This window comes from Rhodococcus sp. 06-470-2 (assembly GCF_002258235.1).
Classification (GTDB): domain Bacteria; phylum Actinomycetota; class Actinomycetes; order Mycobacteriales; family Mycobacteriaceae; genus Rhodococcoides.
In genome coordinates this window covers 341,640-397,053 of the sequence record NZ_NOYB01000010.1, presented here as the reverse complement: position 1 = coordinate 397,053, position 55,414 = coordinate 341,640, and the positions used below count along the sequence as shown (strand labels likewise).

General features: G+C 64.8%; 61 protein-coding genes and 1 pseudogene (2 of these 62 only partly in view). 22 read left to right on the top strand and 40 right to left on the bottom strand.

All coding sequences use genetic code 11. From position 1 onward, the window contains the following. Positions 1–928, bottom strand: partial view of a flavin-containing monooxygenase gene (locus CH276_RS05315; protein ID WP_176459111.1) — the 5' portion only. The gene continues 641 nt to the left of window position 1, outside the view; the window shows 928 of its 1,569 coding nt (coding positions 1–928); the start codon lies at positions 926–928; its stop codon lies beyond the left edge, outside the window. A 199-nt stretch (positions 929–1,127) separates the two neighbouring features. Here CH276_RS05315 and CH276_RS05310 point away from each other — a divergent pair, with 199 nt between their 5' ends. Beyond that, positions 1,128–1,322 carry a hypothetical protein gene (locus tag CH276_RS05310; RefSeq protein ID WP_045196926.1) on the top strand — a complete coding sequence of 65 codons (195 nt, stop codon included), beginning with the start codon at positions 1,128–1,130 and terminating at the stop codon, positions 1,320–1,322. Positions 1,323–1,477: 155 nt separating this feature from the next. Beyond that, the gene (locus CH276_RS29345; protein WP_094630263.1) at positions 1,478–2,068 is read left to right on the top strand and encodes a CsbD family protein; all 591 of its coding nucleotides are present in this window, start codon (positions 1,478–1,480) and stop codon (positions 2,066–2,068) included. Positions 2,069–2,141: 73 nt separating this feature from the next. Here CH276_RS29345 and CH276_RS05300 read toward each other — a convergent pair whose 3' ends face one another. From CH276_RS05300 to CH276_RS05275, 6 genes are all read right to left on the bottom strand, one after another. Beyond that, positions 2,142–2,438, bottom strand: a complete 297-nt coding sequence (locus CH276_RS05300; protein WP_032376174.1) for a hypothetical protein — start codon at positions 2,436–2,438, stop codon at positions 2,142–2,144. A gap of 105 nt (positions 2,439–2,543) precedes the next feature. Further along, a complete protein-coding gene (locus CH276_RS05295) occupies positions 2,544–3,509 on the bottom strand; it encodes an alpha/beta hydrolase (protein WP_441344225.1) in 966 nt (321 codons plus the stop codon). A 177-nt stretch (positions 3,510–3,686) separates the two neighbouring features. Then, positions 3,687–4,964: a hypothetical protein gene (locus tag CH276_RS05290; RefSeq protein ID WP_094630261.1), complete on the bottom strand. Its 1,278-nt coding sequence runs from the start codon at positions 4,962–4,964 to the stop codon at positions 3,687–3,689. Between the two features lie 95 nt (positions 4,965–5,059). Further along, complete coding sequence (locus CH276_RS05285; protein WP_094630260.1) at positions 5,060–6,382, bottom strand: NAD(P)/FAD-dependent oxidoreductase; 1,323 nt, start codon at positions 6,380–6,382, stop codon at positions 5,060–5,062. Positions 6,383–6,491: 109 nt separating this feature from the next. After that, positions 6,492–7,103: a DUF305 domain-containing protein gene (locus CH276_RS05280; RefSeq protein WP_094630621.1), complete on the bottom strand. Its 612-nt coding sequence runs from the start codon at positions 7,101–7,103 to the stop codon at positions 6,492–6,494. A gap of 81 nt (positions 7,104–7,184) precedes the next feature. Then, a complete protein-coding gene (locus CH276_RS05275; RefSeq protein WP_094630259.1) occupies positions 7,185–7,580 on the bottom strand; it encodes a DUF6153 family protein in 396 nt (131 codons plus the stop codon). A 149-nt stretch (positions 7,581–7,729) separates the two neighbouring features. On the opposite strand from CH276_RS05275, the gene CH276_RS05270 reads away from it, so the two are divergent. Both CH276_RS05270 and CH276_RS05265 read left to right on the top strand, forming a co-directional pair. Further along, complete coding sequence (locus CH276_RS05270) at positions 7,730–8,608, top strand: universal stress protein (RefSeq protein ID WP_094630258.1); 879 nt, start codon at positions 7,730–7,732, stop codon at positions 8,606–8,608. Beyond that, on the top strand, positions 8,605–10,995 hold the full coding sequence (locus tag CH276_RS05265) for a phosphoketolase family protein (RefSeq protein WP_094630257.1): 2,391 nt from the start codon (positions 8,605–8,607) through the stop codon (positions 10,993–10,995). The genes CH276_RS05270 and CH276_RS05265 overlap by 4 nt, the downstream gene beginning before the upstream one ends. Before the next feature lie 11 nt (positions 10,996–11,006). Here the strand turns inward: CH276_RS05265 and CH276_RS05260 are convergent, their stop codons facing one another. The 4 genes from CH276_RS05260 to CH276_RS05245 form a co-directional block, all read right to left on the bottom strand. After that, the gene (locus tag CH276_RS05260) at positions 11,007–11,891 is read right to left on the bottom strand and encodes a universal stress protein (protein WP_094630256.1); all 885 of its coding nucleotides are present in this window, start codon (positions 11,889–11,891) and stop codon (positions 11,007–11,009) included. Then, entirely contained in the window at positions 11,888–12,730 is an 843-nt protein-coding gene (locus CH276_RS05255) for a universal stress protein (RefSeq protein WP_094630255.1), read from the bottom strand. The genes CH276_RS05260 and CH276_RS05255 overlap by 4 nt, the downstream gene beginning before the upstream one ends. A 107-nt stretch (positions 12,731–12,837) precedes the next feature. After that, positions 12,838–14,541 (bottom strand): sensor histidine kinase, encoded by a 1,704-nt coding sequence (locus CH276_RS05250; RefSeq protein WP_094630254.1) that lies wholly within the window; start codon positions 14,539–14,541, stop codon positions 12,838–12,840. After that, entirely contained in the window at positions 14,534–15,199 is a 666-nt protein-coding gene (locus tag CH276_RS05245; RefSeq protein WP_094630620.1) for a response regulator, read from the bottom strand. Before CH276_RS05245 ends, CH276_RS05250 begins: the two co-directional genes overlap by 8 nt. A gap of 194 nt (positions 15,200–15,393) precedes the next feature. Here CH276_RS05245 and CH276_RS05240 point away from each other — a divergent pair, with 194 nt between their 5' ends. Both CH276_RS05240 and CH276_RS05235 read left to right on the top strand, forming a co-directional pair. After that, positions 15,394–16,305 (top strand): universal stress protein, encoded by a 912-nt coding sequence (locus CH276_RS05240; protein ID WP_176459110.1) that lies wholly within the window; start codon positions 15,394–15,396, stop codon positions 16,303–16,305. Between the two features lie 124 nt (positions 16,306–16,429). Next, positions 16,430–16,960 (top strand): flavodoxin domain-containing protein, encoded by a 531-nt coding sequence (locus tag CH276_RS05235; RefSeq protein WP_094630252.1) that lies wholly within the window; start codon positions 16,430–16,432, stop codon positions 16,958–16,960. 58 nt (positions 16,961–17,018) lie between these two features. Here the strand turns inward: CH276_RS05235 and CH276_RS05230 are convergent, their stop codons facing one another. The 3 genes from CH276_RS05230 to adhP all read right to left on the bottom strand — a co-directional run bounded on the left by CH276_RS05230 (position 17,019) and on the right by adhP (position 19,413). Continuing rightward, positions 17,019–17,396, bottom strand: coding sequence for a hypothetical protein (locus tag CH276_RS05230; protein WP_094630251.1), 378 nt, complete (start codon positions 17,394–17,396; stop codon positions 17,019–17,021). Between the two features lie 137 nt (positions 17,397–17,533). Next, positions 17,534–18,265, bottom strand: coding sequence for a GAF and ANTAR domain-containing protein (locus CH276_RS05225; RefSeq protein WP_094630250.1), 732 nt, complete (start codon positions 18,263–18,265; stop codon positions 17,534–17,536). Positions 18,266–18,402: 137 nt separating this feature from the next. Continuing rightward, positions 18,403–19,413, bottom strand: coding sequence for an alcohol dehydrogenase AdhP (adhP, locus tag CH276_RS05220; protein WP_037193942.1), 1,011 nt, complete (start codon positions 19,411–19,413; stop codon positions 18,403–18,405). A 256-nt stretch (positions 19,414–19,669) separates the two neighbouring features. Between adhP and CH276_RS05215 the strand changes: the two genes are divergently transcribed. Beyond that, on the top strand, positions 19,670–20,128 hold the full coding sequence (locus CH276_RS05215) for a DUF1003 domain-containing protein (protein ID WP_094630249.1): 459 nt from the start codon (positions 19,670–19,672) through the stop codon (positions 20,126–20,128). Here CH276_RS05215 and CH276_RS05210 read toward each other — a convergent pair. From CH276_RS05210 to CH276_RS05200, 3 genes are all read right to left on the bottom strand, one after another. Next, positions 20,103–20,603, bottom strand: coding sequence for a flavodoxin domain-containing protein (locus tag CH276_RS05210; protein ID WP_176459109.1), 501 nt, complete (start codon positions 20,601–20,603; stop codon positions 20,103–20,105). The two genes, CH276_RS05215 and CH276_RS05210, sit on opposite strands and share 26 nt — an antisense overlap. After that, complete coding sequence (locus tag CH276_RS05205) at positions 20,600–21,031, bottom strand: hypothetical protein (protein ID WP_141214667.1); 432 nt, start codon at positions 21,029–21,031, stop codon at positions 20,600–20,602. Before CH276_RS05205 ends, CH276_RS05210 begins: the two co-directional genes overlap by 4 nt. Before the next feature lie 281 nt (positions 21,032–21,312). After that, entirely contained in the window at positions 21,313–22,692 is a 1,380-nt protein-coding gene (locus CH276_RS05200; protein WP_094630246.1) for a rhodanese-like domain-containing protein, read from the bottom strand. 129 nt (positions 22,693–22,821) lie between these two features. On the opposite strand from CH276_RS05200, the gene CH276_RS05195 reads away from it, so the two are divergent. The 8 genes and pseudogenes from CH276_RS05195 to CH276_RS05165 all read left to right on the top strand — a co-directional run bounded on the left by CH276_RS05195 (position 22,822) and on the right by CH276_RS05165 (position 27,739). Next, entirely contained in the window at positions 22,822–23,595 is a 774-nt protein-coding gene (locus CH276_RS05195) for a sulfite exporter TauE/SafE family protein (protein ID WP_094630245.1), read from the top strand. A gap of 128 nt (positions 23,596–23,723) precedes the next feature. After that, positions 23,724–23,882: a hypothetical protein gene (locus CH276_RS28385; protein WP_176459108.1), complete on the top strand. Its 159-nt coding sequence runs from the start codon at positions 23,724–23,726 to the stop codon at positions 23,880–23,882. Continuing rightward, positions 23,876–24,760 carry a universal stress protein gene (locus CH276_RS05190; RefSeq protein ID WP_094630244.1) on the top strand — a complete coding sequence of 295 codons (885 nt, stop codon included), beginning with the start codon at positions 23,876–23,878 and terminating at the stop codon, positions 24,758–24,760. The genes CH276_RS28385 and CH276_RS05190 overlap by 7 nt, the downstream gene beginning before the upstream one ends. Before the next feature lie 118 nt (positions 24,761–24,878). Next, a complete protein-coding gene (locus CH276_RS05185; protein ID WP_094630453.1) occupies positions 24,879–25,475 on the top strand; it encodes an Rv1733c family protein in 597 nt (198 codons plus the stop codon). 165 nt (positions 25,476–25,640) lie between these two features. Further along, a complete protein-coding gene (locus CH276_RS05180; protein ID WP_094630242.1) occupies positions 25,641–25,841 on the top strand; it encodes a hypothetical protein in 201 nt (66 codons plus the stop codon). A 15-nt stretch (positions 25,842–25,856) separates the two neighbouring features. Further along, positions 25,857–26,985, top strand: a pseudogene (locus CH276_RS05175) (cation:proton antiporter). A 106-nt stretch (positions 26,986–27,091) separates the two neighbouring features. Then, positions 27,092–27,400, top strand: coding sequence for a WhiB family transcriptional regulator (locus tag CH276_RS05170; RefSeq protein WP_094630240.1), 309 nt, complete (start codon positions 27,092–27,094; stop codon positions 27,398–27,400). Between the two features lie 120 nt (positions 27,401–27,520). Further along, positions 27,521–27,739 (top strand): ANTAR domain-containing protein, encoded by a 219-nt coding sequence (locus tag CH276_RS05165; RefSeq protein WP_094630239.1) that lies wholly within the window; start codon positions 27,521–27,523, stop codon positions 27,737–27,739. A 143-nt stretch (positions 27,740–27,882) separates the two neighbouring features. On the opposite strand, the gene CH276_RS05160 is transcribed toward CH276_RS05165, so the two are convergent. Beyond that, positions 27,883–29,097: an EAL domain-containing protein gene (locus CH276_RS05160; RefSeq protein ID WP_094630238.1), complete on the bottom strand. Its 1,215-nt coding sequence runs from the start codon at positions 29,095–29,097 to the stop codon at positions 27,883–27,885. 443 nt (positions 29,098–29,540) lie between these two features. Here CH276_RS05160 and praA point away from each other — a divergent pair, with 443 nt between their 5' ends. Next, positions 29,541–30,050 carry an alkane oxidation protein activator PraA gene (gene praA, locus CH276_RS05155; protein WP_032396127.1) on the top strand — a complete coding sequence of 170 codons (510 nt, stop codon included), beginning with the start codon at positions 29,541–29,543 and terminating at the stop codon, positions 30,048–30,050. Positions 30,051–30,099: 49 nt separating this feature from the next. After that, entirely contained in the window at positions 30,100–30,816 is a 717-nt protein-coding gene (locus tag CH276_RS05150) for a hypothetical protein (protein ID WP_094630237.1), read from the top strand. A gap of 63 nt (positions 30,817–30,879) precedes the next feature. Here CH276_RS05150 and CH276_RS05145 read toward each other — a convergent pair whose 3' ends face one another. From CH276_RS05145 to CH276_RS05125, 5 genes are all read right to left on the bottom strand, one after another. Then, complete coding sequence (locus tag CH276_RS05145; protein ID WP_094630236.1) at positions 30,880–31,989, bottom strand: GGDEF domain-containing protein; 1,110 nt, start codon at positions 31,987–31,989, stop codon at positions 30,880–30,882. Positions 31,990–32,086: 97 nt separating this feature from the next. Then, positions 32,087–32,305, bottom strand: coding sequence for a hypothetical protein (locus CH276_RS05140; protein WP_032396392.1), 219 nt, complete (start codon positions 32,303–32,305; stop codon positions 32,087–32,089). A gap of 388 nt (positions 32,306–32,693) precedes the next feature. Further along, on the bottom strand, positions 32,694–33,110 hold the full coding sequence (locus CH276_RS05135) for a hypothetical protein (RefSeq protein WP_032396129.1): 417 nt from the start codon (positions 33,108–33,110) through the stop codon (positions 32,694–32,696). A gap of 98 nt (positions 33,111–33,208) precedes the next feature. Then, positions 33,209–33,877, bottom strand: coding sequence for an SGNH/GDSL hydrolase family protein (locus tag CH276_RS05130; RefSeq protein ID WP_176459107.1), 669 nt, complete (start codon positions 33,875–33,877; stop codon positions 33,209–33,211). A gap of 34 nt (positions 33,878–33,911) precedes the next feature. Continuing rightward, positions 33,912–35,741: a DUF4012 domain-containing protein gene (locus CH276_RS05125; RefSeq protein ID WP_254924156.1), complete on the bottom strand. Its 1,830-nt coding sequence runs from the start codon at positions 35,739–35,741 to the stop codon at positions 33,912–33,914. 456 nt (positions 35,742–36,197) lie between these two features. Between CH276_RS05125 and CH276_RS05120 the strand changes: the two genes are divergently transcribed. The 5 genes from CH276_RS05120 to CH276_RS05100 are packed head-to-tail and all read left to right on the top strand — an operon-like array spanning position 36,198 to position 39,603. Further along, on the top strand, positions 36,198–37,421 hold the full coding sequence (locus CH276_RS05120; protein ID WP_045200419.1) for an alkane 1-monooxygenase: 1,224 nt from the start codon (positions 36,198–36,200) through the stop codon (positions 37,419–37,421). Then, positions 37,421–37,585, top strand: coding sequence for a rubredoxin (locus CH276_RS05115; RefSeq protein WP_032396131.1), 165 nt, complete (start codon positions 37,421–37,423; stop codon positions 37,583–37,585). Before CH276_RS05120 ends, CH276_RS05115 begins: the two co-directional genes overlap by 1 nt. Continuing rightward, positions 37,582–37,755, top strand: a complete 174-nt coding sequence (locus tag CH276_RS05110) for a rubredoxin (RefSeq protein ID WP_032396132.1) — start codon at positions 37,582–37,584, stop codon at positions 37,753–37,755. The genes CH276_RS05115 and CH276_RS05110 overlap by 4 nt, the downstream gene beginning before the upstream one ends. Further along, complete coding sequence (locus tag CH276_RS05105) at positions 37,752–38,960, top strand: NAD(P)/FAD-dependent oxidoreductase (RefSeq protein ID WP_176459106.1); 1,209 nt, start codon at positions 37,752–37,754, stop codon at positions 38,958–38,960. Before CH276_RS05110 ends, CH276_RS05105 begins: the two co-directional genes overlap by 4 nt. Positions 38,961–38,970: 10 nt before the next feature. Then, entirely contained in the window at positions 38,971–39,603 is a 633-nt protein-coding gene (locus CH276_RS05100; protein WP_032396395.1) for a TetR family transcriptional regulator, read from the top strand. A gap of 22 nt (positions 39,604–39,625) precedes the next feature. On the opposite strand, the gene CH276_RS05095 is transcribed toward CH276_RS05100, so the two are convergent. From CH276_RS05095 to CH276_RS05015, 17 genes are all read right to left on the bottom strand, one after another. Beyond that, entirely contained in the window at positions 39,626–40,522 is an 897-nt protein-coding gene (locus tag CH276_RS05095; RefSeq protein WP_094630233.1) for a dioxygenase family protein, read from the bottom strand. A gap of 8 nt (positions 40,523–40,530) precedes the next feature. Then, entirely contained in the window at positions 40,531–41,607 is a 1,077-nt protein-coding gene (locus CH276_RS05090; RefSeq protein WP_094630232.1) for a maleylacetate reductase, read from the bottom strand. Further along, positions 41,604–43,391 (bottom strand): FAD-dependent oxidoreductase, encoded by a 1,788-nt coding sequence (locus CH276_RS05085; protein ID WP_094630231.1) that lies wholly within the window; start codon positions 43,389–43,391, stop codon positions 41,604–41,606. The genes CH276_RS05090 and CH276_RS05085 overlap by 4 nt, the downstream gene beginning before the upstream one ends. Before the next feature lie 129 nt (positions 43,392–43,520). Further along, complete coding sequence (locus CH276_RS05080) at positions 43,521–44,477, bottom strand: helix-turn-helix domain-containing protein (protein ID WP_176459105.1); 957 nt, start codon at positions 44,475–44,477, stop codon at positions 43,521–43,523. 26 nt (positions 44,478–44,503) lie between these two features. After that, positions 44,504–45,298 (bottom strand): hypothetical protein, encoded by a 795-nt coding sequence (locus tag CH276_RS05075; RefSeq protein ID WP_094630229.1) that lies wholly within the window; start codon positions 45,296–45,298, stop codon positions 44,504–44,506. 7 nt (positions 45,299–45,305) lie between these two features. Continuing rightward, positions 45,306–46,244 carry a fumarylacetoacetate hydrolase family protein gene (locus CH276_RS05070; protein WP_094630228.1) on the bottom strand — a complete coding sequence of 313 codons (939 nt, stop codon included), beginning with the start codon at positions 46,242–46,244 and terminating at the stop codon, positions 45,306–45,308. Beyond that, complete coding sequence (locus tag CH276_RS05065) at positions 46,241–46,777, bottom strand: flavin reductase family protein (protein WP_217901384.1); 537 nt, start codon at positions 46,775–46,777, stop codon at positions 46,241–46,243. The genes CH276_RS05070 and CH276_RS05065 overlap by 4 nt, the downstream gene beginning before the upstream one ends. 139 nt (positions 46,778–46,916) lie before the next feature. Beyond that, the gene (locus tag CH276_RS05060) at positions 46,917–47,744 is read right to left on the bottom strand and encodes an IclR family transcriptional regulator (RefSeq protein ID WP_176459104.1); all 828 of its coding nucleotides are present in this window, start codon (positions 47,742–47,744) and stop codon (positions 46,917–46,919) included. A gap of 74 nt (positions 47,745–47,818) precedes the next feature. Further along, a complete protein-coding gene (locus tag CH276_RS05055; protein WP_094630225.1) occupies positions 47,819–48,457 on the bottom strand; it encodes a 3-oxoacid CoA-transferase subunit B in 639 nt (212 codons plus the stop codon). Further along, positions 48,454–49,173: a CoA transferase subunit A gene (locus tag CH276_RS05050; protein WP_094630224.1), complete on the bottom strand. Its 720-nt coding sequence runs from the start codon at positions 49,171–49,173 to the stop codon at positions 48,454–48,456. Before CH276_RS05050 ends, CH276_RS05055 begins: the two co-directional genes overlap by 4 nt. A 32-nt stretch (positions 49,174–49,205) precedes the next feature. Then, entirely contained in the window at positions 49,206–49,898 is a 693-nt protein-coding gene (locus tag CH276_RS05045) for an SDR family NAD(P)-dependent oxidoreductase (RefSeq protein WP_094630223.1), read from the bottom strand. Beyond that, positions 49,891–50,307 carry an SRPBCC family protein gene (locus tag CH276_RS05040; RefSeq protein ID WP_094630222.1) on the bottom strand — a complete coding sequence of 139 codons (417 nt, stop codon included), beginning with the start codon at positions 50,305–50,307 and terminating at the stop codon, positions 49,891–49,893. Before CH276_RS05040 ends, CH276_RS05045 begins: the two co-directional genes overlap by 8 nt. 29 nt (positions 50,308–50,336) lie before the next feature. After that, positions 50,337–50,978, bottom strand: coding sequence for an NADPH-dependent F420 reductase (locus tag CH276_RS05035; protein WP_170944598.1), 642 nt, complete (start codon positions 50,976–50,978; stop codon positions 50,337–50,339). Continuing rightward, on the bottom strand, positions 50,975–51,736 hold the full coding sequence (locus CH276_RS05030; RefSeq protein ID WP_217901383.1) for an ABC transporter ATP-binding protein: 762 nt from the start codon (positions 51,734–51,736) through the stop codon (positions 50,975–50,977). Before CH276_RS05030 ends, CH276_RS05035 begins: the two co-directional genes overlap by 4 nt. Continuing rightward, positions 51,733–52,503, bottom strand: coding sequence for an ABC transporter ATP-binding protein (locus CH276_RS05025; protein ID WP_094630219.1), 771 nt, complete (start codon positions 52,501–52,503; stop codon positions 51,733–51,735). Before CH276_RS05025 ends, CH276_RS05030 begins: the two co-directional genes overlap by 4 nt. Continuing rightward, complete coding sequence (locus CH276_RS05020) at positions 52,500–54,482, bottom strand: branched-chain amino acid ABC transporter permease (RefSeq protein WP_094630218.1); 1,983 nt, start codon at positions 54,480–54,482, stop codon at positions 52,500–52,502. Before CH276_RS05020 ends, CH276_RS05025 begins: the two co-directional genes overlap by 4 nt. 38 nt (positions 54,483–54,520) lie before the next feature. Next, a protein-coding gene (locus tag CH276_RS05015; RefSeq protein ID WP_094630217.1) for an acyl-CoA dehydrogenase family protein crosses the window boundary here: on the bottom strand, positions 54,521–55,414 show its 3' portion. Its footprint extends 351 nt past the window's final position; the window shows 894 of its 1,245 coding nt (coding positions 352–1,245); its start codon lies beyond the right edge, outside the window; the stop codon is at positions 54,521–54,523.

The window sequence follows — 55,414 nt, the reverse complement described above, 5'->3', positions numbered from 1 at the left end:
GTACGACGCACAGCCGCTGGTCCCACGGGGCATACGTCGGCTTGAAGTGCTTGTCGACGTCGTACCCTCGTGGCAGTTGGGCTTTCGTCATCGCGCGAAAGACCTTGCGGGCCGTCTTCGGTGCACGGCGGCAGAGCTGGTAGGAACCGACCATCAACAGAGCGTTACGCCAGCGAAGTGCGCTGTGCGCGAGCGTGTCCGGAAGCAGGCGTTTGGTGATCGTGGTGAACGGATCGGTCATCGGCAGCGACGCTATGTAGGTCGGTGAGCGCTGCAGCATCGTCACCGACGCGGCGTCGGCCGCAAGCGTGGGCACCAATGTGATTGCGGTTGCTCCACTTCCGATCACGACGACCTTCTTGCCGGAGTGATCGAGGTCCTCGGGCCACTGCTGTGGATGCACCACCTGACCGGTGAACTCGTCCAGCCCGGGAAGGTCGGGGGTGCACCCGCCCGAATAGTCGAAGTAGCCGGTGCACAGGAACAGGAATCGACTGCGGTAGGTCGTGGGAACACCGTTCGCCAGGGCGTCGACCGTCCACATGTCCGTCGACGAGTCCCAGTTCGCTGCGGTGACCATGGTCGAGAAACGCGTGCGCTCGTCGATTCCGTTGGCGTAGGCGGTATCGACGATGTAGTTGCGGATGTCTTCTCCGTGAGCGAGCAGTGTGTCGCCCTGCCACGGCGTGTGCGGGAACGAAAACGTGAAGATGTCACTGTCGGAGCGAATACCGGGGTATCGGAACAGATCCCAGGTACCGCCTGCTCGCTCGCGACCTTCGAGAATCGCGTAGCTGAGCTCCGGCGCCATCTGCTGCAAGCGATATGCGGCTCCGATGCCCGATATACCGGCACCGATGATGAGAACGTCCTCGACGTTGTCGTCGGAACCGTCGAACTCGGGCCACCGACCTTGGCTTTTCGTCACGCCGCGCCTCACTGTTTGCCGAACACCACCGCGATTTCGACCGATCGAGCAGGCAATCGCGACCTACATCACACAATGTGCCATTGACGAGTGGCGATGTCAATGGCAGCCTCGACGCATACCGATGAGAGGAATCCATCATGAACCTCACACCCTCCGTTGGGAGTGGAGCCCACGGAACGACCCGTGAGCTCACCGGATGCACCCCCATCTCGACCGGGACCAGTACCCGATGACTCCCGTGGTGGTCGGGGCCGCAGGAGTCATCGCTCTCCTTCTGTTCACCTCGCGCGGCGCAGGCATGGACTTCGACCGACGCGCCCTCGCCGGCGCGTACAAGCCGACGCGGTCGACCTGGCCGAAGCGACTGCGGAGCCGTCGACGCCAACGATGAACCCGGAAGCCCCGACCGTCGATAGTGACCCATCACACTCCTGTAGGACGTATGTTTCGGAGCAGCCGGTTCGACTCATACTTATCGGCGTCCTCCGCGACGCCCCCAGCTCCGGATGACCGGAGACGACCTACACGAAAGAGGTACGCACCGATATGGCCGACTTCATCGACAAGGCTCAGCACAAGGCAGAAGAACTGGCCGGGACTGCGAAGGAGAAGGCAGGCGAGGCAACCGGTGACGACAGCCTCCGCGCCGAAGGTGCCACCGACCAGGCCAAGGCCAACACCCACCAGGCCGCCGACAAGGCTTCCGACGTAGCAGAGAATGTTGCCGATTCCGCTGCCGGTGCAGCCAAGGAGGCCAAGCATGCCGCCTCCGACGTCGCCGACAAGGCGGCCGACGTTGCCGAGGACGTCAAGGACACCGTCAAGGACAAGGTCGCCAACGTCGATGCCGACGACGTGAAGGAGAAGGCCTCCCAGGTCGCCGACAAGGCAGCCGACAAGGCCTCCGCCGTCGCCGACGACGTGAGGAACACGGTTCGCAACATCGACAGCGACGATGTCGCCCAGGCCGCGAAGGTCGGCACCCCCGTCATCGCCGCCATCGCAGCCGTTGCCGGCGCTGTCGCGTTCGTGCTGATCCGTCGACGCAACCGTCGCAACAGTGCTGCGCACCTGTTCGTGCCGTCGAAGCGCACCACCCGCAAGCTCGCCAAGAAGGCACGCAAGCACAGCTTCTGAAGGTAAGTGCACAGAAGAGCCCCGCCTCCCGTTCGAGGCGGGGCTTTTCTCGTCCCTACAGCTTCTGTCGTCCCTACAGGGGCTTGAGTGCCCGGCTCGGCACCCAGTGCGTGACGGTTTCGCTTCGGTCTCGCGACATCAACTCGTACGTGACGCGACCGAGCCAATCCCCGTCCACGGTGATGGACCATTCGACCAGGTCGCCCGGTACGACGCGTCGTACGTCGAATCCCTCGGGGTTGAACTTCGACGCGTGGTGTGGCGGTAGTGGATAGAGGATGTTCAGGTCGATCCAGACCTTCAGCGGCGGGCGGAGCAACTTGAAGGGGCGCACGGCGGACGCCGGTCGAGGTTGTGCGCGCCGTGCCATCGTTCGATCATACGTTCGATTTCTGCACCGATCCACCGCCTCGGGAAACGAAGAACGGCCACCTGCACGCGGGGTGCAGGTGGCCGTTGTTCGGTGTTCCGAGGATCAGATGCCGAGCGATCCCGCCAGGAAGGGCCACGACTTGTGCAGGTCGTCCTGCCAGTAGCCCCACGAGTGGTTTCCGATCGGGCGGAAGTCCACGGTGGCCGGGATGCCGAGCTGGTCGAGGCGCTTGGCCAGGTTCGAGGTGCAGAAGTTGGTGGCAACTTCGATGCCGCCGCCGACGATGACCTGGTTGGCGAGCGTCGCCGGATCGTTCTTCAGGCGCGGGTTGGCGAAGGTGTCGTTCGGTGCACCCGGCAGGCCGCTACCGGTGCTCATGTAGATCTGCGTTCCGCGGAGCTTCTCGGCGTTGAGCAGCGGATCGTTCTCGCGCCACACTGGGCCGTCGAGCGGGCCCCACATGTTCTCGACATTGCCGCCGCCGTAGGTCTCGACGACGAGCTTGACGAACTGCTGACCGATGGGGTCGGAGGTCTGAGCGCAGCCACTGTAGGCAGCGACGCCGGCGAACTTGCCCGGGTACTTGATCGCGATGTTGAGAACCGAGGTGCCCGTCATCGACAGCGCTGCGAGCGACTGGCGGCCGTTGGTGTCGAACTGGGCGTCGATCAGCGGGGGCAGTTCTTCGCCGAGGAAGGTGCTCCACTTGTTGCTACCGAGCTTCGGATCGTCCTGCAGCCAGTCGGTGTAGTACGACCACTTGCCCTTCTGCGGGGTCACGATGTACGCGTTCTTGTCCGAGAAGAATGCCTCGGCGTCGGTCTGAGACTGCCACGATGCTGCATCCTCGCCGCCGCCTGCACCGTTGAGCAGATACAGCACGGGACGCGACACACTCTCGTCGGCGGGGCGCTGCACCGTGACGGGGATGGTGCGGTTCATCGAAGCCGAGTACACCTGGAGCTGAACCTGGCGGTTGTCGAGGGTGTTCACCGACTCGATCCGCGATCCGTTGCTCGACTGCGTCGTGGCCGCAGGCAGTTCGTCTGCGGACGCGACGGGCGTCATCAGCGCGGTCGGAAGAATCGCCACTGCGAGGGCGACGGCCGTAGCCGAACCGATTCGCCGGAAGCCGTGTCGTCGAGATCGTGGCACGCTGTTTCACCTTTTCGTCGAGTTACACCGGTCGAGTCTCTACATCGGCCGAAGATGAGGTGACGTTACCTCGAGCAACCGTCCGAAGCGTCACGGACCGGACGATTCCGAGACTCGATCGTGATGCTCCGGGCGGTCGCCGCGGGTGGCGAAAATGCAGGCCGCGACGACGATCACCGCAGTCACCACACCCACGGGTAGCGGCGAATACAGCGAGACGATGGGCCGCTCGTGGTCGTCGGATGTGCCGTCCGTCCAGAAGAATTCTCGCGGCGGCACCGGAGCAGACACCCAGAACAGCGTCAGCGCGAACGGAATCAGGGGCGTGATGCTCGACGCCACCGCGCGCACCGGTTGCATCGATCCGACGGCCAGGCCGAGGGCGACCGGATACAGAGTGCAATACGCAACGGTTCCAACGACATTGACCGCACTGTTGTCCATCGCGATCAGACCGGTGGCCGTGACCACGGCGAGGACCACGAGCGCGAGGGTCGACAGGTCTCGGTGCAGACCCACCCGTATCGCGCCGACGAACAGCACAGCGGCGACGGCGAATACCCACCACGACGCGTCCGACCATGCCAGCGAGTTCACCCCGGACGCCGCGATCGGCAAGCCCAGCATGAGGTATCGGCCGTCGCGACCGTCGAGCTTCAGCGCGGCGGCGTAGGTCAGCGCGACGGCGATCGCGACGGCGAAGATCCACATCCTCATCGTCGACGCCGTGTTGCCGAGGTAGGTGTAGACGATCAGGTACACGAGGGCGAGTACGCCGACGACTGCAGCATCGGACGCCTCGAATCCGATCACGAGTGCTCGCCGGGCCGTCGCGACCAGCAGCGCTGCGGTCACGAGGAGAACGAGCAGTGGGACGGTCGATTCGACGTAAAACGGTGCCAGACCATCCATCCACCGCCCCTCACGCGGTCCGCGTAGCGCAGAGATCGCGTCGTAGAACAGCATCGAGCCCAGCAGCCCTGTTGCGATGCCGGCAGACGGAACTCTGCGTCCGCCGGCGATGACACCGCATACGCCCACCAGAGCGCCCGCGCCGAGGGCGTTGGTGGTCACCGCTTGGTTGGCGGCGATCGGCACGAACGACGGCAGTGCAATCACCATTGCCCCGACCGCCGCGGCCACTGCAGCCGCTACCGAGGAGCGCCGAGAATGTACGACGGCCAGCACGAGCACGGCCACCGACACGGCCAGGAAGCCTGCCCACTGCGCGGAGACGAACGCCCCGTACCACTTGCCCGACGACTCGATGTGGAACACATCCCAGCCGAGCGATTCCCGAATCGAGTATCCGGCAACAAATCCACCGCATACCGTTGCCAGAACGGACCCGTACCGATCTGCGATCATGTCTCGAACTTAGAGGTGATGCCTCGGAGCCGGGGACACGACAACCGCACAAGCTGACTCCGTCGACGCCTGCAGCAACTGACGTGACAAGGAGATCAGTTGTACGGCTTCCGCGCCGTTTCGGGGTCGCCGTAGGTGATGGCTCGTTCGCGTCGGGTGCCGGTGGCCAGGGTTGCGGCCCAGTTGATCAGTGTCCCGACGCGATTGCGGTTGCCGGCGAGGAACGCGATGTGGATGACGCCCCACGAGACCCAGCCGAGGAACCCGGACATGCGCAGCGGCCCGGCCTGCACCAGTGCGTGTCCGCGGGCGATGTAGGCAGCGGTGCCGAGGTCTCGGTACTCGAAATCTTTTCGCGCAGAGGCGGTTAGGTCCGCTGCGATTGCCGCGCCCGCGGCTCGGCCGCCCTGCATGGCCACCTCGGCGACTCCCGCAAGCTTGTTCAGCGACATGATGTCTCCGACGACGAAGACGTTGGAGTGTCCGGGGATCGAGAGATCCGGTTGCACGGCGATGCGTCCCGATCGGTCCTGCTCCACTCCCATGGCGTCGGCGAGTTGCTTCACGAACGGGACAGCTTCCACGCCTGCGGTCCACAGCACGGTGTGGGTGTCGTAGCGTGTGACGGTCTTGGGTTCGGCCTTGGCCGTGACCTCGACGTCGGTGGCCGTGACGTCGGTGACGTGCACACCGAGATGCGTTTCCACGCCGACGGCATCGAGGGTGCGTTGCGCTTTCTTCGTCAGCGAGTCGGGGAACGATTCGAGTACGCGGTCGCCGCCGTGGAACAGCAGAACTCGCGCTTCCGACGGGTGAATCGAATCGAACTCCTTTGCCAACGCTCTGGTGGCGAGTTCTCTTATCTGGCCGGCCAATTCGACTCCGGTCGGGCCTCCACCGGCCACCGCGAAGGTGAGCCACGGCCTGCGCTCCTCGGGGGTGGGGAGAGACTCGGCCATCTCGAAGGCGGAGATCAACTTTCGCCTGATCGCGAGGGCGTCGTCGAGGGTCTTCATGCCCGGTGCCCACTGCACGTATTCGTCGTGGCCGTGGTACGCCTGCTGCATTCCGACGGCGACGACGAGGTAGTCGTAGGGCAGCTCGAAGGTCGAGCCGTCGAATCGGCTCGCCGTCACCACTCCGCCGTCACCCGCTGAGCCGTCGACACTGGGGGTCACCGAGGTCGCTTCACCCAGTGCCACATACACGTTCTTCTGTTTGCGCAGCAGGTGTCGCAGCGGACTGGCGATCGAGCCCTCCGACACCAGACCGGTGGCGCATTGGTAGAGCAGCGGCTGGAAGACGTGCGAGGTACCGCGCTCGAGCACGGTGACATCGACGTCTTCGTTGCGCAAACGCCGTGCCGCGTGGAGTCCGCCGAATCCTCCACCGATGACCACAACCCGTCGACGTGCCATTGCGAACTGTCTCCCTCGGACCGATGTGCGGAGAAGGATTCTCCGATTTTTCAGCCTACTCGAGGGCCGCACCCCCGATACGGGGATGCGGCCCTCGCTTCGGTGCAGCTCAGCCGAGCAACGTCCGCATGGTGTCGATTTCCTGCTGCTGTGAGGCCACGATCGTGCGAGCCATCTCCTGCGCGTCGGGGTTCGAGCCGTCGGCGATCTCGATGTTCGCCATCTCGATCGCACCTTCGTGGTGCTCGATCATCATCGTCAGCCATCGGCGGTCGAACTCGGGACCGGCGGCCGCAGTCAACGCGTCCATGTCCTGCTGGGTCATCATGCCTGTGCCCGAGCCGTGGTCCATCTCGCCCATGTCGGACGAGGGTGCGGGCTGACCCCATTCGGCGAGCCAGGCGGTCATCCGCTCCATTTCCGGTTGCTGCGCGGCTTCGATCGCCGACGCCAATGCCACGACGTCCGGATTGTCGGTGCGGCCCTCGACCATTGCCGCCATCTCGATTGCCTGTGCATGATGCGGGTACATCATCCGAGCGAACATCACGTCCGCATCATCGAACTGAGCGGATGCGTCGGCCTGGGTAGATGGCACCGACGACGAGTTCGACGCGCCCATCGAATGGCCGTCCATCGACGAGTCGTCGCTACTGCAGCCGGCGAGAAGGAATACGCTCACGGTGGCGGCAGCCAGCGACGCGACGAGTGTTGTACGCATGTGAAACTCCTTGAACAAGTGCGAAATACAGGGAACTGGGTATGTCGATCCGCCGGTGGTGTGCCTCCACCGGACTGCATGTCACACTCGTAAGGTCACCGATCTGTCCAGCTCCCAGAGGGTCCACGGCGGCGCACGCTCCGAGATGGAGTCGGTGCGCCCACCGATACCGTCGTCCGACATCGGGGCGTGGACGACATCGACGCTCGTCGCCGGGACCGACAACGCAGCCCACGCCACCGTGGTTCCCGCGCACGGATGCATCATCTGATGCGTCGACGGGCAGTCGTGTTCGCCGTCCGCCACCTGTACCGGATCCTCGTGGTGGGTCGTCGACGCCATGGCAGCGTGTTCGCTGCTCACCGACATGGTCGGTGTCACCGAGTGCATCAGCAGCACCCCGAAGATCGTCAGCGCGATCAGCAATCCGGTCGCCGAGGCGAAGCCCGGGCGACTGCGTCGGATCACTGAATGCATGACATCGACGATAGCAAGAGATACCCCCTAGGGGTAACTGGTAGGGACTTCCGCCCCACACCGAAGGACTTCCGCCTCTGTCCGCATCGGCCCCACTCGGTAATGCTCGAGGTGTTCCACACGCGAAGGTCAATGGACGGGACAAGGTCATGACTGCATCGAACCGGATAGTCGTCGGAGTCGACGGATCCGCCACATCCCTCGGCGCGGTCCGCTGGGCGACGCGCGAGGCTGTTCGACGCCACGCCCCGCTCGAGCTGGTCACGTCGTCGCTGTTTGCACCGGGAACCTACGGTGACGCCATCAGCCTTCGGATGGGCGCGTTCACGGACCCCGATATCGAGGCCAAGCGTGTGCTGACCGCAGCGGTCGATGTTGCGCACAAGACGGCGGCCGGTAATTCGCTGATTCTCGACACTCGCCTCGAGCACGGCTCCGCTGCAAGAAACCTGACGCATTTCGACGTCGCACCCGCCATGATCGTCGTCGGGTCGAGGGGTCTCGGCGAGTTCACCGGTGGACTGATCGGGTCGGTCAGCACCGCGGTGGTATCGCACGCCAAATGCCCTGTCGCAGTGATCAAATCGACCATCGTCGGCGACGGACCGGTCGTCGTCGGTGTGGATTGCACGTCCAACAGCCAACCGGCCATCGGGTTCGCCCTCCAGGAAGCATCGCTGCGGGGGGTCGACCTCGTTGCGGTGCACGCCTGGAGTGACCTCGAACTGGGCAGCGTGTTGACGCGCGACGACGAGGGACCGTGGGTCGACTCCGAACTCGCCGAGAAGACGTCGTTGGCGGAGAGCCTGGCCGGATGGTCGGAGGACTATCCGGACGTCACCATCCACCGGGTGGTGGTTCGGGACAGGCCGGTTCGTGAACTGGTCCGTGCGTCCGATACTGCGCAGTTGATCGTCGTGGGGAGCCGTGGTCGGGGCGGATTCGCGTCGATGCTTCTCGGTTCCACCTCACGTGCGGTGCTGCATTCGGTGGACGTTCCCGTCGTCGTCGTTCCCACGAACCGATGACGACGCCGACCGTCGACACCACATACGATTCCGAGAAATTGGACGCAGACCTGCGTTATTGGGCTGCGGCGAACTATCTGACGGTGGCTCAGATCTACCTGCAGGACAACGTATTGCTGCGTCGGCCACTGGAATCGGAGCACATCAAGCCGAGGCTGCTCGGGCATTGGGGCACCAGTCCCGGCCTGTCGATGATCTACACCCTCCTCAACCGCGTGATTCGCCGAACCCATTCGGACTGTCTGTACGTCACCGGGCCGGGACACGGCGGCCCGGCGATGGTGGCGAACACCTACCTCGAAGGCACGTACAGCGAGATCTACCCGGACATCTCGCTCGACAGCGACGGAGTCCGACGGCTGTGCCGTCAATTCTCCACTCCCGGAGGCATTCCGAGCCACGTGAGCGTCCAGACCCCGGGCAGCATTCACGAGGGCGGCGAGCTGGGCTACGCCCTCGTCCACGCCGCCGGCGCAGCGTTCGACAATCCCGATCTGATCGTCGCCTGTGTAGTCGGGGACGGTGAGGCCGAAACCGGTCCCCTGTCCGGTTCGTGGAAGATCCCCGCCTTTCTCAACCCGGTCCGTGACGGCGCAGTGTTGCCGATCCTGCATCTCAACGATGGAAAGATCTCCGGCCCGACGGTTCTCGGTCGTAGCGCCGACCTTGCAGTCGAACGCTTCCTACGGAGCCAGGGGTGGACACCGATCTTCGTCGAGGGCACCGACCCGCGAGAGGTTTTCCCGGCCCTCGAATCTGCCCTCACCCGCGCCCACGATGCGATCGGGAGAGTTCGGCACGCCGCACGAGGCGGCAACCCACGAGGCGACATCGCCTGGCCCGCCATCGTTCTGCGTACGCCCAAGGGCTGGACCGGTCCGCACGAGGTGGACGGCAAGCGCATCGAGGGCACCCACTGGGCGCACCAGGTGCCGTTGTCGGGTGTCCGAGAGAATCCTGCACACCTGGAACTGCTCGAGAAGTGGCTGCTGTCCTACGATCCCCGATCGTTGTTCGACGACAACGGTGCCCCGGTGGCGTCGATTCGGGAGCTCGCACCGTCGGGCACCGAACGTCTCGGTGCCACCCCGTACGCAAACGGCGGTGTGCTGCTGCAGCCCTTGGTCATTCGAGACCTCGAGAACTACGCGCTCACCGTCGAGTCCCCTGGTCGCACGTCGCACGAGACGACCACCGTACTCGGGGAGATGATGCGCGATATCTACCTCGACAACGCCCAGCCCAACGGCGGCGGCAACTTTCGCCTGTTCTGTCCCGACGAGACCGCGAGCAACCGCCTGCAGGCCGTGTTCGAGGCCACCGACCGGTGCTGGCAGCTGCCGACCACCGAGTTCGACGACGATCTCGGTCCCGACGGCCGCGTGATGGAGGTGCTCAGCGAGCATCTGTGCGAGGGCTGGCTCGAGGCGTATCTGCTGTCGGGTCGACACGGCCTGTTCGCGAGCTACGAGGCCTTCGCCATGGTGAGTGTGTCGATGCTGATTCAGCACACCAAGTGGCTGCAGCACGCCGCCACACTCGCATGGCGAGCACCGGTCGCGTCGCTCAACGTGCTGCTCACCAGCACGTGTTGGCGCAACGACCACAACGGATTCAGCCATCAGGGTCCCGGACTGATCGACGCGGTGATTCCCCTGGCACCGGACGTCGTGCGCGTATGGCTACCACCGGATTCCAATACCCTCCTCGCCGTTGCCGATCATTGCTTCCGCAGTCGAGGTCACGTCAACGTTCTGGTGGTGGACAAGCAGAGTCACCCGCAGTATCTGACGCTTCCCGAGGCACGGGCGCATGCAGCGGCGGGTGCGTCCCGCTGGGACTGGGCCGGCACCGAGGAGACCGGTACCGAGGAAGATCCCGAGATCGTTCTGGCGTGTGCCGGCGACGTGCCGACCGAGGAAACCCTGGCGGCCGCACAGTTGTTGCGCACGTGGACTCCCGAGCTCAGGGTCCGCGTGGTCAACGTCATCGATCTGATGGCATTGCTCCCCGTCGTCGATCATCCGCACGGATTCTCCGACGAGCAGTTCGTCGATCTGTTCACCGCCTCTGTCGATGTGGTCTTCGCGTTCCACGGCTATCCCCGCGCGGTGCACCAACTGATGCACGGCCGACCCGACGCCCAGCGGTTCCATGTTCGCGGATTCATCGAACAAGGCACCACCACAACACCGTTCGACATGGTGGTGCTCAACAAGATCAGTCGCTATCACCTCGCGCTCGCAGCACTCGACCGAGCGGGCACTGCGCCGGCCGGTGCCGAACGACTGCGGCAGCACTGCCAGGACCAACTCGTTCGGCACGATGCCTACATCCGGGAACATTTCGAGGATCTTCCCGAGATTCGACAATGGCGGTGGTCGTGACCGCGAGGTGACTACCCGCGGGCGATGATCAGCGGACAGTCGACGCGGTGGGCCAGCGACCGGACGGTGGATCCGAGAAGTCGGTCGCTGAAACCGTTGCGGCCGCTCGAACCGACGACGACGGCCTGCGCCCGCGGTGATACCTCGAGGATCTTCTCGACCACGTTGCCGCGCAATATCTTCTGCTGTACCACGACGTCCGGGTACTGATCGCTCCAGCCGGACAGGCTCTCTGCCAACACGGTTCGACCGTTCGAAAGGATCGCATCGGACCTGTCGGTGGCGGACGCGTCGGGCGCCGAGATCAGTTCGTCCGTCGACACGTGGACTGCGACCAGTTCCGCTCCCCGGAGTGAGGCTTCGTCGAAGGCCAACCGAACAGCGTTCTGGTTGTGCGGCGACCCGTCGATTCCGAGGACAACAGGGCCTCCCGACGAGTGCAGCTCCACGCTTCCCGGCACGATGACCACAGGGCAGTGCGCTTGAACGGCCACCGCGGTGCTCACCGAGCCGAGCAGTTCGGCGAAGTATTCGCCGTTGCCACGCGAACCGACCACCATCATCGAGGCACTCGATGACTGCTCCAGCATGGCCTGAATCGTCGGTCCCACAATCGATTCACTCGTGATGACGAGCGCGTCCGGGTTGTTCACCGAACGTCGAGCGACCAGCGACGCCCAGGCGAGGATCGACTCTGCGGCCGTGTGCTCCTCGGAGCCGATGTGCGACGGCAACGCGACGAAGCTGGTGTACAGAGCCTTGACTTGGTATGCGGACACCAGCTTCACCGGTACCCCACGCAACTCGGCCGCATGCGCGGCCCATCCGACTGCGTCGAGCGACGAGCCGGAACCGTCGACACCGACAACGATCGGAGACTTCCTCGAGGTACTCATGCGTGCGGGACGACGAGGACGGGGCAATGGGCTTGCCGCAGTACGGCGGTCAGTGTTCGTCCGGGCACTCGGTCTCGCTCGTGACCGACCACCATCAGCTGGGCTGTCTCGGAGACCGCCACCAGTTCCGATCCCGAGTCGGCCTCGGCATACACCGACGCCACACGAATGTCGGGATAGTCCGCGCCGAAGGGTTCGAGCCGAACGTCCATTGCCGATTCGGGGTGTAGCCCGTCGCCCGGGCCGCTGAGAGCGGACGCGAGAATGGAGGAGACAGCCTGAGTGTGCACCGCCAAGACGCTGGCCGCCCTGATCGATGCCTCGTGAAATGCCTGAGCCACCACGACATCGGCTTGCGAGACGTCGGCGTCACCCAGGGCTGCAACGACCGGGCCGCGGCGTTCGGCGTCGAAATGACGGACGATCGCGACGGGGTGGGGCGATGCTTCGACCACGGCACCGACCATCGATCCGAGTACCCAGGCGGCCACCGCACTGCCGGTGGTGGTCCCCAGTACCAGCAGAGACGCAGATCCGGCCCCGGTCGACATCACCGATTCGGGCCGACCCTGCAGAACGACCGATTCCACGAGAACCGCCGGATCGATCGCTGCGGCCGCATCCTCTGCGCGACTCAATGCCGCGCGGGCATAGTCACCGTCGACATCCGGAGCGCCGTAGACGGTTTCGGGCACCGCATGTCTGTCGATCACGTGGATCAAGCGAAGTGACGTGCCCCGCCCGCGTGCCTCCTGCACGGCGAACCGAACCGCATCGAGTGCGGTCTCCGATCCGTCGATTCCGACCACGACCGGTCCGGTGGAATGTGAAGTGTTCATCAGATGCCTCTCGATGGTGCGCGTCTACGACGAGAACGCTACGAGCGCAGGCACACCTGGCACAGCAGTCCGAGGTCATCGGAACAAGTGACCTAGGTCGTCCGCCGTCAGGGCAGCGGTACCGACCAGATCAGCTCGGTGCCACCTGCGTCGGTCGCGGACGACCCGAAGGTCATCGTGCCGCCGCAGTCGACTGCCCGCGCCTCGAGGTTCGCCAGTCCACTGCGAGTGATGTTCTCGTCCAGTCCGATTCCGTCGTCGGAGACCTCGATGCGGAGATCGTCCCCGACCGCCAGGGTGACGTTGACGGTCTGGGCCCGAGCATGGTGGACGACGTTGCTCACCGCTTCGCGAATGACGGCAACGGCGTGGTCGGCGAGGGTACTGTCGATGACCGACAGGGGCCCGAACATGCGAACCACGGCGCGAATGGGAACGCTTTCGGTGAGTTCGAGGACGGCTCCGTTGACGCGCTGCCGTAGACGAGTGGTCGAGTGTGTCGAGCTCTGCAGGTCGAAGATCGTCGTACGAATGTCCTGCACGGTGTCCTGCAGGTCGTCGATGGTGCGAGTCAGACGTTGACGAATGTCGTCGAGCTCGGTCTTCTGCAACGTGCTCTGCAGCGACAATCCGGCCGCGAAGATCCGTTGGATGACGTGATCGTGAAGGTCTCGGGCGATCCGATCACGGTCCGCGAGAACGTCGAGCTCGTGCATGCGCCGCGTGGTGTCGGCCATCTCCATCACGAGTGCGGCCTGGTCGGCGAAGCTGGAAATGAGATCGAGTTGAGAGTCGCTGAAGACCGGTCCGCCCTTTCGGCGCAGCGTCACCAGGACGCCTCGCACGCCGTCGGCTACCCGAAGCGGCGAGATCAGGGCCGGGCCGAAGGTGTTCGCCACATGCGCGTTGGGTCGGTAGTCCAGCTCCTCCTTGCGGGTAGCGGTCCGAAGGCGATATGCCGCACCGGAACTCGATCCCTCGATCGGGATGAGCGAACCCACCAGAGCGTCTGCGTCGTGCCCCTCGGCGACCGAGATGACCAACCGGGAGACCGTGTCCGAGTTCGGAGCCGCGTCGGCGGGAACAGCGATGAACGCACTGTCGGCCCCGGTCAGATGCAATGCCCGCCTCGACACCATGTGCAGCACTTCGTCGATGTCGCTCCCGGCCAACAGTTCGGTACCGATGTCCCGCATCGCTTCCATCCACGATTGCCGGATCCGCGACTCCTCGTACAGGTGTGCGTTCTCGATCGCGATTCCGGCCGCCGAGGCGAGAGCCCGGGTGACCACCTCGTCGTCCTCGGTGAACTGGGCTCCGTCCTTCTTCTCGGTGAGGTACAGGTTTCCGAACACCTCGTCACGCACCCGAATGGGCACGCCGAGAAACGATTTCATCGGCGGATGGTTGGGAGGGAAGCCCACTGCCTCCGGATGCGACGACAAGTCGTCGAGTCTGAGCACATGAGGTTGGTCGATGAGCAGACCCAGCACACCTCGTCCGGTGGGAAGTGGGCCGATCGCCTCGCGCACCTGCTCTTCCATGCCGTGATGGATGAACGCCTTCAGCTCGTGACCCTCGCCGCGCACGCCGAGTGCACCGTACCGGGCACCGACGAGGTTGACGGCCGACTCCACGATCGACCGCAACGTCACCTCCAGGTCGAGGCCCGAGGTGATGACGAACATCGCATCGAGCAGACCGTCCGCCTGTACTCGTGCATCCGCGATGCGACCGATTCGGTCCTGCACCTCGGCCAGCAGTTCACCGAGGCGGAGCTGCGGAAGACCCGGTCCGCGGTGATCATCCATCCGACGGCCCGGATTGCGTTCGCGGATGCGTTTCGGCCAGCCTCGACGCGTACACCGCTGCCTGGGTGCGGCGCTCCATCCCGAGCTTGGCCAGCAACCGGGAGACGTAGTTCTTGACGGTTTTCTCCGCCAGGAACATTCGAGCGGCGATCTGCCGATTCGTCAGCCCCTCCCCCAGGAGGTCGAGCAATGTCCGTTCCTGCCCGGTGAGGTGATCGATCGGTCCGGGAGCGGCCGTGCCCGCCCGCAGCTTGTCCATCAGCGCGGCCGCTGCGCGATTGTCCAACAGCGACCGACCGGAGCCGACATCCTTGATCGCGCGAGTCAGCTCCATACCGGTGATGTCCTTGACGACGTAGCCGCTCGCGCCGGCGAGGATCGCGTCGAGCATGGCCTGGTCCTCGGTGAACGAGGTCAGCATCATGGTCTTGAGATCGGGCAGTCGGTCGAGCAATTCGCGGCAGAGCTCGATGCCGTTGCCGTCCGGCAGTCGAACGTCGAGAACGGCGACGTCCGGCCTCAACGCGGGAATACGAGCGAGTGCCTGTGCGCAACTTCCGGCTTCACCGATCACGGAAAGATCGGGATCGGAATTGATGAGATCGATCAGACCTCGACGCACGATCTCGTGGTCGTCGACCAAGAACACTGTGACCACGTCCAACCCCTCACCCGCGTCCTCGGTGGGCGCATCCTTTCCCAACACTACGGACCCGCACACGGGAGAGCTCGACCTTTGGTCATCGAAAGTGGGGTCGAAAGTCCCTGATCTCGGTGTAGTTGTCCTGGCGCGCGGATGCCGAGCCGAAGAGTCTGATGGAGCTCTGGCACCACCTCGAAGGGACTCATCAGATGGGCAGATCCCACACCGTCGTCGGAGTCGACGGTTCAGCCGCGTCTCTGGACGCTGTCCGGTGGGCCGTGCTCGATTCCGAACTGCACGGCTCCGACCTGACTATCGTCTCGGCCGTCCCGACGGTTCTCACGGGCCTCGATGCCCTACCCGAACGGACATCCGCGCATCTGAGGTTCGAGACGAACCGCATTCTGGACGAGGCGATGTCGATAGCCCGGCCGACGGGGTCGGCCGTGTCCACCATCGCCGTCGACGTGGTTCTGTCGGACCGCCCCGCCGCTGCCGCTCTACTCGAGATGTCCGAGACGTCTCGGATGGTTGTCATCGGGACACGCGGACTCGGTGCGGCACAACGCACGTCGTTGGGTTCGGTCAGCGTCGCGCTGAGTACGCATGCACACTGCCCGGTCACGGTCGTACATGCATGGCCGATGAGCGGCTACACGGGGTTCGAGGCGGTCGTGGTCGGCGTCGATGGGACCTCGGCCGCCATGGCCGCGGTGGAGCGGGCGTTCGAAGAGGCAGAAGTCCGAAGCGCTCCACTCACCGCACTGCACGCGTGGGCCGATTCGGATCTGTCGATAGGGATGTCGGTTCCCGGCCTCGATTGGGCGGACCATCGACCCGAAGCCGACGGCGTGTTGGCAAGGGCCGTCGATGATTGCGCGCGTCGGCATCCGACGGTGGCACTACGACAGGTGGCGGTCAGAGACCGACCGGTCCACGCACTGCTGGACCACGCGCAGAGCGCCCAACTGGTGGTGCTGGGCAGTCACGGTCGCGGAGGATTCGCCGGAATGATGCTCGGCTCGACCAGCCGCTCGGTGATGGCACGCGCATCGTGTCCGGTCACCGTTGTGCCCAGTGCCGCGCGCAACAGAACGCCTGCGACGAAGGAGTACCTGTGAAAACTGGGGAAGAACTGTTCGACCCGCGACATGCGTGCGCCGATCCGGATCGACTGCAGCACCTGACGGACATGAATCATTTTGCACTGCAATTGAACCGAAGCCGAACCGACAGGACATCCACATGCGCATACTGATCGCAACAGCAAGCCGCCACGGCGCCACCCGAGAAATCGGACAGTGGCTGGGCTCGTCGATTCTGCGGGAACTGTCCAGCATCGACAGCACGACGACAGTCGATGTTCGTGATGCCCGCGACGTGGACAGCATTGCCGAGTACGACGCCGCGATAATCGGCAGTGGCGTGTACATGGGCCGATGGCTCCGAGACGCACGCGCGCTGGTCACCAGGGAACAGGCCGAACTGGAGGCAATTCCTGTGTGGCTCTTCTCGAGTGGCCCGGTGGACGACAGCACTCCGCCGAGAGCTCGGCCGAAAGAGACCGAGGCCGACTGGGTGATCGAGCATCGCGTGTTCGGTGGCAAGCTGACGAACTCGCGGTTGTCACTGTTCGAGCGTGCCGTCGTGCGACTGATCGGTGCCTCCGATGGTGACAGCAGATCACGAGCAGAGGTCATGTCGTGGGCGGTGGTCATCGCCTCCCATCTCACACCTTTTGTGCTCCAGGCCGATGAGGCCTCTCGGCTCAATTGAACGCCGAAGACGAGTGACCGCGGACTCCCTCGTCCACCTGGGTGCTCGGCTCCGGGACCTACGGCCGAGCGGGTGGAAACCAACCCCGAGCGTCACGCAGGGTGCGGCCGGCCTCGTCGACTGTCGATCGGTTCCAGCGCTCGGCGACTCTGCGTAATTCTGCACGCGCTTCGGCAACCGTGCGGCCACTGGCAACAAGAACACCGATTGCCTGGTTCACCTCACTCACATCGGCAAGAGATCGCGGCTCGGAAGCCCCGGAATCGGTTCCGCCGCGGACCGGATCTCTGGTCCCTATCACCACGTCGAACCGTTCACCGTCGACGATCGACGTCAGGGTGATCGAGCCGACATCCGAGACGGCCACATCGATGTCGGCCGCCAACTGCCCGGCCAAGCGCGCAAGATCGTCCAGCAATCGAGGCGGAAGTTTCATCGAGAATCCAGGTGCGGCCCGATCGCCGATTCGATTCGTCCGATATACCCGCGGCATCCTGCCGGGCGGGTATGCGAGCGCGAGGAAAAGTCGGACTCGATGCCTCGGAATGCGCTCGCGGCTCGAACGCTACGCCCTTACGTGCGGGAACGGGAGCGGGCCGTCTTCATCGCCTCGCCCACCATGGCCTCAGCGACCACTGCGACTTTCTTGTGCTCGCTCTGGCTCAACGATCGGAGCTTGTCGTACCCCTGGGCTCCGGTGCATCCGCTTCGGCTGATCAGCACCCCGATCGCCTGGTCGATAACGGAGCGATTGCTCAGTGCCATCTCGAGCTGCTCGGTGAGCCGGGCGGCACTCGACAGCGCCCGCGCGTTCTGCACCGAGACCGCAGCCGGTACCGCGAACAGGTCGCCCAACTCTGCAGCGCGAGCATCGAACGCGTCGGGCCGGCGCGCGTAGACATTCATCGCGCCGAGCACACCGCCTGCGGTGATCAGCGGAAGAGACAACACGCTGTGCACTCCCATTCGACCGACCTTCGGACCGAATTCCGGCCACTGAGGGTCGGTTTCGAGTGAACCGGATCGAACGGTGATGCCCTCGGCAGCTGCGGTGATGGAGGGGCCTTGGCCGAGTCCGTACTGAATGTCGTCGACGGCACGGACGAATTCCGCGCTCGCGACAATCGTGTCGGGGCGGTCGGGATGCAGGAGCGTCAATCCGGCACCGTCCGCGCCGGGAACGGCCCGAACTGCAAGTTGCGCCACGTGAGAGAGGGTGTCGGACAGAGACAGATCGGTCATCGGCAGTTTGCTGAGGTCGACCAGGCTCGACCGGAGGTCGTCTTCGTGTTCCCCTGCGTTCATCACTGCTCACTCCGTTGTGGGCACACATGCCTTTCGGGTATGCGCCTGCCCACCCCGACCTTACGGCTTCACCGACAGCCGAGTCGCTCGGACGAAGGAGCACCGGGATCGGTCCACTGCGACCGACGAGGTCCACGTCAGAACTCGAACACCTGGCGAGCGGTGACGCGGCCACCCATGAGGTCGTCGAAGCACTCGTTCACTTCGTCCAACTTGCGCGATACGGCCGATACCGTGGTCCGCCCGGCCTCGTGCAGTGCGAATACTTCACGTAGGTCCTTTCGCGTACCGACGATCGAACCGAGGACGGAGATTCCGCCGACGACCGTCTCGAAGATCGGGACCGGGAACACACCGTGAGCGGGCATCGAGACACACACCAGTCGACCGCCGCGGCGAAGCGAACGGAAGGCCTGATCGAACACGCTCGGGATGACGGCCAACACGATGGCCACATCGGCTCCGCCGAGCGCCTTGATCTCCTCGACGGGGTCGACCTTCGACGAGTCGACCGTGTGATCGGCACCGAGTTCACGTGCAAGTTCGAGCTTCTCTTCCTCGATGTCGACTGCGGTGACGAATCCGCCCGCGATCTTGGCGTACTGCACCGCCATGTGGCCCAGTCCGCCGACGCCGAAGATGGCCACGCGCTGAGCCGGTGTGACACCGCCGACCTTGACTGCCTTGTAGGTGGTGACGCCGGCACACGTCAGCGGAGCGGCGTCGAACGAGGAGATGCCGTCGGGAACGCGGACGACGTATTTCGCATGGGCCACAGCGTATTCGGCGTAGGCCCCGTCGATCGAGTAGCCACTGTTCTGCTGTGTCTCGCACAGCGTCTCCCATCCGGACACGCAGTGATCGCATTCGCCGCACGCCGAACCGAGCCACGCGATCGCCACGCGTTCGCCGATTCGACTCGTGTCGACCTGCGATCCCACGGCCTCGATCACGCCGATTCCCTCGTGCCCGGGAACGAACGGCAGGGTCGGCTTGGCCGGCCAATCCCCCTGCGCTGCATGAATATCGGTGTGACAGACTCCGCACGTCTCCATCTTCACCAGCACCTGCTCCGGTGCGGGTGTCGGGATAGGGATGTCCTTGACGACCAGGGGTCCGCCGAACTCGGTGACAACAGCAGCTTTCATCGTGGATTTCCTCCAACTATCGAAACCAGTGCCGTTCTCGACCATCGAGCAATGCACACTGTCGATGGTCGATGCTGCGGCACTCGGCATGTAGGGCCGGAAGTCACCGCCGGTTGGGGACGTATACCGAACCGGCAGCTCGGGAGCAGAAAGGCCCGAGAAGCAGGGGATTTCGCCCCTGACGCTCATCGACGAGTTGGACCACACTCGGCAGCATGGATTCTGCTGCACACTCCCGATCGAAGACCTGCGAGCGATGAACCTGTGGCGAAGACACCCGGGCGTCCGGACCGGTGATGCCCTGACCGCCGGTGAGCGAGCGGCGGACTACGTCCGAAACGGGATGGGCTCCTGGCCGTTCGTGTTCCTGTTTCTGGGCACCATGGCGCTGTGGGCCGCCTACAACCAGAGCGACGGATTCGACCCGTACCCGTTCATCCTGCTCAACCTGTTCCTGTCGATGATCGCGGGACTCCAGGGAGCGATTCTGCTGATCTCGGCGAAACGCGCGGACTCGGTGAGCAGTGAGGTTGCCGTACACACACTTTCGAACACCGCCCTACTCCAGGACATGATCGAGGCCAATACCGTCCTGACGGAATCGGTGGCGCAGCTGGCGGCCGAGATTCACACGCACGTCTGTCCGTCGGCGCACCGCACGAGTGCAGAGACATCACCGGCGAAACAGGTCACGAACCACGCTTCTCTGCATTGAGCCACGCGAGTATCTCTCGGGCCCAATTGCACACGAGTACCCAGTTGCGGAAGTCTCCTGCGACTGCCCCGGAGTTCTCGAAAATCTGACGCTCCCCCGCCGAAAGTCGCTCTGGCACCAGCTTCCCGGGAAACGTTCGGTGTGCGGTCGCATGCATCAGTGATACTGCGTGTGCCGCGTCGGAAGTGACGTTGACCGGCCTGTCGCTCGAGTGCAGCGGCCCACAGGAGAACAGCCACACAGGTGGATGTTCGGACCTCGACAACCTGTCGACCAGAGCCTTCGCGGCTGGAACCCAGCGATCCGAGTAGACAGCGCTCCCGATGACCAGAGCGTCGTAGCCGTCCACGCGGACCACGGATTCCGGTGCCCGCACATCGACGTCGACACCACAGTGCTCGAAGACTCGACCCATTTCCTGGCCCAGACTGTGGGTCGCTCCATGCCGACCTGCGGTGGAGACAAGTATTTTCATGTCTCGTCCGACAGGAGGTATGCGGATTTGCCCGCCGCCACCGTCATCCGCCATCCGTGGACCGCAATGACGAACCCCAGTACTCCGAACGATCCCAGCAGCCAACTCGTCTCACCGGTCACCGCCGAGTGCACGATGATCCAGGCAACCAGGAGCACGCCGGCGATATGAGCCATCGGACCCGACCGTCCGCCGCCTGCGAAGGCAGACGCCGCAGCGAGCCCCATGGGAACGCCGACGACCAACACCAGCGACAGTGCTGTCAGTGTCACAGACACTTTCGCCTCGACGTAGGAACTCGGATCGATTGCACCCGAGGCCAATCCGATCGCAGCACCGAACGCGTTGATCGATACCCCTCCGCAGACTGCGCCGAGCCACGGCGATCGCCGGTTGCGCTCGGTTGCCACTCGCGTTGTCGATGTCATCGTTCCAGTCTGTGCGGCAAGAGATCAATTGCGCTAGAGCACAAAGTACTTGCCGCTCGACTACCTGAATCAGGTCTCAGCGTCCGAACCACGACCGCATGCTTCGACGCTCCTTCACGGGCGGGCTCGAATCCTCGTTGCAGGCGCAGCGGTCGGCTGCGGCAACCGTACGCATGACGGAGTCGACATGTCTGCCGCAACCGCCCCAGCCGGTCTTGTGGCATTTCTTGCAGGTGACGGGATAACACATGAGAATCCTCCTGGTACGAGTCGGTCGAAAGTCAGGCCGGGACGTGGGCGTCGGCCCAGGCGTTGTAACCGCCCAGCAGATCCGAGACGTTCTCGAATCCCTGAGCGCGCAGCAGCGACGCCGCCACGCTCGAGCGCCATCCTCCGGCGCAGTGCATCACGATAGGTTTACCGGTCGGCACCTGGTCGAGGCGAGTTCGCAACTGCGCCAGCGGGATCGGGATCGCTCCCGGTATCGTGCCGAAGTCGCGCTCACCCGGGTTGCGAATGTCGATGAGCGTCACCTCGTCCGCGGCGAGCATCACATCGAGCTGCTCGACCGTGGTGCGCGGTGCCGTCTCGACCAATGTCGCCAGCTCGGCTGGAAACGCACCGTCACTGCCGATTCCGAGGTATCCGGTCACGTTGTCGGATCCGATTCGGGCCAACCGCAGTGCTGCCTCCTGCTCTTCGCCCGGATAGGCGATCAGCACGATGCGACCACCGACCTCCGCGACCATGCCGCCGGTCTCGGCGAAGCGACCGTCGAACCCCACGTTGATCGATCCTCGCAGATGACCGGCAGCGAAATCGTCCACACTTCGTGCGTCGAGCACTCGTGTGCCGGAAACCAGCTCGGCCCTCACGGCCTCGGGTGTCAGCGCAGGGATGATGCGGCCAGGAGACAGCAGTGGGTGCACCTGCTTGTTCATGGCTGCGTCGGCGGAGAAGTACGACGGTGCCGCCGGTTGGCCGTCGGTGACGAGCGCAACGAAGGCGTTTTCGGTCATCGGCTGCACCGACGGGTTGCTCGCGCGCTGCTCACCGATGGTGGAGGTGAGCTCGGTGGAGAGGTTCTTTCCACACGACGAGCCGGCACCGTGAGCGGGCATGACGACGACGTCGTCGGGCAGCGTCAGCAGCTTGTCGTGGATCGTCGAATACATCGCACGGGCCAGGTCCGTGGTCGAGCCGTCCCCGAGATTCACCAGGTCCGGTCGTCCGACATCGCCGATGAAGAGGGAGTCACCGGTGAGCACGGCCGTAGGGGTGGCCCCGGGATGCTCGCGAACCAGCACCGAGATCGACTCCCACGTGTGACCGGGAGTGGACAGGATCTCGAGTTCGACGTCGCCGAGGGACAACCGCTCCCCGTCTCGCAGTCGCCGGATCGGATAGTCGGTCTCGGCAGCCTCGCCGAAGCCGATCCAGGCACCGGTCGCGTCGACCAGTTCGAGGTGGCCCGAGACGAAATCCGCGTGGAAGTGAGTGTTGACGACCCCTTCGATGACGAGTCCGTACTTCTCGGCGTCGTCGAGATACTCCGCGATGTCGCGACGCGGATCGACGACGATCGCGCGCCCCGTCCTCTGATCTCCGATCAGATACGAAGCGTGGGAAAGACATTCGAGGTAGTACTGCTCGAGGATCATGGATTCCTCCGTCTGAGACGTCTCCGGGCGAGTTTCGCGAGGTGGTAGACACAGTGTGTAATACCCCCTAGGGTATGTCAAGTACCCCCTGGGGTATACCGTGGCACCAAGGATTGGAGTGAACACACGATGACATTGGGGCTGGCGCTCGGATTCGGCGCTGTGATCGGAATTCTCCTCGGCCTACTCGGTGGAGGCGGATCCATTCTTGCGGTCCCGGTGTTGGTGTTCGCCCTTGGCCTCGGCGTGGAGGAAGCGATCCCCGTCTCGCTGATCGTCGTCGGCACCGCCTCGGCGGTGGGAGTGATACCGAAGCTGCGAGCACGCCGCGTCGAATGGCGACTGGCGGCGGTGTTCGCTGCGACCGGCATTCCAGCGACCTTCGCCGGCAGCGCACTCGGCCGGTTGCTTCCCGAGAGGATCCTGCTGCTCGGCTTCGCCGCCGTGATGGTTGCCGCAGGAGCCCGGATGCTCGCCGAGCGAGGAGATACAGGAACAGCCTGCAAGACATCGGCATCGGGCATCAACTGGAGACACTGCGCTCCACGTTCGATTCCGGCAGGCCTTGCTGTCGGATTCATGACCGGGCTGTTCGGCGTCGGAGGCGGCTTCCTCATCATTCCGGTGCTGGTGCTGATGCTCGGGATAGAGATGTCGGTCGCGGTCGGCACCTCGTTGGTCATCATCGTCGCCAACTCCGTCGCCGGTCTGTTCTCACATCTGAGCGGCACGACCATCGACTGGTCGATCACCCTTGCGTTCGCAGGCACCGCAATTGTCGGCTCCCTCCTGGCCGCGCACTTCGGAATGCGGGTCGATACCGCACGGCTGCAACGCCTGTTCGCCTACCTGGTGTTCGCAGTGGCCGGGTACGTCGTCGTCGACGCGGCCTTCCTGAGCTGATCTCGCTATTGTCCGGCCCCATGTCGGGCCGGAACCGTGGGTCGAAAGGCTCTATACCGCACGAGCCGCGCCGGGCACCCTCGAGGCAGGAGCACTCCGTCTCCGGGACCGCGAGGTAGCCGATCTTCATGACCATCACCGACGCAGGACCGACCACTCGGCTGGTGAACGACGAATCGACGTCGCTTGCCTCGATGCTCGCCGCGAGGTTCCCCGATCTGACCCCCACAGTCGTCGCGGCCGAGATTCGCCGCACCCTGCCGCCCATGGCAGAGCGATCATGGTGAGCGCGGAGCCGCGACCCCAGCCCACCCGAACCCCGGTCGCTCCCGGCTTCTGGGCGAAGAAAGACTGGGGTGACATCGTCGTCGCGCTCGACGGCACCCCGACGTCCCGCGACGCACTGTCCTGGGCAGCGGGTCTGGCCTCGGTCACCGGGGCACGCATTCGGCTCGTGCACGCACTCACACCCCGCGAATCGACCCGGTCGTTGGAGCGACTGCACGGTCGACGCCTTCTTCGATCGGCTCGCCGTGAACTCGTCGGTCTCGATCCCCGCATCGCAATCGATTCGATTCTGACGGACGACCCGATCGCCCCCGTTCTCGGCGCGCTGTCGCACACCGCCGACCTGATTGTCATCGGAGGCCGTGAATCGGGTCCGATCCGCGATGTGCTGTTCGGCCGCAACGCAACTCGTATCGTTGCAGAATCGACGTGCCCCGTCCTGGTGTGGCGCCCCCAGCACGCAGACCTCACGCCGACCTCTCCGGTTGTCGTCGGCGTGGATCACTCGGACTCCTGCACCCGGGCGATCGAGGCGGCCTTCTGGTTCGCCGATGCGCTCGAAGTCCCCCTCACCGCGCTGCACGTCGGATCGCCCCACAGTAGGCCCGTCACGAACGACATCGAGCTGCAACAGATCCGAGGGCTGGAGTGGCTGGAAGGTCGCGTCGATGCTGCTGCGTCCGCGCATTCCACCGTAGACGTGCATCTGCACCTGCTCGACGCATCGGCGCAGCACGAGCTACGACGCGCATCGGCTACCGCACACCTTCTCGTGATCGGCAGCCGCACCCACGGACCACGGACGGGTCCGCGTACCGGGTCGGTCGGACAGTCTCTCGTGCACGCATCGTGCTGTCCGATTCTCGTGGTGCGTTGAGCCCTCGATCAGCCGACGACCCCCGCCTCATCGGGACCTTGTGCCCTTACGGATCCACTGCTCGACGCCGGACACTCGTAGGAGACGAATGCACTTCGGGTGGGAGTAGGTGGCGGCCATGTTCTCGAAACTCGCGCACCGATCGTGGCGACACAGTCCATGGATTTCCAATCCACTGATGCGGCTGCCGGGCAGGATCGAACGAGCGGCAGTCGCCGTCGGGATCGCGGTGCTTCTGTTGCTCATCCCTGTGGCAGCGACGATCGGTTCGGTGACCTACAGCGACCTGTCGCTGCGCTCGCAACAGCAACGCGCAGAATATGTTCGAGTCGACGCCCGTGTCATCGACGCCACGAAATCCGCTCGGTCCGATACCGACGGCGTGACGACCGTGGCCGGTACCGCGACCGTGCAGTGGAGCGCGCCGGACGGCTCGCTGCGCTCCGGGGCAACCGACGTACCGTCGGCATTGCGAGTCGGTGACACGACTCCGATCTGGCGTGATGCGGACGGGAATCTGGTGCGCGCTCCCGACACTGCTGCCGGTGCCGTCGTCAACGGAGCTGCCACGGCCGTGTTCGTATGGTTCCTCGGTGCCCTCGTCATCGGCGGTCTGGTCAATCTCACCACCAAAGCCGGCGAACGTTCACGAATGCGGCAGTGGGACAGAGATTGGCAACACTTTCTACAGGCCCGCGACCATCGCTCGCGGTAGCGCCGTCGAAGCCCGGCGACGCGGCCGGTCACCACGAGGAGGGCCGAGCGTCCTCGAAAAAAAGGCCTTTTGTGCCGATGGCACATCGCGTGTGTAGTCGTACGCTCAGGACCGTCGTCCTTGAACTCGTCGACACGAAGCTCCCACGTTCGAGGGGGCGATGACATGATCGGTACCGGCACCGAATTCTGTTCCGCGAGTGCGGACTACGAGCGTGCGCTCATGTGCAGCCCGTTGGCTGCACAATTACGCGTAGTCGATCTTCGAATACAGGTGATGATGGACGAGCAGGGCGCGCTGCACCCTCGCGACCTCGTGGCGTCGGCGCTGCCGTCGAGTCGACGACCCCTTCTGAACTCTGCTTGAGGTCGGAGCGGGCGTATGACCTTCGAGACGCTCGCCCTGTGTGCCGCAGTGGGATTGCTCGGCCCACTGCTGGCGCTTCCGCGCGGGCTTCGGATACCCGTCGTCGTCGGCGAAACTCGTCGCCGGAATTGCTCTCGGCCACACAGGCTTCGGCATCGTCGACCCCAGCGAGCAGACGCTGAGCTTCCTGGCACAGGTGGGGTTTGCGCTCGTCATGTTCGTGGCCGGCAGTCAGATACCGATTCGCGACCCGCGACTGCGCATCGGTCTCGGGGTCGGTACTGCGCGGGCGGTGACCGTCGGGCTGCTGGCAACCGTGCTCGGCTGGGCCGTCTCCGCCGCGTTCGATCCACCTCACCTCGGCCTGTACGCGGTGTTGATGGCATCGTCCTCGGCCGCTGTCATCATGCCGATCGTCGAGTCCACCACGATGACCGCACCCGGTCTGATGGCCCTCCTGCCGCAGATCGCGCTGGCGGACGCGGTCTGTATCGTCGCGCTGCCTCTCGTGATCGATCCACGGCAGGCCGGTCCCGCCGCACTCGGATCGGCGACGGTCCTGATCGCCGCCGCCGTGATCTTTGTCGTCCTGCGCCACTTCGACGCCTCGGGACTGCGCCGTCGCGTGCATCATGTGTCTGCCCAACGCAAACTCGCGCTCGAACTGCGCCTCAACCTGATTCTGCTGTTCGGCCTCGCGGCCCTCGCGGTCCACACCCACGCATCGGTGATGCTGGCCGGCTTCGGCTTCGGGCTGGCCGTCGCTGCCATCGGAGAACCGCGACGACTTGCGAAACAACTGTTTGCCATCACCGAAGGTTTTCTGGGGCCACTGTATTTCGTCTGGCTCGGTGCATCCCTCGATCTGCGCGCCCTCGGCAGTCACCCGAACATGATCGCGCTGGGGCTCGTGTTGGGATTGGGAGCCATCGCCGCGCACGGTGCGATGCGTCTGACGGGCCAGCCCGCCGGGCTCGGGATACTCGCGGCAGCCCAGATGGGAGTTCCGGTCTCGGCCGTGACACTCGGCACGCAGAGCGGCGTGCTGGCTCCCGGGGAGGGCCCTGCCATCGTGCTCGGTGCACTGATGACCATCGCGGCGGCGGCCGCCGCATCGCGGGTCGCCGCTCGTCGTCCGGCCTGACCCCGGCGGGCCTGCGGCGGCGCAAGGCATTTGGGTGTTTCGAGTTGATCAGGACGGGGAACAGGGGTCGTGGAACGATCGGCACGACGCGAAACGGATCACGACGATGACGGATGACCAGGTCTGGCGCCTCAAGGGTGCGTGCATCGACGACATGGATGCATACGACTCGCAGCAACTTCCCCGCCACGGACGTAAGCGAGCAGAGCGGGCGTGGCGTCTGTGCGCTGACTGCCCGGTGCTGCGTGAGTGCGCCGAGCAGACGGCTCGCGACATCGAGTCGGGTCGCATTCCGGTGGGAGTGGTCGTCGCCGGTGCCGCGTATCACGACAACGCGAGCAACGGTCGGCGTACCGACGCGTACCGGACGCTCGAATTCCTCATCGGGCGGCCACTTTCCAACCCTGCAGCCTGATCACGGCGCGGTAACGGAACGCTACGAACAAGGTCACGGCGACAACTCTCTTCGACGCGTTTTCGGCGCGTCATCCAGTGTCTGACCTGCGGCGTTCCAACTCGGGTGACAATAGTGCGCATGGATGCAGGGGAGTCTTCTCACGTCGGCGAGCCGAGTGATGTGCAGAAGGCTCTCGACATGCGCGCACCCATCGAACAGGCCAAGGGCATCCTGATGGCCATGCATCGCATCGGCCCGGAGGCTGCGTTCGACATGCTCATCGAGCAGTCTCAGCGCTCCAATCGCAAGCTGCGCGAAGTGGCACTCGACCATATTCGGTGGGCCACAGCCCGGTGAAGAAAGAAGATGGCCTCGCACGCTGTGTTTTCAACGTGCGAGGCCTAGGCGATGGAGTAGTCCGGACTACACAATCGCTTGTGTGCCGTATGCCCTGACGCGGCCACCCGAAACATAGCCGGTCGGGAGCTCGGCAGAAGTGCTCAGAAGCGCGCCAGAATTGCTCGGGCACAACGAACTACGGTCGCGCGGTCGTAGGACATCACGTAATCGAACTGACGGTCGGCGTCCACCTCACCGCGATGTAGGTCGATTGCTGCCAGCACACCGCAGAAGTGCGGGCCGAGAACCACGACGTTCCACTCCTCGACGAGCGGATCCATCGGGTCGAGGGGCGCATGCACGATGCCGCCCTCTTGCACGTATCCCATGCCTACGCCGTAGACGCCGGCGTAGGAGATCTGCTCGGTCATCGACACCCAGCGGCTGCGGGTGGTCGGGGTGAAGTGTTCGGCGCGCTGAAAAGTACCGAGTACCAATGTCTCCGGCCCAGCAGCCGCGGCCTGCATCTCGAGCGAAGTGCTCATAGCCACCAGCAGTCGCTTGGTGCTGCGCGTTGCCGTCTTGCCTGCGGAGGCAATGGCGTACGGCGATTCGGCGGCGACGGTCGGCGTGCTCCAGGTCGGGAACGGAGGCATGACCTCGGCCGCGTCGGAAGGTAGCTCTTCCGTCGATTGCGCGGCTGGATACAGCTCTCCCACCCCGTAGGTGGCACCGAGTCCGAGTGCGCGGGTCCGATGCAGCGCACTGTCGACCCCGCTCGCCACGACCACGGCTCCGGTTCGTTCGACCTGAGCCGAGACGGCGTGAGCGGTACGCGCAGTCGACAGATCCGGGCGGCGGGAGACCATCGATTCGGCGAGGATGATCACGTCCGGCTCGATGAGAGGGAGAAGGGTCATCGACTGCGGCCGGCGACCGACGTCGTCGACGGCCACCACTTTGCCTTCGCGTCGAGCTTTGTCGATTGCGGCGAGAGTGCGCGCCGGGCTGTCGACGAGAGCAGCCTCGGTGACGACCACGATGTCGCGGCGCAATTGTTCTTCGGTGGCTGCATCCAGGGCAGCGAGCGAGTCGACGTCCATGGACACGAGCATCGGCAGTCGCACCGATTGGTTGAGCCGGGCCACACCCCACGCGAGCGCGTCGAGCTCGCGCTTGGCGTCCATGGCCCTGGCTGCGCGCTTGAGCGCATCTGCCGATGCGAGGGGACCGTTCTCCGGGCCGCGCAGCTGCACTTCGATGGCTGCGAGCGCACCGTTGTCCAGCCGACAGACCGGGGCGAAATACGGCTGCACCGTCAACTCTCCCGTGTCCGTGTCGACTGCAGATCCTGCTTCGGCCAGCGCGAACGTCACACCTCAGTTTGACACGAAAAAACGACCCCCGTCACGCGGGGGTGAACTGTAATTCCAAACCTGGTCGAGGTGTTTTCTTTCGCTTCGACCATGCTCGACGACGGAGATGTCACCGAGACGGTCACGACTGTCTCGTTTTGATAACTTTGTATAACGGAAAGATAACGACGCACGGGGTGAAGGTCGAAGGAACGCCAGGCCCGACCGAGGCGCGAAAATGGGACGAATGCCGCTGTTGCGCTGAACTTTCCGGGTAGCAGCCGGATTCGGTTACTACTGCGTACAACAAGCATACCGACCGGATTGTGACTTCTCACAGAGTTGAAACAAACCATTTCCGACATATGTTTCGTCAACCTAACGTCCCTCCCGGCTGCCGAATCAACGGTGCCACCGGATGCCACGACCGGGTCCGGATCCGTCTTGGACTGGAGGATCGATCGATGACGCTGAACCCGCCGACCCGCTCTCGCACACTCGTCACCGCAGTCGCCGCTCTTGCCATCACCGGTGCGACAGTCGGTGCCGCCAGCGCCGGCGCCGCCACCATTTCCCCTGCTGGTACCGCGTTCACGGCACCCGGCACGATCGTCGTGAGCACTCCGGCGTCGTTCGGTCTGCCGGTGAGCTGCTCCATCAACCTGAGCGGCACCACCAGCGCAGACGGCTCGTCGGCGACGATCACCGATGCCCAGATCAGCGGCTCCAACCGACTGTGTGGCCTACCCCAGCTGAAGAACCTGCCCTGGACCCTCACTCCCACCAGCGCCACCACCGGGGAGGTGTCCAACGTGGCCTTCTCGCTGGTCGGATACAACTGCGGGCCCGCCACGTTGGCCGGGTCTTTCGACAACATGACGAACACGCTCACCGCGACGAACCAGCCGATGTCCGGCAACTGCACCGTCAACAGCCTGTCGGTCCAGCCCGACCCGGCCTTCACCCTGTCCTGATTCCCGTCCTACCTCGTTCCACATCGACCGTTCCCGAGAAGGAGAACACGTGAAGATCCGCAACAAGACTGTCGTCACCATGACGGCATTGGCATCGAGCATCGCCCTGGGCACGCTCGTCGCCGCCCCGGCCAATGCCGCCGACACCCTTCCCATCACGTTTCAGGCAGATACGACGACGGTCATCGCCAAGACCGGCCAACCGGTGGTGTTTCCCACCACCGATCTCGCCACGGACGTCGATCTGGTCGGTGGCACGGTGACCGGGTCGCTCGAATTGCCGCAGGCATCGGCCAATCTGAAACTCGGTCCCGCGACGCTGGCGAACTTCACGATCTCGATCGTCGATGCGACCCCGGTGTCCGGCACCATCGTCCGCGGCGGACCGGACGAGGCACCGACGTTGGATCTCGACGTCGCGCAGAGCTTCAAGATTCGCATCGATTCGGTGAAGCCGTTGGGCATCGACACCGGGTCGGCCGGATCTGCCGCGGTCGACCTGATCCCGGCGGGTAGCAACTGCGTCACCGCCGAGACCACCGCCAACCTGTCCGGTTCGCTCGATGCCATCGACCTGATCCAGAACAATCAGGCCGATGCACACGTGAAGGGGACGTACACGATTCCGCAGTTCCAGAACTGTGGCGCGTTCACGTCGGTGCTGAATGCGATCATCGCCGGTTCCGGCAACACTCTCGACGTGCATCTGACCGATCCGGTCTTCGATGTCGGCACCCGGTCCGCGATTGCGGCAGAGGTGGCGTAGCGGTTCACACCTCGATCGGCGGCGTCGACCGGTTCCATCGCGGAACGCGGTCGACGCCGTCGTTCAGTGCCGTTCGTCGACCGGATGGACGGACGGCTCCCCGTCGTCGTACACCGCGACGCGGTTGCCGCCGATCCGTTTGGCCCGGTACATGGCTCGATCGGCCCGGCTGAGCAACACATCGACGTCCTCCGCGACACCCCGCGCGTCGACAACCGCATGCGCGACGCCTATCGACGCCGTGAGCGGGGAACGGTCGGTCGACTCGCTCAAACGGCTGCGCAATTCCTCGGATCTGTCGATCACCGTGTCGACTTCGGCGAGGCACACGATCGCGAATTCTTCGCCGCCGAGTCGCACCGTCACTGCCGGTGTCGGGAAGAGTTCGAGGATTCGGCTCGCGGCCAGACGAATGACGGTGTCTCCGTGCTCGTGACCGAATCGATCGTTCACTGCTTTGAAGTTGTCGATGTCGATCACCACGGCGGCCAGTTCCGCATCCGCACCGGAACGAAGGTCGAGGTTGCCGATCGCCGCGTCGAAGCCCCGTCGGTTCTGCATTCCGGTGAGCGGGTCGTAGAACGCGCCGGTGGCATCGCGGCGCAGCAGCATCAGGAAGGAATGGCAGATCAGCGGTGCCGAGAACATCACCAGGATCAGCATCACGAGATAGAGATTGGTCTGCAAGCGACGTTCGGGGTCGTTCACCATGGCCGAGGTGTAGAGCGCGGCGACGGTGACAAACGCGAAGAGATGGTGAGCGGTGAACAGCTTGGGGCCGTGAAAGCCAACGACGTAGCTGCCCATCACGGTGAACAGCGCAGCCATCGGCAACATCTCGGACGGCTTGTCGACGGTCAGAAGAACTGCGGCGAGCACGATGTCGGCGTAGAGCACGAAGGTGACCGACATCGGCCAGGACGGCCAGCCTCCGATCAGCCAGGCCAACCCGAGGGGCAGCGTCGTCGCGACGGTGAACCACAGTGCCCATCGCGCAGCACCGCTGTCTCCGAGACCCGGGATGGTCAGGGCGATCGCCGCAGCGGCCGCGTAGAACCAGCAGAAGATTCCGATGAGAATTCTGGTGACGTGCAGTGCTTGTTGGGACCGTGCGTACGCAACGTTCCACCCGTAGTCGACCGGAAGCGACCACCATTGGCGAAGACTGTTCACAGATCGAGCAGCTTTCCTAGTGTCCCGACGAGGATGAACAAGTCAACCACAGACGAAACCACCCGGTCCGAGAAGTCGGGAACTTGCTCACACGGCCTTATCCGCGCATGCCGTCGGCCAATTCGAACACGCGACCTGCGTAGGTCACCACGAACGCATCGAGGGCCTGCTGAGACAGTTCGGGGCATCCGGCTCGGCGAAAGAAGTGCTCCAGATCCACCAGTCGATCCCCCAGCCCGACGCGTTGTCGATCCAGGGCCTCGAGCTCGACGACCAACGCCTTCAGTTCCTCGACCTTGCGCAGTACGTCGTCCATCGGATCACCGTCCACTTCACTGGGCCTTCTACGGACCGTCCACATTCGGGCGGCGGAGCCGGGCTTCCCTCCCGGCTCCGCCGATCTCGACTCTACTCTTTATCGAACACATGTGCGAACCAATTGCGACCGGATCTCGCTTTGTACCAGTCATCCTGTGCACAATCCGAGAATGTGACCTACAGTCTGTGACATGCTCCAGAAAAGGGGTCCGAACGAGGTTCGACCGCCGGGTTCGACCGATCCAATTCATATGGCGCTCTTAGCAATCCTCACGATTGCGATGATCGCTCTGGTCGTCGTTGCGATCCAACAGGGCCGCCTCTGATCACGCACCTCGGCGTTCATCGTCGACTGGATTCCGCGTCGGTCGCCGCTTCACGAACGGTCAGGTCCGCACTTCGGGCACCATCGTCACGTGCGCGCCCGGATCCGCATCGAGTACCGCGGTCCGTATCGCGCGCAGATACGCGAGATAGGTCGGGTACCCCCGCAGTTGTCGCGGGCCGATGGGCACGAATGTGCCCGATGCCGGGTTGCAGACGAACTGCTCGATCTGCGAACGGGCTTGTGCGCCATCGAAATCGGCGTCGACGGTGACGATGAACCGCATCACCGTTTCGCGTTTTCTCCCCAATCCGAGACGGTGCACTCCGAACCAGAGGCGGGTGCCGTCCGGTCCCAGATACTCGATACCCCATCGACCGAAGCCACGTTCGGCGGTGTCGACGACCGTTCGGGCGAGATCCGCAACGGCCATCGTCGACGAGATTTCGATGCACGCGTCTTGACGACGTGTGATCATCCACTGCCAGCTTTCTACGATTCCACCGAATACCTCCCCGACATTCGGTGCATATCGGGCGAATTTAGCAGCTCATCCGACATCCGGCACGACGACTGTTACGTCGCCCGAACTCCGACCACCGCGGCTACCTCCGCTGCCATCCGGGCAGCCGTCCTCGCAGTGGGATGAACGCCGCCGAACGTGGCTCCGGGTCGGTCGAGCAGTGGCGCGAATTCTGCGACGGGTATGCCGCGCTCGGCGGCCAGTGCGCGAATGTCGTCGTTCAGGTCGTCTGCGCTGACCTTCCGCGACGACGGCACCGTGGCGATCACAACCGTGTCGATGTCGTGTGCACGGTCCAGGATGGCGCGTAGCTTCTCGATGATCCGGGGCAGCGGTACCGATCGGGCGAGGTCGTTGGTGCCGCCGTTGACGACGAGGATGTCCGGGTTCGCGGCCAGCGCTTCGTCGGTTCGGGCGAGGATCTGCGTCGTGGTCGCGCCGTTGATTCCCAAGTTGGCACCATCGGCGGCGGGAGCATCGTCTCCGCACACGAGGTACGAATACCACGAGGTGTTGCCGTGAATTCCCCAGTCGACACGTGAATTGCCCTGGGCCATCGAGTCTCCCAGCGTCACCAACCGTGGTCCGGTGTCGTTGACGCTCCACCCGAAGCAGTGCGCGTTGTGGATCGTCAGCGCCGGCTTCCTCAGTGGTCCTGCCACGAGCGCGGCGGCGAGCGCCAACCCGAGTGCGCCGGCGATCCACAGTCGAGTTCTTCGCACGCCGGGGATTCTGCCCTAGGGGTGACGCGGGGAATCAGTTGCAGTCGGGGAAGTCCACTTCGGTGGGTGCCGGGACCGATTGCGGCTGAACCGGTGCCTGCGCCTCTCCGGCGACGGTCGGTTCGACGAGGTTGTACTCGATGGTCTTGGTCTGCCCCGGCTCGATGACGACCGGCACGTAGAACACGGGGTGGCCGCGCTCGGCAGCGGTCAGCAGAAACAGAGGAGTCCCGTTGATGGTGGCGTTCGTCAAGGTCGCGCCCTGAGTTGCGTACAGCGCCACCACCGATCGATTCGTTCCCGGGGGTCCGTCGTATCGGGTGGAGTCGTTCTGCCTGCCGGCGATGTAGGTGGTGTAGTCCTGCAGCGCAGCGTTGTTGGTGATCTCGGCGACCACGCGGGTGGTCCGCGTCGGGCCGTCGCAGGACTGTGCGGAGTAGGTGACCTTGCGCTGCAGGTAGTAGTCGAGCTTGCCGCCTGCACCGTTGTTCACCACCACCGCGGCGTACGGGTCGGGGCTGTCGGGAACTTCGTGACCGATCCTGGTCGGTCCAAGGATCGCTTGCAGTGCCGGGTCCGCGCTCCACACGGCGATGTGGCCTTCACTGGTGGCCTTGCCGAGTGCCTCGAGTAGCGCGCTGGGAGATCCGATATTGCCCTGCATCTTCGCGACCACTCGGGCGGCGATGTCCTGGAGATAGGCCTTGCGCGCGGTGTTGTCGTCCTCGAAGCGGAAGTATGCGTCGGACTGCGTGATCCGAACGACGTTCGATCCGTCGATCACCTCACCGTCACCCATCGTGATGGGACCGACGACATCGAGGATGTAGCCGAGGGCAACAGGGTCGGTGGCCAGAGCGCCGTCCACACGTTCGCCGGTTTCCTGCTCCCACATCGACTGCCAGATCTGCCCGGCATACGGGAAGTGCGGGCTGACGTTGCTGTTCTGCCAATTCTGCGTGGGCTGGAACCGACTCTCGTAGGTGTTGAAGAAGTCCGGACCGAGATCGATGGGGTCGTACGGAATTCGGAGCTCGGCGTTGCTGGCGAGCGAGTCGACCGCGACTTTGCCGTCGACAGCACGCACGATGCCGAATCCGCCTATCAGTCCACCGGTTCCACGAGATTCCGAGAGAGTCTGAAAGGCCATGAAGTAGTTGCGTGGACCGTCGGCACCGAGCATCGCGGGGAGCACCTTGGCGGCGATGTCGGTGTTGGTCAACAGGGTCGTCAGTTCGTGCGTCTGATCCTGCAGCTGAGTTCGAGCGTCGCCGACCTGAGCGACGAACTCCGGTTCCGCGATGGCCTGGGACTGCGAGTTCAGTACGTCCGCTGCGGCCGCGGCCTGTGACAGCGCGGGCGAGGCGGCGCGCAGAGCAGCGATGTCGATGGCACCGTCGGGCCCGCGCAGCTGACTCGGATCGAGTGTGGCCCCCACCTCGACCGACGGCGTCAGCACATCCACGGTCAGCCCGTTGACGACGTCGGTGATCTGCGAGACGACGTCCAGCGGTTGACCCACGTACGGAATCGCGGCAGCCGCCTGCCAGATCACCGAATCGGTGGCGTCCTTCGCCTGGGTCGAGGTGCGCACCGCGTCGTCCACGGAGGTCTCGGCCTTCTGCGTATCCCCTGCCAGCAGAGCAGTTTTCGCTGCCTGAGCGTAGCCCCGAGCCTGATCGAGGTACGTATAAGCGGTATTGGCCGTGTAGGCGAGCCAGGCACCGAGTCCGAGCGCAACGACGACGAAGACCCCGAAACCGAGCAGGATGCGTCGGCCGGTCCTCTTCTTGGAACGACGACGCCTGCGGCGACTACGAGAGCTGCGATGGTCGCCGTACGGGTAGTCGTTGTCGTAGCTCATGGCTGGATGGGTGCCCTTTCGTCGCGGCTAAGACTACAAACGACGTCCTCCCACCGCGACACGACGCTCGGGTCGGCTGCGCCGATATCGCACCGGCGCAGCCGTTCGAGGTCAGGAACCCAGAATTGCGCTCACTGCGGTGCTGCCGCTCTCGGCGCTTCCGCTGCCGATGAGCCCGAGGATGACGTCGACGATGATCTTGGCGATGAATGCGTCCATAGCTACTCCTGTTGTGAAGTACCCCCGACGGGATACAGACGGACCTGCGTGCGCTGCGACCGTTTGTTACCGGCCACAACGAATCGGAAGGTAGCAGCTGAATCTGTCCGAACGGTGGCTCTGTGGTCGCGGCCACAGAGCCGGAACATTTGTACAAATCTCGAAATTTGTCTACCGGAATGACAAATTCGGTGTATTGTCCAATCCATAGTGATCGGCCTTACACGAGGAGTGACGATGACCGCATCGAATGTCGACAACCAGGCGCAGACGCCGGTTGCCGAATGGCACGACCGAAAGCGTTACCTCTGGCTGATGGGGTTGATCCCGCCCACAGCGGTGTTCGTGGCCACCGGCCTGGTCTGGGCCTTCAACCAGCTCGGCTGGAACGCCGTGTCCCCGGTCTGGTGGTGGATCGGCGCGCTGCTCGTCTACGGGTTGCTCCCGATCCTCGACCGGTTCTTCGGTCCCGACGGCGACAACCCTCCCGACGAGGTGATGAAGGCGCTCGAAGAAGACAAGTACTACCGCTACTGCACGTACGCCTACATTCCGTTCCAGTTGGCGAGCTTGGTGTTCGCCTGCTACCTCTGGTCGGCCGACAACTTGTCCTGGCTCGGAATCGACGGTGGACTGGGACTGGCCTCGAAGATCGGTCTGGCCATCAGCATCGGTGTGATGGGCGGCGTCGGTATCAACACTGCGCACGAGCTCGGCCACAAGAAGGACAGTCTGGAGCGCTGGCTGTCGAAAATCACGCTGGCACAGACGTTCTACGGCCACTTCTACATCGAACACAACCGCGGCCACCATGTTCGCGTCGCCACTCCCGAGGATCCGGCGAGTTCGAAGTTCGGCGAGAGCTTCTGGGCCTTCCTCCCTCGTAGCGTCTGGGGCAGCCTGAAGTCGTCCTGGGAGCTCGAGAAGACGCGCATGGAGCGATTGGGCAAGAGCACGTGGAGCATTCGGAACGACGTACTGAACGCGTGGCTGATGTCCGTTGTTCTCTACGCGGTGCTCGTCGCGGTGTTCGGTCCGATCGTGCTGCCGTTCCTGGTGATTCAGGCGATCTACGGCTTTTCGTTGCTGGAAACGGTCAACTACCTCGAGCACTACGGCCTGCAGCGGCAGAAGAAGGAGAACGGCCGCTACGAGCGATGCACCCCCGAGCACAGCTGGAACTCCGATCACATCGTGACCAACATCTTCCTGTATCACCTTCAGCGACACAGTGATCACCATGCCAACCCCACCCGCCGCTACCAGACTCTGCGCAGCATGGACGGGGCACCGAACCTGCCGAGCGGATACGCGAGCATGATCTCGCTGGCGTACTTCCCACCCGTGTGGCGCAAGGTGATGGACCACCGCGTTCTCGACCACTACGACGGCGACATCACGAAGGTCAACATCCAGCCGTCCAAGCGGGAGAAGATCCTCGCCGCGCACGGAGCCAAGTGATGGCCGCCTTCGAGTGCCCGGTGTGCGAGTTCGTCTACGACGAGACCAACGGCGCTCCGCGCGAGGGCTTTCCGGCCGGCACAGCATGGTCCGACGTACCCGACGACTGGCCCTGCCCCGATTGCGGTGTCCGCGAGAAAATCGACTTCAGGAGTAAGGCATGAAGCTCTACCGCTGCGTTCAGTGTGGATTCGAGTACGACGAGGAACTGGGGTGGCCCGAGGACGGGATCGAACCCGGCACTCGCTGGGACGACATTCCCGACGACTGGTCGTGCCCCGATTGTGGCGCTGCCAAGGTCGATTTCGAGATGGTCGAGGTCGAGCGCGGGTGAGTGCGTCCGTTCCGCACGCGATCGCGATCATCGGTTCGGGTGCAACCGGGTACACCGCGGCCAAAGCCCTACGCGCCGAGGGTTTCACCGGGTCCATCACGATGGTCGGGAGTGAACGGGCTGCGCCGTACCGCCGACCGACGGTGTCCAAGGAGTTGCTGACCGGAAGCAAGTCGATCGAGCAAGTGCAGCTCGGCTCGGCGATCGACGGTGTCGACGTGCGCTCGGGTGTCACGGCTGTCGGCCTCACCGATTCGACTGTGCTGCTCGACGACGGCGACCCGGTTCCGTACGACGCGCTGCTCCTGGCAACCGGCTCTCGGGCCCGGCAACTCGATCTTCCGGGCCACGTGTTCACCCTCCGAGGTGTCGCCGATGTCGAGCCCTTGCACGCCGACATTCTGCGCACCCGATCACTGTTGGTGATCGGCGGCGGACTGATCGGATGCGAGGCGGCCGCGGCTGCTCGGTCCCTGGGAGCCGAGGTGACGGTGCTCGAGGCCGCAGCGGCACCGCTCAACCGGATCGCTCCGGCCGCGATCTCGCAGATGTACGTCGACCTGCACGCAGACAACGGCATCGCGTTCCACACCGACGTCGCCGTCACCGACCTCGCCGAGCAACGTGACGGAACACTTCTCGTGACCGCAGCGGACGGTCGTTCGTGGTCCGCCGGTACCGTGCTGGTCTCCGTCGGCTCGGTGCCCAACGTCGAACTCGGAGCAGATATGGGCCTCGAGATCGGATCGGGGATTCTGGTCGACGCCGGGATGCGGACCTCGATACCGAACATCTACGCCGCGGGCGATGTGGCAGAGGTACCCAACACGATCCTCGGCGGGAGGTATCGGAGTGAGCACTGGAACGGCGCACTGGATCAGGCCACCCGGGCTGCCCGCTCGATGATCGGCGTGGATCCCGGCAACCTCGACGTCCCGTGGGGCTGGTCCACCCAACATGGCGTCAACCTTCAGTTCGCCGGTTGGACCGGTGCGACCGACGAGTACGTGGTGGCTCGCGGCTCCGTTGCCGACCGCCGCTTCACCGCATGCGCGCTGCGTGACGGCCGGCTCGTCGGGGCCATCGGTGTGGGGTTCCCGAAGGACATCAGGCAGATCAGATCCTTCATCGCCAGCGGAGATCCCATCGATCGGGATCGCCTCGGAGCGGATTGGCTGGATCGACCACATGCGGTCGTTCGATAGAGTCGTGTTCATGCCCGCAGCCGAACAGACGTCGACCCCCGGTCGATACCGTGAAGCCGCGTCCAGTCTTGCGCGCGATACCGCGCTCGATGCGTTGCGTGAGTTGTTGAACGAGCGCAACTGGCGCAACGTCACGATGAGCCACATCGCCAAGGCAGCAGGGCTGAGCAGACAGAGCCTGTACAACGAGTTCGGTTCACGACGCGGCGTCGCGCAGGGGTACGCCATCAGATTGACCGACCTCTTCGTCGCGATGTGCGAAACGGCGCTGTATCAACACGAGAACGACGCATCGGCTGCTCTGCGCCAAGGCTTCTCGTCGTTCTTCCAGTTGAGTGCGCTCGATCCCCTGGTGCGATCGCTGCACGGTGGCGACGCACCCGAAGATCTGCTCCGGCTGATCACCACCGACAGTGCCGTACTCATCGAGCGTGCGGGAGACCGTCTGGCCGAGACGTTCCAACGCGGGTGGGTGGGCGCGAGCCCGCGTCAGGCAGACGTCATCAGTCGGGCAATCGTGCGTCTGGCATTGAGCTACATCCCCGAGCCGCCACCCGATATCGCCTCCGCAGCAGATGATTTTGCACTACTGCTGACTCCGTACGTCGATTCCATCACCGCCGGCCGCTCGGTCGGCCACTGACCCATAGTCCGGGCCGGCGGTCTCACATGTCGGCCGGTGCGAGCACGATGTCGAAGTCGGCTCTGGCCCAGGTCCTGTCGCCGAGGTCGCGACCGTCCGGAGTCGGTGTTCCCGACGGCTGCTCGACGAAATCCTTGATCAAGGATTCCTTCACTCCGAACACGGTGTCGCTGTCCAACAGTTCGTCGCCGCTGACGAAGATGTGCGTCACCAACGTGCGCATCCCCGGTGCCGTCACCATGAAGTGCAGGTGCGACGCACGCATCGGCGAGCGACCGGTCGCAGCGAGCATTCGTCCGACGGGGCCGTCGTGGGGAATCGGATACGGAGTCGGAGTCAACGCCCAGAATCGATAGCGCCCGTCGTCGTCGGTGTAAAGATGTGCTCGACCGCCGACTCGCGCGTCGTCGTACTGAACGTCGTAGAACCCGTCCTCGTCCGCTTCCCAGATTTCGAGGCGTGCTCCGGGGATCGGCGTGCCGGCGGTGTCGCGCACGGTCCCTTCCACCCAGCACGGCTGTCCTGCAGCACCTCCCGATGCATCACCACCGTTCTCGATACGCGGTGCGTCGTCGACGAAGAACGGGCCGAACACTGTCGCCTCGGTCGCGTCCTCGTAGGCGGGGTTGTTCACGTTGATCGTCTGCATCGACGCCCCGAGGACGTCGGAGAGCAGGATGAACTCCTGACGGCGGTCGTCGGTGATGTGACCGACCTCGGTCAGGAATCCGATGGCGTTGTTCCACTCCTGTTCGGTCAGTCTCACATCACGGATGAACCCGTGCAGGTGGTGCACCAGCGAGGTCATCACCTGCCTCAATCGAGGGTCGGTGCAGTCGTCGAACGATCGAAGAACGTTCTCCACCAACTGTTCTTCGACGGTGTCCTGTGCTTGTCCGGTCATGGTCTGCTCGATCATGGTCTCTCTCACTGTCCGATGTCGGTCGGCGGGTCGCCCGCCCACGCTGCGTGCAGAACAGCGGTGGCGGCCTCATGGGTGACGGGCCGCGGGTTTCCGTACGATCTGGTCGTCACGTCGTCGGCGATTCGGTCGATGTCCTTCTCCTTCATACCCAATTCGGCCAGGGACCGTGGCGCGCCGAGTGCGCGACAGAGCTCCCACAACCGGGTGGCCGGGTCGCCGGAGCCGGGGAGCGCACGCGAGAGCGCCGCCACTGCGCCCGGTGCCGCCGACTGATTGAAGGCCAACACGTGCGGCAACACCACGGTGTGGGTCGGAGCGTGCGGCAGGTTCAAGGTACCGCCGAGCGAGTGACACAGTTTGTGGTGCAACGACATCGTCGTGGCACCGAGAGTGGCACCGCACAACCAGGCACCGTGGAGGGCATCGCTGCGCGCCTGCGGATCGAGGTGATCGGCCACGATCGCCGGTAGCGCCGATGCGAGTGCGCGCACCCCGTCCTCGGCCATCAGCGCGACGATGGGGCTGATGTCGGGTGCATACAACGCTTCGACGGCGTGCGCCACGGCGTTGATTCCACTCGTGACGGAGATGTCGACCGGAAGACCGGTCGTCAGCTCGGGGTCGTAGACGACGCTGCGTGGCAGCACCCTGATGTCGCGACCGGTTTCCTTGTGCCCGTCGGTCGTCAGGCCCCACACCGGGGTCATCTCCGATCGGGCGTACGTGGTGGGAACGGCCACGATCGGCAATCCGTGCACCAGGGCGATGGCCTTGCCGAGGCCGATCGAGGATCCGCCCCCGACGGTGATGCAGCCGTCGGCACCGAGCGAAAGAGCCTCGGCGCTGGATCTTTTCGCCACCTCGGACGGCACATGCATCACGGCGTCGGCTCGCACACCCACGCATCGGTCTCCGAGCGTCGAGGCAATGCGTTCGGCTGTGCCCTTCTGGCTCGGCGAGCAGAGAACGAGGACGCGCCGCAGCCCGAGGTGGTCGAGCTCGTCGGCCACAGTCGACAGCGATCCCGCGCCGAATCGCACCCGCATCGGGTTCGCCTCGTAGACGAAGGCGTAGGTCATCTCGACAGGACCGCCGTCAATGCCTGCCGCAGGGCACCCTCGGGGTCTGCCACGAGTTCGTCTGCACGCCAACAGATGTGCTTGTCCGGGCGGACCAGCAACGCACCGCTCTCGGTCACTTCACGGAGCCGAGACCAATCGAAGTACAGGTCGGTGACGTCGCGTCCGGGTCCGATGACGACGGCCTCGACGGATACGCCCAACTCGTGGCCGATCTTGTCCGCCGCCGACTCCCAATCCGATCCGGCCACTCCGGTGATCAGCGTGAAGCGATCGTAGGGCGCAAGATCCATCATCGCGTGCTTGTGCATGTGGTCGCCCACCCAGGCGTGCGGCAGGTGCGATCCGGGCACGGTGGACACCTGGTAGTACAGGTCCGAGTCTCGTTCCGGTTCCGGCAGTACCCCGTCCGAAACGATCGCCGTGGACGTGTAGAACTGGCCCAGTTCCACTCCGTGGGCGTTGAATTCGTAGTTCTTGATCTCCATGGCCTGCACCAGCGCGGCCCGCTTCGCCGCGCCTGCAGGCGTGTTGGCCTTACGCTCTTCGATGCGTTCGACCATCTCTTCCTCGGTCTTGGCGTCGGTGACTCCGAGGGCATGAAACAGGTCTGCGAACTCACGACCGGATCGGTTGGCGCGTTTGACGATTCGCTCGGCCACCGGGGCGCGCTCGGCGGAGTAGGTATCGAGCAACTCGTCACCCGCCTGGCCCTTGATCACCGCAGCGATCTTCCACGCGAGATTGTAGGAGTCCTGGATCGAGGTGTTCGAGCCGAGTCCGTTGCTCGGCGGGTGCCGGTGGATGGCGTCGCCCGCGCAGAACACCCGGCCCTTCTGCAGATGCGTGGCGTACATTTCGTTGTTGCCCCACAACGATGTTCCGGTGATCTCGACGTCGAGCTCCGGCATGCCCAGCAGACTCCGAACGATCTCGACGGCGGCCGCCTCGTTCACCACCGGCGGTGGCTGTGCGATGTCGAATCCCCAGACCACGAGCCACTCGTTCCACGGCCGGACCATGCGAACCAACCCGGCACCGATACCGCCGACGTTGGATCCGGGCTGAATCACCCAGTACAGCACCGACGGTCGGTGTCCGACGTACTCGGCGATGTCGGCCTTGAAGGTGATGTTCATCGACCCGGCGATGTCCATCGCGCCCTCGAGCGGAAGGTCGATGTCCGCGGCCACCTTGGAACGCGCTCCGTCCGCACCGATCAGGTACTTGGCACGGATCGTGTAGCGGTGTCCGGTGAGTCGATCGACCACCGAGACGCTGACCCCGTCGGCGTCCTGGACGTGCGAGAGGTATTCGGTGGAGAACTGGGCCTGGGTTCCCCGCATCGTCGCGTTCTTCACCAGGATGGGCTCGAGGTACGTCTGGGGGATGTCGACGGTCAGGCACGGCGAGGCGAGCTGGTAGTCCGCTTCGCGGTCGGCCCCGGTACCCCACGTGCGGATGCGGCCGATCTCCTCGCCCGCGATCGAGGTGCAGAACACGGTGTCTCCGACGAGCCCGTGCTCGGTGGCGTCGGCCAGCACCTGGTCTGCGATACCGACGTCGCGGAAGACCTCCATGGTGCGCTGGTTGGTGATGTGAGCGCGTGGAGTGTTGGCCGTCCAGCGGTACTTGGTGATCATGATGTTGGGGATTCCGAGAGTGGACAGCAGCAGTGCTGCGGATCCACCGGCCGGCCCCGAGCCGACGATGAGAACGTCGGTCTCGACCACCGAGGAATCGGGCAGCTCTGTGGCCTTCTGGCCGTCGTCGAACACCGGCATGGAACACACCCTTCGTTGCGCCCGACGTTGATCTCGGGTCTTGCAACCCAGTGTCCTGCATCACACCGGGGGTGGCCATCGATCACGGTCATCTCGGCGCAAATCGACAACGGTGGCGCAATTGCGAAACTAGTGCACCGACCGCAGCACCACGGCGTCGCGTCGAACGTCCGATGCTCTGGCTCCGAACCGCGCCGAGAAGGCACTGGAAAAGTAAGCGGCAGAGGAGAATCCGCAGGAGGCGGCGATCTCGGCAATCGACGTCGAGCGTCCCGACGGCGAGGTGAGCACCGTGTGTGCACGGGCGAGGCGTCGCTCGAGGATGTACTTGGGCACGCTGGTGCCGTCGGCGGCGAAGACCCGGGACAGGTGCCGGGCGCTGATGCCGATGGCGTCGGACACGTCCGTGGCAGACAACGACGCGTCGGTCAGACGGCGCTCGATGTAGGAGCGGGCAGACGCGCGATGCGCCGCACCGACGTCGCTGCGCGTTCCACCGGTCAGGACGGAGACCAGTTCGAGGATCGTCCGCTCGTCCGGTGCGGTCGGCCCGTCGGCGCGAGTCGCACGGCTCACCCGAGCAGCGAGGGCGGCGGCGTGCACGTTGCCGTTCGCCGAGAAGTCGAAGACCATCGGGGCCGCGAGAGAGTCCTCTCCGGTGACGTCGGAGTAGATGCCGCGTGGGATCTTGACGACGAGTTCCTCGAGGCCGTGCGAGAACCCGCGCATGAAGGCTCTGTCGGCGTCGCACAGCAGTACCTGGCCGGGGCCGACGGTGCGCACTCCGTCCTCCGAGTAGAAGAACGCATCGCCGACCAGGCTGAAGTACAGGACCACCGAGTCCGACGGCCGACGCCGAATCAGCTCGGCATCTCGCTCGACGACATGGGAGGTTCCGACGACGCGGGCCAGGCCGACCGATCCGACCTGGACGTTGGTTTCGGTGGCCTCGAGAGACCCGCCTTCGAGGCTGCGGCATCTCAGTCCGATGAGCACCTCGGAGTTGTGTCCCTCCCACCGTTGTATTCGCTCGACGGAGGGAAGCCCGACGGTGGAGAACTCCACGGGTGACGCAGCGATCGGCACGTCGGGCCTCCTCCTCGGCGAGGGACTTACTTCTCCGGTACGAAACGCAGGTGTTCCGGATCGATTGTAACGAACAGCATCCACCGATCACCGAGACCGCGCGTGACGTGGCCTGCTCCGGTCACGTCGTCGATGTAGGCGATGTCGCCTGCCACCGGCGAGGTCACCGTTCCGTCCCCGGTCTCGTTCTCGGCCCTGCCGTTGAGCGTGACGCCCAACTGCGGTCGCGGGCCGTTGTGCCAGACTCCGGGAACGTACCCGTCCTCGCCGTAATCGCGGCGGGTGACGAATGCTCCGAGCGAGCGGGGCCACTGCTCGACCGGCGGTACCGGAGCCAGATCGCTCGGCCAACGCAGCGGCTCGGTCCGTGAGGTACCGCCGTCGTCGTAGATCCACGTCAGCGACGGCCGGCCCTGTCGGATCGCCGGGTCGGGTCGGGCTTCGTTGTCGCCTGCTTCCGGCAGCCAGTCGTCCAGCGCGAGGTAGAGCAACCACGCGAAGCCGTCCCAGGTCATCGTCAGGGTCTCGGGACTGGCGACGTTCGCGAACACCAGGTCTCCGGCGGTCAGCACAGCCGGGCTGCGGTCGCGTACGTCCACCCGCACCTCGCCCGAGAGCACCACAACGGCGTGCGACCCGAGCGAGGTGGGGGCGGGGACGTCGGCCATCCGGGCTCGGGTGAGCCAGAAGGCAGTTGCCGGAACGACGTTTGCGGGACCCTTGACGCGTGAGTCGCGGTGCGGCAGGAAGGCATCGCCCGCGTCGATTCCTCCGTACGTGTCGGAATCGCCGAGAGTCTCGTGCACGCGAAGCACTTTCATCGGGCGGTCATTCGGCGGTGGGGGCGTAGCGTCCACTCAGCTGAGGCGGAGTCCGACCCTTGTTTCCCGCTTCGGTCCATTCGTGGCGCGTCTGACGTCCCCAGGTGCGGTGCAGCTCGTCGCTGATGGTGACGCTGAGCCGGCCGAGGTCGCCCACTTGCAAGTCGATGCGGTCGCCGTCCTGAAAGGCATGCAGGCCACGGTGATTGGTTCCGGTGGCGATGATGTCGCCGGGTTCGAGGGCGTGCATGTGCGAGACGAATTCGACGGACTCGGCGATGCTGTACGCCATGTCGTCGGTGTCGAATTCCTGCTTGATCTCTTCGTTGTTCCACAGCGTGACCGGCAAGTTCTGTGGGTTCGGCACCTCGTCGGCGGTCACCAGGTACGGGCCTATCGGGCAGAAGGTCTCCCGCGACTTCATCTGGTAGAAAGCGTTCTCCCGCGGCGGAATTCCGCGTGCAGACCCGTCGATCAGGTTGGTGTAGCCGAAGATGTGGTCGTATGCATCGGCCGCCGAGACGTTGTGCGCGCGCTTGCCGATGACGATGGCCAACTCCGCCTCACCCTCGAAAATCGTTGCTGCGACGTCGGGCAACACCATGGTGTCTCCGTGCCCGATGATCGAATTCGGAGACTTGGCGAATCCGTTGATCGGCGGCCGCTCGGGCAGGGTTCCGTTCTCCATGTAGTTACGCGCCATGCAGTCGATGTTCGACGGCCGAGGGATCGGCGGGCGAATACGTACTGCGCTCAACGGAATTCCGTCACCCGCGGCCACTGCGGCTTCGAGTCGTTCGCGGTAGGTGGCCCAGCCCTCGATGACGCCGCGGATGACGTCCTGCGGGTGCGCCGCCGGGATGTCCTTGACCTCGCCACTGAGGTCGATCACGTTGCCGCCGTGGAGGACTCCGAGTTTGAAATCATCGAAAAAGAGAAGCTTCATGATGTGACACCTTTCGTTGGGGGTTGGGGGTTGGGGACAAAACGTCCGTACCGGCCACGGAAGAAGACCAGAGCACTGCCGTCTTCGGCCGAGCTGAGACTGTGTACGCGGGCCACGACGATCGTGTGATCGCCTGCCGCGTACTCGGCATGCATCTCGCAGTTGAGCCAGGCCACAGCGTCGTCCAGGGCCGGGCCCGCCGATTGCTCGTGCCAGCTCGTGCCCGCGAAACGATCGGTGTTGCGCGCCGAGAACTGGCGTGACGCCTGCTCGTGATGGTCGGCGAGAATGCTGATGCAGAACCTGCCTGCCGCTCTGATGGCCGGCCAGGTGGTCGAGGTGCGGGCTACGCAAATCGACACCAGCGCGGGGTCCAGGGAGACGGCCGTGAACGAGTTCACCGCGATCCCGGTCCGGCCGGACGCCCCCTCCGACGCTATGACGACAACGCCGGTGGGCAGGTGGCCCAATACTTTTCGGAAGAGCAGTCCCGCATCCGCTGCGGCGGGTGTTTCGGTGGTCGACGTCGCCATGAGACAGTCCATTCGGATTGCGATTCCGTCTAATGGAATCTTATTTCAACCGACTTTACGTGACGTCGAACACTGCCGTCAACCCTCGGGAAGGACGGAGTGCAGCGGACGCCATTGCGTCAGAAAGGTTTCGGGGAAATCAGTGACCCGAGTCGGTCTCGGGCATTGCGATATCGAGAGCGGACGCAGGCAGATCTCCCGCGGCACGCAGCCGCTCCGACATCTCTCGCGCCAACGAGAGCAACTGCTGAATGATTTCCGCATCACGATCGGGCTCGATCTTGCCCAGGCACAGCATCGCTGCGATGGGCCGTCGATCGGCGTCGAGGACCGGGGCCGCGATCCCGCGACCGGTATCGAACCGTTCGAAGTTGTCGACGGCGTATCCCTGTTCCTGGATGCGCGAGAACTCCTCTTCCATGGCATCCGGATCGGTGATCGTGTTCGGTGTGAATCGCCGCAGACCCTCGTTGTCGTAGAGGTTGCGACGCTGCTCGTACGGCATGTACGACAGCAGAAGCTTGCCGTCGGCCATGGCGTACGCGGGCTGCGGGTGCCCGGGCTCGAATTCGATGAACTCGGTATGCGCTCCCGCTACGCGCGAGAGCTGGACGGCCTTGACTCCCACGAGAGTGCTGAGCACCGCATCGTGGCCCGACCATTCCGCCAGACGCGAGAGGTACATCCGCGCGTCGTGCAGTACCGGATTGGTGACCATTCCGACGCTGCCGATTCCGATGGCGTGCATCCCGAGGCGGTACTTCGCGGTGCGCGAATTCTGTTCCACCCAACCGACACTGACGAGGGTGCCGAGGATGCGATGCACGCTGGCCGGCGACAGGTGGACGAACTGGGCGAGTTCGACGATGCCCAGCGGGTAGGGGTGCTCGGCCAGGGCGGTGACGATGCGGGTGGCCCGGGACACCGCACGCACGTGGCCGGCGTCTCGGTTCTCGCGCTCGTTCACAAAGCCTCCATGGGACGTGAGCTTACTAGTCGTCCCGGTCACCACACCGGTCAACGCCCCTGTGGCCGGGCTCATCACGTCATCACGGACGCCCCCGTCAGTCGGCGCACATCGTGGATCGTCACCCCCGGAGCCACTTCACGCAACGCGAAGCCTCGTGGCGTGACATCCAGAACGCCGAGATTGGTGACGACGCGGTCCACCACCGCGCGTCCGGTCAGCGGCAAGGTGCACTGCTGCACCAGTTTGGGAGTGCCGTCCTTGCCCGCGTGTTCCATGACGACGATGACGCGGCCGGCACCCGCAACGAGGTCCATGGCCCCGCCCATCCCCCGCACCATGTGACCGGGCACCATCCAGTTGGCCAGGTCGCCGGTCGCCGAGACCTCCATCGCACCGAGAACCGTCACGTCGATGTGTCCGCCGCGGATCATGGCGAACGACGTCGACGAGGATACGAACGATGCACCGGGGAGCACCGTGATCGGTTCGGTTCCGGCATTGATCAGGTCGGTGTCCAGACAATCCGGCAGCGGTGTGGGGCCCACGGCCAAAACTCCGTTCTCGCTGTGCACGGTCACTCCGAGCGAGGACGGCAGATGGTTGGCCAGGCGGGTGGGGAGACCGATTCCGAGGTTGACGCTCTGGCCGGGACGTAGTTCCTGCGCGGCCCGCCGCGCCATCTCGTCCCGGTCCCAGCCGAGGCCGGTCATGCGACCACCTCCTCCGGCACTTCGACCACACGCTGGACGAACACGCCGGAGAGCTGAACGGAGTCGGGATCGAGCTCGCCGGGTTCGACGATGCGCTCGGCCTCGACGACGGTGATGCGGCCGGCCATCGCCACATCCGGGTTGAAGTTCTGCGCCGAGGCCCTGAATATCGCATTGCCCGCAGTGTCGGCCACCGAGGCACGAACCAATGCGTAGTCCGTCACGATGCCCTCTTCGAGCACGTACTCACGCTCGCGGCCACCGAGTCCGAATCGGCGAATCTCTTTGGGAACGGACGCTTTCACCACGTCCCCGGCCGAGTTGTAGCGATGCGCCATGCCGCCGTCGGAGACGAGGGTGCCGACGCCGGTGGGGGTGAAGAAGGCAGCGATGCCGGCCCCGCCGGCCCGCAGCCGCTCGGCCAACGTCCCCTGCGGTGTCAGCTCGACCTCGAGCTCGCCGCTCATGTACTGCCGCGCGAACTCTTCGTTCGATCCGATGTACGACGCGATCACCCGGTCGATGCGGCGATCGTGCAGCAGCAGAGCCAGACCGGCACCGTTGACCCCACAGTTGTTCGCCACGACGGTCAGGCCGGAGGCACCCTGGGCACGCAGTGCTCGCACCAGCGCCCACGGCACTCCGGCGGTGCCGAATCCCCCGACGCCGATGCTCGCGCCGTGAGGAATGTCGGCGACGGCCTCTTCGGCCGACATCCGTTTACCGGCCCGCACGGCCGAATTCGAGGTCACAGCAGCACCAGCCCACCGTCGGGGCACAGCGTCTGACCGGTGATGGCCTGACTCTCCGGCTGCACCAGGAACGCGACGACGTTGGCCACGTCGTCGGGGACCAGTGGACGCGAGAGTGCCTGCCTGCGCAGCACGTCGTCCTTGACGTGCTGTTCCATGCCGCCGACCGGCGGTGGCGTCAGACCCGGTGCCACGCAGTTCACCGTGATGCCCGACGCGCCGAGGGAGCGCGCCAGCGAGCGTGACGCACCGATGAGCGCGCCCTTGCTGGCGATGTACGGCAGCATGTCCGACACCGGCGGTGGATCGAAGAAGGTGTCGGACACGAGGAACACCACGCGTCCGAAACCCCGCTCGGTCATCCCCGGTTCGAGCTCCTGGACCAGCCACAGCGGCGCTTCGACGTTGACGGCCATGACGTTGCGCAGCACCTCGGCATCCAGATCGGCAAGAGTCGCACGCTGGAACGAGACCCCGGCGTGGACGAGGACGTCGACGCGGCCGTGTTCGGCGAGCACTGCCCGTGCGGCTGCGCGCACGGCGTGTTCGTCGGACAGGTCGACCGCCGGATCACCGTGTAGGTCGAGTGCCACCACGTGGTGGCCGGAGGCGCGGAGCTGGTCGACGACAGCCGATCCGATGAATCCCGCTCCCCCGGTCACCAGTGCGACGGGGGCGTCGTCAGCCACCGAATTTGCTGTTCAGGCCGTCGAGAGCGCCGTCGATGTCCGCTCCGATTCCGACGCGGGCACCGTCCTGCATCTCCTCGGGCACGTCGGCCTCGATGGCGTATTCCACCTCGGAACCGTCGCCTGCTTCACGCACGGTGAAGGTGGCCGCGAGGTGCTGCATCGGTCCCGGCTGGCCCGGCACCAACTCGTAGGTGAGCGATCGGGCGGCGTCGTCCTGGGCCGCGATGCGGTCGAATACCGAGTCGCCGCGGGAGAAGTCGACCTTGCGGCTACCGTCGGCCTGCATCTCCACGGCGTCGATGTGCGGCTGCCAGGAGGCGTAGCCACCGAAGTCGCTGACGAAGGACCAGACCTCGTCGGCCTTGGCGGTGAGGGTGGTCGTCTTGCTCAACTGAACGATGGTCATGGTGTTCTCCTCGAATTATGTTGGTAGGTCTAGCTCTTGGCTGCAGCGAGTTTGGCCTCGGCGGCGGGGACGCTGAGCATGTCCATGTCGCCCGGCAGCGCACCGCCCATCCCTTGGAGCGCTCCGCCGGTGTGTAGATCGCCCGTGTCGATGGCGACTCCGCCGATGGTCGCGAGAAGATCCGTCACCAGCTTCTTCGCGTCGTCGTCGTCGCCTGCCATGTAGACCGCGTGCTGAGGATGGGCTCCGGCCGACAGTGTGGTCGCCATGATGTGGATGGGAGTGACGTTGAGCGCCTTGACCACTCGCGCGCCCGGTACGTACTCGGCGACCACCTCGCTCGAGATTCGGCCGCCGATGTCGATGACTCCCTGCGGGCCGGGCGCGGTTCGGTTGTTCGTCGTGTCGACGACGATCTTGCCGTCCCAGTTCTCGACGACCGAGACGGCCGCGGCGGTCTTGCCCCACGGGGTGGCGAGGAAGACGAGGTCGGTGCTGTCGACTGCCTCCTGCACCGTTCCCGCGGAGCAGTGTCCGTTGAACTCGTCGACGATGTCCGCCAACGATTCCGGGCCGCGCGAGTTGCTGAGGATGACGTCGTGTCCGGCCCGGGTGAACAGTCCGGCCAATGCCTGACCCATCCGTCCGGCTCCGATGATTCCTATTTTCATTTCTCTCCTTCTGTGGTGGTTGTTGTCGCCAGGTCCGCTTCGCTTGCGTCCCATTGGTCTCCGCCCAGGTAGCTGGCTCGGACCAGCCCCTTGTCCTGCAGCAGTACTCGGGCGTCGTGTCCGGCCGAGATGTCGCCGTGAGCCATCAGGTAGGCCCGGTCCGAGATTCCGAGTGCGAGCTCCACGTGCTGCTCGACGAGCAGGACGCCGCAGCCGGTGTCGTCGGCGAACCGGCGAATGACCGGCAGCAGTGCCTGCACGATGACCGGGGCGAGCCCGAGGCTGAGTTCGTCGAGCAGCAGCAGCGCCGGTTTGCGGGCGAGCGCCCGGCCCACGGCCAACATCTGCTGCTCGCCTCCCGAGAGAACTCCCGCAAGACGGTTGCTCAGTTTCGTCAGCGCCGGGAAGTAGTCGAAAGCGAGGTCGGCATCGAGAGTCTCACCGCGCCTGCGCAACTTGAAGTGTTCGGCGACGGTCAGACCGAAGAACAGTCCTCGATCTTCGGGCACATGCGCGATGCCGCGGCGAGCCCGATTGGTCGGTGACAGCGCTTCGAGGCTCTCCCCCTGCAGACTCACCCCGCCCTCGAACGACCGCACCAGCCCCGAGACCGCCTTGAGGGTGGTGGTCTTGCCTGCGCCGTTGGGTCCGAGCAGAGCCACCACCTCGCCTGTCCCGACCTCGATGCCGATGTCTCGCACCACCACCGATCGCTGGTAGCCGGCAGAGAGATGATCGACGCTCAGAACCGCGTTCATGATCGGTCCTTTCCTGCTGGGGCGACGTCGTGACCGAGGTACGCCGAGATCACGCGGGGATCGGATCGCACGACGTGCGGCAGTCCCTGGGCGATCACCTGTCCGAACTCGAGTACGACGACGTAGTCGCAGGTGCCGAACACGAACGAGATGTCGTGGTCGATCAGCAACATCGGCGTTCCGTGATCACCCAGGTTGCGCAATTGCTTTCCGAGAAAGGAGCTTTCGGTCGTGTCCAGGCCGGCGGCCGGCTCGTCGAGGCACAGAATGGCCGGCTCGGACGCCAGCGCCCTGGCGATTCCGACGAGTTTGCGTTGCCCCTCGGAGAGCTCGGTGGGCAGCGCCCTGGCCAGGTGGCCGATTCCGACGTCGTCGAGAGTCTTTGTCGCACCGGCGATATCGTCGACGCCGAGGCCGAACATGCCGGCGATCGTCGATCTCACGGTGGGCTGGCGTGAGGCCACGGCGAGGTTCTCCGCCACCGTCAGGTCGTCGAACAGTTCGACAGCCTGCCAGGTGCGGCACAGACCCTCCCGCACTCGTGCGTGGGGACGCAGGCCGCTGACGTCGCGGCCACCGATCTCGATGGACCCACCGGCCGGGACGAAACCGGTGATGGCGTCGACGAAGGTGGTCTTGCCGGCTCCGTTGGGTCCGATCAGGCCGACGATCTGGCCCGGGCGTACCTGCAGGTCGACGCCGCGCAGCGCGTGCACGCCGCCGAACCGTACTTCGATGTTGCGGGCTTCGAGAACGTTGGTCGTCATGTTCGCACGCTCTTCATCCGTGGCAGTTCCGGCACGAGGGTGTCGATACCGGTCGTTTTGCGTTCCTTCTTGATCGACCTCGACACGAGCAGGCCGTCCGGGAAGAACCGCAGTTGGAGCAGCAGACCGCCGCCGATGAGCAGCTGCACGTACAGGGAGATGTGGTCTGCGGGGAGCACGTATTTCTGCAGGATCAGCGGTATCACCGAGCCGATCGCTCCGAAGCCGGCCAGCACGGCTCCCTGCGGCAGCGTCACGCCGAGTACGTAGACGCTCGCCACCAGAGTCAGCGCAACCGAGATCCCGTAGCTGTTCGCCGAGACGGTGCCGAACTGGTAGGCGTACATCACGCCGGCCACTCCGGCCAGAGCCGAGGTGATGCCGAAGGCGACGATCTTGACCGTCCGCACGTTGACTCCGGCTGCGGCTGCGGCACGTTCGTTGGAGCGGATGGCCAACATCTGACGACCGAGGTCGCTGTTGCGGAGGTAGACCACACCCATGTACGCGAGGGTGGCGACCACCAGTGCGACGAGTCCGAACATCGGGCTCGGTAGTGCGCCGTCCAGTCCGCGCAGTCCGGAGTCGGGTCCGAAGTTGAATCCGAACAGCGTGGGTGAGGCCACGGGTGCCCCGGTCTGACCCCCGCCCCACTCGGAGTTGGCGAACACGAATTGTTCGATGGCCACGGCCGCGGCGAGGGTCACCACCACCAGGGTCACTCCGCGCACCCTCAGGGCCGCGGCTCCGATTCCCACGCCGAGTGCGGTCGCCGCGAGAACGGCGATGATCGGGGCGGCCGGGAAGCCGAGACCGAATTCGGTGCCGAGCCGCGAGACTGCGAACGCGGCGAATCCGGCGAGCGCGAGCTGCACCACCGACAACTGCCCGACGTATCCCATGATGACGATGAACGACAGGCACAGGACGGTGGCGACCAAGCCGGTGGTGATGGCCTGACGTAGGTCCGAGGGGAGGACGAGCAGAGCGATCGCTCCGACGACGAAGACCGGGCCGACGCGGCGCAGCAGGTGCTCCTGGCGGGGCACCGCCGGCAGCGAGCGTCCGACGAATTCGCCGCGCTGCGGCAGTGTCGAACCCTTCCACCACAGTGCGATGACGATCAGCAGGAACTCTGCGAGCTGCTGCAACCCGGGCGGGGTGATTCCGTCCTGCGTCGGGAACCAGTCCATGGTCGAGGCGTAGGACAGCAGCGACTCCGCCATCCCGATGAGAAGACCTGCTGCGCAGGCAATTCCGATCGAGCTGAAACCCGCGAACAACGCAGCGGCCAAGGCCGGGATCACCAGCAGCGGCAGCGTCGAGGCGCTGACTCCGACGATGGAGGCGGCAAGGATGCCGACGAAGCCGGCCGTGACATAGGCGAGTACGGAGTTGGCCAGCGAGATCGACGACGGCGACAACCCGGCCAGTACGGCCGAACGCTCGCTCTCCGACGCCGCGCGGGTCGCGATTCCGAAGCGGGTGAAGCGGTAGAGCGCCGCCAGTGCCGTCGAGATCAGGACGACCACTGCGGCCAGAATCAGTTGTGCCACCGGCACTGTCACGCCGCCGACCTCGACGACCGAGTCGGTCAATACCGCTGGGCTGTTGAGCGGAGCGGTGCCGAACACGAGCTGGACCACCGCTTGCAGCAGCAGCAGTACGCCGATGGACGCGACGAGTTTGGCGAGGGGCGAGGCGGATCTGAGCGGTTTGACGGCGGCGAACTCGACCATGACGGCGAGCAGAGCCATCGCCAGCAGCGTGACGACTATTGCTGCGGGAGTGGTCAATGCGGGGGCGAAGAACCCGGTGCGCAGGGACCAGAAGAGGTAGCCGGCGACCATGACCACGGCACCGGCCGCGATGTTGATCGTTCCGCTACCGCGCCAGCTGAGTACGACGCCGACCGCGATCATCGCGATCAGTGCGCCGGTACCCAACCCGAGCAGAGCGAACAGGAAGACGGTATCCATGCGCTACGCCCGCCCGAGTCGAATCGTGGGCCCGGCCATCACGCGAGCGGTGCCGGCGAGAGATCGAAGTGCTCCTGGGCGAACATCTGCGCAAAGGTCTCCCACTGCAGGCCCACATTGGTTCGCGCCGTGGACATGTCGCGGTAGTAACGCTGCATGCGTGAGCCGTTGCGGCCGCCTTCGCTGGTTCCCGAGGTACGGAACAGCAACTCGACGGCTTCCCAGGCGAGATTGACGGCGTGGTGGGTGCTGGCGTTGATGTTCATCAGGTCCTCGGGCTCGAACTCGCCGCCGTCCTGTACCGACGACGCGCACAGCTCGGAGTAGTGCTGGCTCATCTTCACCAGAATGTCCTCGGCCGCACGGATCTTGCCGGCCGCGACGCCCCAGTAGCGCTGGAAATCCGGGGACGTGAAGCGCGGAAGTGGGTTGGGGCCCATGGTCTTCTTGGTCCGCAGGATGCGCTCGTATTCGTCGAGCGCGGCCCAGGCGCAGCCCACGAGTACCGAGGTGATCTCGAGCTGCAGGTAGCCCATGGGATGGCCTGCGTACATCGGATTGCCGTGCAGCTCGTAGCCGGGGGTCTTCAGTCCACCGCGGAACTGCAGCAGGCTGCCGCGCACCACGTTCTCCTCCGGCACCGCGGTGCCGGTGACGGTGATGCTGTTCGAGCCGCTGCCGCGCATGCCGAATGCGCGCTCTTTCCAATCGTCCTGCAGGATCCAGCCGTTGCGCGGAACGAGAGCCAATCCCTGGCCGGTCTTCTCGCCACCCTCGATGAGCCGGACCGCGAGAATCGCGTGGGTCGAGTAGGGCGATCCCGAGCAGTAGTCCCAGGTTCCGTCGACGCTCCAGCGACCGTCGTCCTGCAGCGTCGCGGTGCCCATCGGCACGCCGCGCATCGGCGCTGCGAAGTCCCCGCCGGGTCCGAT

Bases quoted from the DNA above. Each gene is read 5' to 3' on its own strand.
- CH276_RS05180 (WP_094630242.1), top strand. From the start codon at position 25,641: ATGATCGGTACCGGCACCGAATTCTGTTCCGCGAGTGCGGACTACGAG.
- CH276_RS05095 (WP_094630233.1), bottom strand. From the start codon at position 40,522: ATGATCGAGCAGACCATGACCGGACAAGCACAGGACACCGTCGAAGAA.
- CH276_RS05055 (WP_094630225.1), bottom strand. From the start codon at position 48,457: ATGACCGGCCTCGGCTGGGACCGGGACGAGATGGCGCGGCGGGCCGCG.
- CH276_RS05260 (WP_094630256.1), bottom strand. From the start codon at position 11,891: ATGAGTACCTCGAGGAAGTCTCCGATCGTTGTCGGTGTCGACGGTTCC.
- CH276_RS05310 (WP_045196926.1), top strand. From the start codon at position 1,128: ATGCACCCCCATCTCGACCGGGACCAGTACCCGATGACTCCCGTGGTG.
- CH276_RS05165 (WP_094630239.1), top strand. From the start codon at position 27,521: ATGGATGCAGGGGAGTCTTCTCACGTCGGCGAGCCGAGTGATGTGCAG.
- CH276_RS28385 (WP_176459108.1), top strand. From the start codon at position 23,724: ATGACCATCACCGACGCAGGACCGACCACTCGGCTGGTGAACGACGAA.
- CH276_RS05040 (WP_094630222.1), bottom strand. From the start codon at position 50,307: ATGACCATCGTTCAGTTGAGCAAGACGACCACCCTCACCGCCAAGGCC.
- praA (WP_032396127.1), top strand. From the start codon at position 29,541: ATGACGCTGAACCCGCCGACCCGCTCTCGCACACTCGTCACCGCAGTC.
- CH276_RS05120 (WP_045200419.1), top strand. From the start codon at position 36,198: ATGACCGCATCGAATGTCGACAACCAGGCGCAGACGCCGGTTGCCGAA.
- CH276_RS05205 (WP_141214667.1), bottom strand. From the start codon at position 21,031: ATGACATCGACAACGCGAGTGGCAACCGAGCGCAACCGGCGATCGCCG.
- CH276_RS05115 (WP_032396131.1), top strand. From the start codon at position 37,421: ATGGCCGCCTTCGAGTGCCCGGTGTGCGAGTTCGTCTACGACGAGACC.
- CH276_RS05250 (WP_094630254.1), bottom strand. From the start codon at position 14,541: ATGGATGATCACCGCGGACCGGGTCTTCCGCAGCTCCGCCTCGGTGAA.
- CH276_RS05035 (WP_170944598.1), bottom strand. From the start codon at position 50,978: ATGAAAATAGGAATCATCGGAGCCGGACGGATGGGTCAGGCATTGGCC.
- CH276_RS05075 (WP_094630229.1), bottom strand. From the start codon at position 45,298: ATGAAAGTGCTTCGCGTGCACGAGACTCTCGGCGATTCCGACACGTAC.
- CH276_RS05190 (WP_094630244.1), top strand. From the start codon at position 23,876: ATGGTGAGCGCGGAGCCGCGACCCCAGCCCACCCGAACCCCGGTCGCT.
- CH276_RS05195 (WP_094630245.1), top strand. From the start codon at position 22,822: ATGACATTGGGGCTGGCGCTCGGATTCGGCGCTGTGATCGGAATTCTC.
- CH276_RS05290 (WP_094630261.1), bottom strand. From the start codon at position 4,964: ATGATCGCAGATCGGTACGGGTCCGTTCTGGCAACGGTATGCGGTGGA.
- CH276_RS05300 (WP_032376174.1), bottom strand. From the start codon at position 2,438: ATGGCACGGCGCGCACAACCTCGACCGGCGTCCGCCGTGCGCCCCTTC.
- CH276_RS05085 (WP_094630231.1), bottom strand. From the start codon at position 43,391: ATGCCGGTGTTCGACGACGGCCAGAAGGCCACAGAGCTGCCCGATTCC.
- CH276_RS05030 (WP_217901383.1), bottom strand. From the start codon at position 51,736: ATGAACGCGGTTCTGAGCGTCGATCATCTCTCTGCCGGCTACCAGCGA.
- CH276_RS05070 (WP_094630228.1), bottom strand. From the start codon at position 46,244: ATGAAGCTTCTCTTTTTCGATGATTTCAAACTCGGAGTCCTCCACGGC.
- CH276_RS05285 (WP_094630260.1), bottom strand. From the start codon at position 6,382: ATGGCACGTCGACGGGTTGTGGTCATCGGTGGAGGATTCGGCGGACTC.
- CH276_RS05100 (WP_032396395.1), top strand. From the start codon at position 38,971: ATGCCCGCAGCCGAACAGACGTCGACCCCCGGTCGATACCGTGAAGCC.
- CH276_RS05265 (WP_094630257.1), top strand. From the start codon at position 8,605: ATGACGACGCCGACCGTCGACACCACATACGATTCCGAGAAATTGGAC.
- CH276_RS05125 (WP_254924156.1), bottom strand. From the start codon at position 35,741: ATGAGCTACGACAACGACTACCCGTACGGCGACCATCGCAGCTCTCGT.
- CH276_RS29345 (WP_094630263.1), top strand. From the start codon at position 1,478: ATGGCCGACTTCATCGACAAGGCTCAGCACAAGGCAGAAGAACTGGCC.
- CH276_RS05280 (WP_094630621.1), bottom strand. From the start codon at position 7,103: ATGCGTACAACACTCGTCGCGTCGCTGGCTGCCGCCACCGTGAGCGTA.
- CH276_RS05050 (WP_094630224.1), bottom strand. From the start codon at position 49,173: ATGTCGGCCGAAGAGGCCGTCGCCGACATTCCTCACGGCGCGAGCATC.
- CH276_RS05295 (WP_441344225.1), bottom strand. From the start codon at position 3,509: ATGACGCCCGTCGCGTCCGCAGACGAACTGCCTGCGGCCACGACGCAG.
- CH276_RS05020 (WP_094630218.1), bottom strand. From the start codon at position 54,482: ATGGATACCGTCTTCCTGTTCGCTCTGCTCGGGTTGGGTACCGGCGCA.
- CH276_RS05025 (WP_094630219.1), bottom strand. From the start codon at position 52,503: ATGACGACCAACGTTCTCGAAGCCCGCAACATCGAAGTACGGTTCGGC.
- CH276_RS05200 (WP_094630246.1), bottom strand. From the start codon at position 22,692: ATGATCCTCGAGCAGTACTACCTCGAATGTCTTTCCCACGCTTCGTAT.
- CH276_RS05110 (WP_032396132.1), top strand. From the start codon at position 37,582: ATGAAGCTCTACCGCTGCGTTCAGTGTGGATTCGAGTACGACGAGGAA.
- CH276_RS05065 (WP_217901384.1), bottom strand. From the start codon at position 46,777: ATGGCGACGTCGACCACCGAAACACCCGCCGCAGCGGATGCGGGACTG.
- CH276_RS05275 (WP_094630259.1), bottom strand. From the start codon at position 7,580: ATGCATTCAGTGATCCGACGCAGTCGCCCGGGCTTCGCCTCGGCGACC.
- CH276_RS05215 (WP_094630249.1), top strand. From the start codon at position 19,670: ATGAACCTGTGGCGAAGACACCCGGGCGTCCGGACCGGTGATGCCCTG.
- CH276_RS05210 (WP_176459109.1), bottom strand. From the start codon at position 20,603: ATGAAAATACTTGTCTCCACCGCAGGTCGGCATGGAGCGACCCACAGT.
- CH276_RS05090 (WP_094630232.1), bottom strand. From the start codon at position 41,607: ATGACCTACGCCTTCGTCTACGAGGCGAACCCGATGCGGGTGCGATTC.
- CH276_RS05170 (WP_094630240.1), top strand. From the start codon at position 27,092: ATGACGGATGACCAGGTCTGGCGCCTCAAGGGTGCGTGCATCGACGAC.
- CH276_RS05135 (WP_032396129.1), bottom strand. From the start codon at position 33,110: ATGATCACACGTCGTCAAGACGCGTGCATCGAAATCTCGTCGACGATG.
- CH276_RS05140 (WP_032396392.1), bottom strand. From the start codon at position 32,305: ATGGACGACGTACTGCGCAAGGTCGAGGAACTGAAGGCGTTGGTCGTC.
- CH276_RS05225 (WP_094630250.1), bottom strand. From the start codon at position 18,265: ATGAACGCAGGGGAACACGAAGACGACCTCCGGTCGAGCCTGGTCGAC.
- CH276_RS05255 (WP_094630255.1), bottom strand. From the start codon at position 12,730: ATGAACACTTCACATTCCACCGGACCGGTCGTGGTCGGAATCGACGGA.
- CH276_RS05240 (WP_176459110.1), top strand. From the start codon at position 15,394: ATGGGCAGATCCCACACCGTCGTCGGAGTCGACGGTTCAGCCGCGTCT.
- CH276_RS05185 (WP_094630453.1), top strand. From the start codon at position 24,879: ATGTTCTCGAAACTCGCGCACCGATCGTGGCGACACAGTCCATGGATT.
- adhP (WP_037193942.1), bottom strand. From the start codon at position 19,413: ATGAAAGCTGCTGTTGTCACCGAGTTCGGCGGACCCCTGGTCGTCAAG.
- CH276_RS05230 (WP_094630251.1), bottom strand. From the start codon at position 17,396: ATGAAACTTCCGCCTCGATTGCTGGACGATCTTGCGCGCTTGGCCGGG.
- CH276_RS05270 (WP_094630258.1), top strand. From the start codon at position 7,730: ATGACTGCATCGAACCGGATAGTCGTCGGAGTCGACGGATCCGCCACA.
- CH276_RS05235 (WP_094630252.1), top strand. From the start codon at position 16,430: ATGCGCATACTGATCGCAACAGCAAGCCGCCACGGCGCCACCCGAGAA.